Origin of the sequence: Flavobacterium ustbae, from assembly GCF_003946915.1 — a bacterium.
GTDB lineage: Bacteria > Bacteroidota > Bacteroidia > Flavobacteriales > Flavobacteriaceae > Flavobacterium > Flavobacterium ustbae.
In genome coordinates, this window is record NZ_RPOC01000018.1 from 1 (window position 1) to 57,671 (window position 57,671).

General features: G+C 33.6%; 50 protein-coding genes (1 of these 50 running past the window's edge). 27 read left to right on the plus strand and 23 right to left on the minus strand.

Annotation, left to right across the window (positions count from 1 at the left end; genetic code table 11):
* Positions 1-103: 103 nt before the first annotated feature.
* Positions 104-796 carry an ABC transporter ATP-binding protein gene (locus EG814_RS17620; protein WP_125723211.1) on the minus strand — a complete coding sequence of 231 codons (693 nt, stop codon included), beginning with the start codon at positions 794-796 and terminating at the stop codon, positions 104-106.
* Positions 797-1,111: 315 nt separating this feature from the next.
* Between EG814_RS17620 and EG814_RS17625 the strand changes: the two genes are divergently transcribed.
* Positions 1,112-1,771 (plus strand): DUF6565 domain-containing protein, encoded by a 660-nt coding sequence (locus EG814_RS17625; RefSeq protein WP_125723212.1) that lies wholly within the window; start codon positions 1,112-1,114, stop codon positions 1,769-1,771.
* Between the two features lie 54 nt (positions 1,772-1,825).
* Here the strand turns inward: EG814_RS17625 and EG814_RS17630 are convergent, their stop codons facing one another.
* The 4 genes from EG814_RS17630 to EG814_RS17645 all read right to left on the minus strand — a co-directional run bounded on the left by EG814_RS17630 (position 1,826) and on the right by EG814_RS17645 (position 6,139).
* Positions 1,826-2,605: an O-methyltransferase gene (locus EG814_RS17630; protein WP_125723213.1), complete on the minus strand. Its 780-nt coding sequence runs from the start codon at positions 2,603-2,605 to the stop codon at positions 1,826-1,828.
* A 22-nt stretch (positions 2,606-2,627) separates the two neighbouring features.
* Complete coding sequence (locus tag EG814_RS17635; protein WP_125723214.1) at positions 2,628-3,095, minus strand: FKBP-type peptidyl-prolyl cis-trans isomerase; 468 nt, start codon at positions 3,093-3,095, stop codon at positions 2,628-2,630.
* A gap of 124 nt (positions 3,096-3,219) precedes the next feature.
* Positions 3,220-5,082 (minus strand): ABC-F family ATP-binding cassette domain-containing protein, encoded by a 1,863-nt coding sequence (locus EG814_RS17640; RefSeq protein ID WP_125723215.1) that lies wholly within the window; start codon positions 5,080-5,082, stop codon positions 3,220-3,222.
* A 91-nt stretch (positions 5,083-5,173) separates the two neighbouring features.
* Positions 5,174-6,139: a T9SS C-terminal target domain-containing protein gene (locus EG814_RS17645; RefSeq protein ID WP_125723216.1), complete on the minus strand. Its 966-nt coding sequence runs from the start codon at positions 6,137-6,139 to the stop codon at positions 5,174-5,176.
* Between the two features lie 149 nt (positions 6,140-6,288).
* Between EG814_RS17645 and EG814_RS17650 the strand changes: the two genes are divergently transcribed.
* Positions 6,289-7,707: an undecaprenyl-phosphate glucose phosphotransferase gene (locus tag EG814_RS17650; RefSeq protein WP_125723217.1), complete on the plus strand. Its 1,419-nt coding sequence runs from the start codon at positions 6,289-6,291 to the stop codon at positions 7,705-7,707.
* A gap of 7 nt (positions 7,708-7,714) precedes the next feature.
* Here the strand turns inward: EG814_RS17650 and EG814_RS17655 are convergent, their stop codons facing one another.
* The gene (locus EG814_RS17655) at positions 7,715-8,452 is read right to left on the minus strand and encodes a tyrosine-protein phosphatase (RefSeq protein WP_125723218.1); all 738 of its coding nucleotides are present in this window, start codon (positions 8,450-8,452) and stop codon (positions 7,715-7,717) included.
* A 111-nt stretch (positions 8,453-8,563) separates the two neighbouring features.
* Between EG814_RS17655 and EG814_RS17660 the strand changes: the two genes are divergently transcribed.
* Positions 8,564-9,760, plus strand: coding sequence for a DUF5009 domain-containing protein (locus EG814_RS17660; RefSeq protein WP_125723219.1), 1,197 nt, complete (start codon positions 8,564-8,566; stop codon positions 9,758-9,760).
* A 73-nt stretch (positions 9,761-9,833) separates the two neighbouring features.
* On the opposite strand, the gene EG814_RS17665 is transcribed toward EG814_RS17660, so the two are convergent.
* Positions 9,834-10,385 (minus strand): hypothetical protein, encoded by a 552-nt coding sequence (locus tag EG814_RS17665; RefSeq protein ID WP_125723220.1) that lies wholly within the window; start codon positions 10,383-10,385, stop codon positions 9,834-9,836.
* A 193-nt stretch (positions 10,386-10,578) separates the two neighbouring features.
* Between EG814_RS17665 and EG814_RS17670 the strand changes: the two genes are divergently transcribed.
* The 11 genes from EG814_RS17670 (at position 10,579) to ftsY (ending at position 19,683) form a co-directional block, all read left to right on the plus strand.
* Positions 10,579-11,679, plus strand: a complete 1,101-nt coding sequence (locus EG814_RS17670) for a BamA/TamA family outer membrane protein (protein WP_125723221.1) — start codon at positions 10,579-10,581, stop codon at positions 11,677-11,679.
* Positions 11,680-11,709: 30 nt separating this feature from the next.
* Positions 11,710-12,873 carry a glycosyltransferase family 2 protein gene (locus EG814_RS17675; protein WP_125723222.1) on the plus strand — a complete coding sequence of 388 codons (1,164 nt, stop codon included), beginning with the start codon at positions 11,710-11,712 and terminating at the stop codon, positions 12,871-12,873.
* A gap of 84 nt (positions 12,874-12,957) precedes the next feature.
* Positions 12,958-14,334, plus strand: coding sequence for a dihydrolipoamide acetyltransferase family protein (locus EG814_RS17680; RefSeq protein ID WP_125723223.1), 1,377 nt, complete (start codon positions 12,958-12,960; stop codon positions 14,332-14,334).
* Between the two features lie 220 nt (positions 14,335-14,554).
* Entirely contained in the window at positions 14,555-15,325 is a 771-nt protein-coding gene (locus EG814_RS17685; RefSeq protein WP_125723224.1) for a 3'-5' exonuclease, read from the plus strand.
* An 89-nt stretch (positions 15,326-15,414) separates the two neighbouring features.
* Complete coding sequence (locus tag EG814_RS17690; protein ID WP_125723225.1) at positions 15,415-16,026, plus strand: fumarylacetoacetate hydrolase family protein; 612 nt, start codon at positions 15,415-15,417, stop codon at positions 16,024-16,026.
* The gene (locus tag EG814_RS17695; RefSeq protein WP_008468078.1) at positions 16,026-16,370 is read left to right on the plus strand and encodes an Hpt domain-containing protein; all 345 of its coding nucleotides are present in this window, start codon (positions 16,026-16,028) and stop codon (positions 16,368-16,370) included. The genes EG814_RS17690 and EG814_RS17695 overlap by 1 nt, the downstream gene beginning before the upstream one ends.
* Positions 16,371-16,543: 173 nt before the next feature.
* Positions 16,544-17,797: a competence/damage-inducible protein A gene (locus tag EG814_RS17700; RefSeq protein ID WP_125723226.1), complete on the plus strand. Its 1,254-nt coding sequence runs from the start codon at positions 16,544-16,546 to the stop codon at positions 17,795-17,797.
* Between the two features lie 71 nt (positions 17,798-17,868).
* Positions 17,869-18,105 carry a 50S ribosomal protein L28 gene (gene rpmB, locus EG814_RS17705; protein ID WP_008468080.1) on the plus strand — a complete coding sequence of 79 codons (237 nt, stop codon included), beginning with the start codon at positions 17,869-17,871 and terminating at the stop codon, positions 18,103-18,105.
* A 27-nt stretch (positions 18,106-18,132) separates the two neighbouring features.
* Positions 18,133-18,315, plus strand: coding sequence for a 50S ribosomal protein L33 (gene rpmG / locus EG814_RS17710; RefSeq protein WP_011963553.1), 183 nt, complete (start codon positions 18,133-18,135; stop codon positions 18,313-18,315).
* Positions 18,316-18,389: 74 nt separating this feature from the next.
* Entirely contained in the window at positions 18,390-18,542 is a 153-nt protein-coding gene (locus tag EG814_RS17715; RefSeq protein WP_008468081.1) for a DUF4295 domain-containing protein, read from the plus strand.
* 187 nt (positions 18,543-18,729) lie between these two features.
* On the plus strand, positions 18,730-19,683 hold the full coding sequence (gene ftsY, locus EG814_RS17720; protein WP_125723227.1) for a signal recognition particle-docking protein FtsY: 954 nt from the start codon (positions 18,730-18,732) through the stop codon (positions 19,681-19,683).
* Between the two features lie 187 nt (positions 19,684-19,870).
* Here the strand turns inward: ftsY and EG814_RS17730 are convergent, their stop codons facing one another.
* The gene (locus EG814_RS17730) at positions 19,871-20,395 is read right to left on the minus strand and encodes a hypothetical protein (RefSeq protein ID WP_125723229.1); all 525 of its coding nucleotides are present in this window, start codon (positions 20,393-20,395) and stop codon (positions 19,871-19,873) included.
* Between the two features lie 296 nt (positions 20,396-20,691).
* Here EG814_RS17730 and EG814_RS17735 point away from each other — a divergent pair, with 296 nt between their 5' ends.
* The 3 genes from EG814_RS17735 (at position 20,692) to EG814_RS17745 (ending at position 22,270) form a co-directional block, all read left to right on the plus strand.
* Positions 20,692-21,132 (plus strand): lipocalin family protein, encoded by a 441-nt coding sequence (locus tag EG814_RS17735; protein WP_125723230.1) that lies wholly within the window; start codon positions 20,692-20,694, stop codon positions 21,130-21,132.
* Positions 21,113-21,409 (plus strand): DUF721 domain-containing protein, encoded by a 297-nt coding sequence (locus tag EG814_RS17740; RefSeq protein WP_125723231.1) that lies wholly within the window; start codon positions 21,113-21,115, stop codon positions 21,407-21,409. Before EG814_RS17735 ends, EG814_RS17740 begins: the two co-directional genes overlap by 20 nt.
* Before the next feature lie 141 nt (positions 21,410-21,550).
* A complete protein-coding gene (locus EG814_RS17745) occupies positions 21,551-22,270 on the plus strand; it encodes a hypothetical protein (protein WP_125723232.1) in 720 nt (239 codons plus the stop codon).
* A gap of 80 nt (positions 22,271-22,350) precedes the next feature.
* Here EG814_RS17745 and EG814_RS17750 read toward each other — a convergent pair whose 3' ends face one another.
* From EG814_RS17750 to bshC, 3 genes are all read right to left on the minus strand, one after another.
* Entirely contained in the window at positions 22,351-22,770 is a 420-nt protein-coding gene (locus EG814_RS17750) for a nucleoside-diphosphate kinase (RefSeq protein ID WP_071634812.1), read from the minus strand.
* Between the two features lie 206 nt (positions 22,771-22,976).
* Positions 22,977-24,245, minus strand: a complete 1,269-nt coding sequence (locus tag EG814_RS17755; RefSeq protein WP_125723233.1) for an acyltransferase family protein — start codon at positions 24,243-24,245, stop codon at positions 22,977-22,979.
* A 123-nt stretch (positions 24,246-24,368) separates the two neighbouring features.
* Entirely contained in the window at positions 24,369-25,958 is a 1,590-nt protein-coding gene (gene bshC, locus EG814_RS17760) for a bacillithiol biosynthesis cysteine-adding enzyme BshC (RefSeq protein ID WP_125723234.1), read from the minus strand.
* 272 nt (positions 25,959-26,230) lie between these two features.
* Between bshC and EG814_RS17765 the strand changes: the two genes are divergently transcribed.
* On the plus strand, positions 26,231-27,508 hold the full coding sequence (locus EG814_RS17765) for an MFS transporter (protein ID WP_125723235.1): 1,278 nt from the start codon (positions 26,231-26,233) through the stop codon (positions 27,506-27,508).
* Between the two features lie 74 nt (positions 27,509-27,582).
* Here the strand turns inward: EG814_RS17765 and EG814_RS17770 are convergent, their stop codons facing one another.
* Positions 27,583-31,653: a DUF7948 domain-containing protein gene (locus EG814_RS17770; RefSeq protein WP_125723236.1), complete on the minus strand. Its 4,071-nt coding sequence runs from the start codon at positions 31,651-31,653 to the stop codon at positions 27,583-27,585.
* A 134-nt stretch (positions 31,654-31,787) separates the two neighbouring features.
* On the opposite strand from EG814_RS17770, the gene EG814_RS17775 reads away from it, so the two are divergent.
* Positions 31,788-34,004, plus strand: coding sequence for a B12-binding domain-containing radical SAM protein (locus EG814_RS17775; RefSeq protein WP_125723237.1), 2,217 nt, complete (start codon positions 31,788-31,790; stop codon positions 34,002-34,004).
* On the opposite strand, the gene EG814_RS17780 is transcribed toward EG814_RS17775, so the two are convergent.
* On the minus strand, positions 34,001-34,765 hold the full coding sequence (locus tag EG814_RS17780; protein WP_125723238.1) for an MBL fold metallo-hydrolase: 765 nt from the start codon (positions 34,763-34,765) through the stop codon (positions 34,001-34,003). The genes EG814_RS17775 and EG814_RS17780 overlap by 4 nt on opposite strands.
* A gap of 94 nt (positions 34,766-34,859) precedes the next feature.
* On the opposite strand from EG814_RS17780, the gene EG814_RS17785 reads away from it, so the two are divergent.
* The gene (locus EG814_RS17785; RefSeq protein ID WP_125723239.1) at positions 34,860-35,165 is read left to right on the plus strand and encodes a GIY-YIG nuclease family protein; all 306 of its coding nucleotides are present in this window, start codon (positions 34,860-34,862) and stop codon (positions 35,163-35,165) included.
* Between the two features lie 524 nt (positions 35,166-35,689).
* Here EG814_RS17785 and EG814_RS17790 read toward each other — a convergent pair.
* Positions 35,690-36,376: a response regulator transcription factor gene (locus tag EG814_RS17790; protein WP_125723240.1), complete on the minus strand. Its 687-nt coding sequence runs from the start codon at positions 36,374-36,376 to the stop codon at positions 35,690-35,692.
* Complete coding sequence (locus EG814_RS17795; RefSeq protein ID WP_125723241.1) at positions 36,373-37,638, minus strand: sensor histidine kinase; 1,266 nt, start codon at positions 37,636-37,638, stop codon at positions 36,373-36,375. The genes EG814_RS17790 and EG814_RS17795 overlap by 4 nt, the downstream gene beginning before the upstream one ends.
* 164 nt (positions 37,639-37,802) lie before the next feature.
* On the opposite strand from EG814_RS17795, the gene EG814_RS17800 reads away from it, so the two are divergent.
* Positions 37,803-38,219, plus strand: a complete 417-nt coding sequence (locus EG814_RS17800; protein WP_125723242.1) for a DUF1573 domain-containing protein — start codon at positions 37,803-37,805, stop codon at positions 38,217-38,219.
* Positions 38,220-38,529: 310 nt separating this feature from the next.
* Complete coding sequence (locus EG814_RS17805) at positions 38,530-40,110, plus strand: L,D-transpeptidase family protein (protein ID WP_125723243.1); 1,581 nt, start codon at positions 38,530-38,532, stop codon at positions 40,108-40,110.
* A gap of 199 nt (positions 40,111-40,309) precedes the next feature.
* Here EG814_RS17805 and EG814_RS17810 read toward each other — a convergent pair whose 3' ends face one another.
* Positions 40,310-40,813 (minus strand): C40 family peptidase, encoded by a 504-nt coding sequence (locus EG814_RS17810; protein ID WP_125723244.1) that lies wholly within the window; start codon positions 40,811-40,813, stop codon positions 40,310-40,312.
* Positions 40,814-41,025: 212 nt separating this feature from the next.
* Here EG814_RS17810 and EG814_RS17815 point away from each other — a divergent pair, with 212 nt between their 5' ends.
* The 3 genes from EG814_RS17815 (at position 41,026) to bglX (ending at position 45,964) form a co-directional block, all read left to right on the plus strand.
* Positions 41,026-42,126, plus strand: coding sequence for an SGNH/GDSL hydrolase family protein (locus tag EG814_RS17815; RefSeq protein ID WP_125723245.1), 1,101 nt, complete (start codon positions 41,026-41,028; stop codon positions 42,124-42,126).
* On the plus strand, positions 42,116-43,498 hold the full coding sequence (locus EG814_RS17820; protein WP_125723246.1) for a sialate O-acetylesterase: 1,383 nt from the start codon (positions 42,116-42,118) through the stop codon (positions 43,496-43,498). The genes EG814_RS17815 and EG814_RS17820 overlap by 11 nt, the downstream gene beginning before the upstream one ends.
* Positions 43,499-43,669: 171 nt before the next feature.
* Positions 43,670-45,964, plus strand: a complete 2,295-nt coding sequence (gene bglX, locus EG814_RS17825; protein ID WP_125723247.1) for a beta-glucosidase BglX — start codon at positions 43,670-43,672, stop codon at positions 45,962-45,964.
* Positions 45,965-46,241: 277 nt separating this feature from the next.
* Here the strand turns inward: bglX and EG814_RS17830 are convergent, their stop codons facing one another.
* Positions 46,242-46,442, minus strand: coding sequence for a DUF433 domain-containing protein (locus EG814_RS17830; protein WP_125723248.1), 201 nt, complete (start codon positions 46,440-46,442; stop codon positions 46,242-46,244).
* A gap of 429 nt (positions 46,443-46,871) precedes the next feature.
* On the opposite strand from EG814_RS17830, the gene mgrA reads away from it, so the two are divergent.
* Positions 46,872-47,828 (plus strand): L-glyceraldehyde 3-phosphate reductase, encoded by a 957-nt coding sequence (mgrA, locus tag EG814_RS17835; protein ID WP_125723249.1) that lies wholly within the window; start codon positions 46,872-46,874, stop codon positions 47,826-47,828.
* Positions 47,829-47,950: 122 nt separating this feature from the next.
* Here the strand turns inward: mgrA and EG814_RS17840 are convergent, their stop codons facing one another.
* From EG814_RS17840 to EG814_RS17865, 6 genes are all read right to left on the minus strand, one after another.
* On the minus strand, positions 47,951-49,930 hold the full coding sequence (locus tag EG814_RS17840) for a glycoside hydrolase family 97 protein (protein ID WP_125723250.1): 1,980 nt from the start codon (positions 49,928-49,930) through the stop codon (positions 47,951-47,953).
* A gap of 193 nt (positions 49,931-50,123) precedes the next feature.
* Positions 50,124-51,413, minus strand: a complete 1,290-nt coding sequence (locus EG814_RS17845; protein WP_125723251.1) for a glycoside hydrolase 5 family protein — start codon at positions 51,411-51,413, stop codon at positions 50,124-50,126.
* 76 nt (positions 51,414-51,489) lie between these two features.
* Complete coding sequence (locus tag EG814_RS17850; protein ID WP_125723252.1) at positions 51,490-52,680, minus strand: AGE family epimerase/isomerase; 1,191 nt, start codon at positions 52,678-52,680, stop codon at positions 51,490-51,492.
* Between the two features lie 6 nt (positions 52,681-52,686).
* A complete protein-coding gene (locus tag EG814_RS17855; RefSeq protein WP_125723253.1) occupies positions 52,687-53,877 on the minus strand; it encodes a glycoside hydrolase family 130 protein in 1,191 nt (396 codons plus the stop codon).
* A gap of 24 nt (positions 53,878-53,901) precedes the next feature.
* The gene (locus tag EG814_RS17860; protein WP_125723254.1) at positions 53,902-55,287 is read right to left on the minus strand and encodes an MFS transporter; all 1,386 of its coding nucleotides are present in this window, start codon (positions 55,285-55,287) and stop codon (positions 53,902-53,904) included.
* A 214-nt stretch (positions 55,288-55,501) separates the two neighbouring features.
* Positions 55,502-56,632: a glycoside hydrolase family 26 protein gene (locus EG814_RS17865; RefSeq protein ID WP_125723255.1), complete on the minus strand. Its 1,131-nt coding sequence runs from the start codon at positions 56,630-56,632 to the stop codon at positions 55,502-55,504.
* Positions 56,633-56,936: 304 nt separating this feature from the next.
* Here EG814_RS17865 and EG814_RS17870 point away from each other — a divergent pair, with 304 nt between their 5' ends.
* Positions 56,937-57,671, plus strand: the 5' portion of a protein-coding gene (locus EG814_RS17870) for an AraC family transcriptional regulator (protein WP_125723256.1). The gene runs 144 nt beyond the window's last position; only the first 735 of its 879 coding nucleotides appear in the window; its start codon is at positions 56,937-56,939; its stop codon lies off the right edge, out of view.

Sequence of the window (57,671 nt, forward strand, 5' to 3'; positions counted from 1 at the left end):
AAAATCTAAAATCTAAAATCTAAAATCTAAAATCTAAAATCTAAAATCTAAAATCTAAAATCTAAAATCTAAAATCTAAAATCTAAAATCTAAAATCTAAAATCTAAAATTCTTTTCTCGTGTCACTTTCGATTAATCCGTCACGTAAACGGATAACTCGGTGCGCATAAGCCGCAATATCTTCTTCGTGCGTTACTAGAATTACAGTGTTTCCTTGTGCATGAATATCTCCGAAAAGCTTCATAATTTCTACAGAAGTTTTACTGTCTAAGTTTCCGGTTGGTTCATCGGCCAGAATGATTGAAGGTTTATTGACCAATGCACGGGCAACTGCAACACGCTGACGCTGTCCTCCAGAAAGCTGGTTGGGCTGGTGATCCATTCTATCGGCTAGATTAACTTGCTTTAAAACTTCGGTGGCTCTTGCAATACGATCAGACTTTCCGTAACCGGCATAAATCATTGGAAGTGCAACATTATCTAAAGCTGTTGTTCTTGGCAAAAGATTGAAAGTCTGAAAAACAAAACCAATTTCTTTGTTTCGAATTTCGGCCAATTCATCATCTCTCATCTGGCTGACATCTTTTCCGTTTAAAACATAATGTCCAGAAGTTGGCGTATCTAAACAGCCTAATAAATTCATTAATGTAGATTTACCAGATCCAGAAGGTCCCATCAAAGCGACATATTCACCTTTATTGATTTCTAAATTTATTCCTTTTAAAACATAAACCGTTTCATTGCCCAAAATAAAATTTCGTTTAATATCGGTTATTTTAATTAATGGTTCAGCCATTTCGTTTTACAATTTTGGATTTAAAAGTACAAAACACTTTTCAATAAAAACCATAAGTAGCTAAGAATTGGATTTTGTTACAATATATAATACAATATATAAAAGGTATAAAGTTTTTCACATTAGATAGAATTTCAAAAAAAAGTCAGAAAATATAATGTTATGCGATTTTATTTAATTTTTATATAATTAACATTATTTTGCGCGTTTTATAGTTTTAAAACATTTTTAATTTTTAAAACATGAGAATAATGTAATTTATTAACTTAGTTATTGAGTAAATTTGGTTATATAATTAATTAAATAATCAGAATTATGAAAAATATCAAAATAACTATCGTTATCGCATTAATTGCATTAGGTTTTACGTCATGTAAGGATGAAAAACAAGAAAAAGCTCAAAAAACAGTAGACAGCTATGTTGTTTATGTTGACTCTGTTAAAAATGTAGCAGCTGCTGATTTGAAAGACAATTGGCAAAGTGTAGAAGCAGAGTATGACAGAAGATCTCAAGAAGCTCAAGCGGCTTTAGCAGATATTAAAGACAATGCTGCTGCAACTGAGAAAGTGAATGCAAGTAAAATTAAATACGAGGAATTTAAAAATGAAATTACCGCCCAATTTGCCCCTCCAGCTTCTAGTCCGAAACAATCATTGAGAGATGCTTTGTTTGGTGCAGGAAAAATTGGTGACGATATGAATTTCAGCTGGGTGAATGCCCAAAATATTCATAGCGTTTATCAGCAGTTTGTTCATACTGTAGAAAACAATAAAGATAGCTATTCTAGAGAAGACTGGGATGAAATCAAATTAATGTATGAAGCTCTTGACAGCCGTAAAAATACAGTTGAAAAAGAAGGTTTATCTGCAGAGGATAACCGTAAAATTGCTGGTTTGAAAGTTAAGTTTGCACCAATGTATACTGTAAACAGAATGGGAGCTAAATCTGAAGAAAATAAAGATGCTAAAAAATAAGATTTTTAAAATTTTGAATTAGGAAAAAAGACGATCAGAATTGATCGTCTTTTTTTATGCTCTTATTATAAAATGTTGTTTTGGCTGTTCATATCTAAAAAACACAAATCCCCATTGGAAAGTATCAATCGTGACCTTTACTTGTGGATGATTTTTGATAATCTCCCAAGCTTCTTCCATATCTTCTGACCAATGAATATCATCAAAAATCCAAACTGAATCATTGTCTATAGTTGGCAGCAAGAGCTTAAAATATTCTAAAGTGGCTTTTTTAGAATGATTTCCGTCAAAATAGATTAGATTGTAATTTGTGGCTTGAATGTTCTCAGAAATTAAAAAAGATTCAAATTCAGAAACTACATTTTCAACGTTTTTACAGTCAAAATCAGTTAATTGATTTTGCGCAATAGTCGCAGTATTTGGACAGCCTTCAATAGTGATTACTTTGGCTTTCGGATTACCTAATGCTAAAGCCGATGTTGCCAAGCCTAAAGAAGTTCCAATTTCTAAAATATTTTTTGGCTGAAAATAATTGGTGACACGAAATAATAATTCTGCTCGTTTTGGCGAAATTCCAGCTGTTTGTGCAATTTTAGAGATTTGTCTTCTGTTTGATTTAAAAACCCTTGAACCCGCTCCAAAATCGGTTACATCAATGAAGTTTTTGTTTTCTAAAAGTGATTTTCTGTATTTTTTTAAAATTGCATATTCAGGTTTGCTTTTCTTATCATAAAAACATTTTGTCAGCAAATTAAAAACAAACGGCGAATGGACCGCATGTTCGTTTTTAGAATGCCAAAGAAATTTTAGATACGATTTTATTTGAAAAAGCATTTAGAAATTTAAAATGGAATAATTAATTTACTTTAATCAATTTTACATCAAAAATAAGTACAGCGCCTCCAGGAATACCTGGTCTGCCGAAACTTCCATAGCCTAGGTGAGATGGAATTAGCAATGCTCCGCTGCCTCCTTCTTTAAATAACTGAATTCCCTCTGTCCATCCTGGGATTACTCCATTTAAAGGGAACTCTATTCCAGAACTGCTGCTTTGGTCGAATGTTTTTCCGTTAGTAAAAGAACCTGTGTATGCAACAGTAACTGAAGAGGTTGCAGTAGGTTGTTTTCCTGTTCCCGGTTCATTTATGATGTAGTACAAACCAGATTCTGTTCGCTGTGCCGTTAAATTGTTTTTGGTAATATAATCTTTGATTTCTTGTTCGTTTTGTTCTGTGTAGTCTTTTTGAGGTGTCTTTTCTTTGTCAGAACTTGAACAGGAAACTAAAATTGTCAAGGCAAATAATGCAGATAATAATTTTTTCATTGTGGTATTTTGTTTGTATTATAAATGATTGTTCGTTTCATAAGATTTACTAGAAAGAATCGAAGATTCATAAAGAAAATGCATATCTCTGCATTTTCTTTATGAATCTCTGAGTAATAAAAAACTATCCTTCCAATTTAGCAGAAAGTTCAAACCAGCGTTCTTCTTTTGCGTCTATTTTGTTAATTATATTTTGAAGTTCGTTTGCTTTTTTCTCAATATCGGCATCAGCAACTTTTCCATCAGAGAATAATTGTTCGATTTTAGTTTTTTCAATTTCTAAATCCTTGATTTCTCTTTCTATTTTTTGATATTCTTTTTGTTCATTAAAACTTAGATTTCCTGTTGGATTATTTTGTTTCCAGTCTTTCTTCTCGGCTTTGTTTTCTTCTTTTTGTGCTACATCGGCACTATCTTCATAAGCTCTAAAATCAGAATAGTTTCCTGGGAAATTTTCGATTTCTCCTTCTCCTCTAAAGACAAATAAATAATCGACAATCTTGTCCATAAAATAACGGTCGTGAGAAACAACCAAAAGACATCCAGGATAATCTAAAAGGAAACTTTCCAATACATTCAAAGTCACAATATCCAAATCGTTTGTGGGCTCATCGAGAATCAAAAAGTTCGGATTCTGAATTAAAACGGTACATAAATACAAACGTTTTAATTCTCCACCGCTTAATTTTTCGACATAATCGTACTGTTTTTTAGCATCAAAAAGAAAACGCTCCAATAATTGTGAAGCCGAAATAATTTTTCCTTTTGTAAGCGGAATATATTCTCCGTATTCTTTTATAATGTCAATAACACGCTGTCCCGGCTTTGGGTTAATTCCAGATTGCGTATAGTAACCTACTTTTATGGTATCGCCTTTTACAACACGCCCGCTGTCTGGCGGAATTGTTCCTGTCAGAAGATTTAAGAAAGTCGATTTTCCAGTTCCGTTTTTACCGATAATTCCAATTCTTTCTCCACGCTGAAAATCAAAACTGAAATTGTCCAAAATAACACGGTCTTTGAATTTTTTAGAAAGTTTGTGAAGCTCAATAATTTTGCTTCCCATTCTTTCCATATTTATTTCAAGCTCCACTTTATTTTCTTTTCGACGGCTTTGTGCTTTTTCTTTAATAACATAAAAATCATCCTGACGAGATTTAGATTTGGTTGTTCTCGCTTTTGGCTGGCGGCGCATCCATTCTAATTCTTTAACAAATAGGTTTTTAGCTTTGTCAATACTAGCATTTTCAGAAGTGATTCTTTCTTCTTTTTTCTGAAGATAGTAAGAATAATTTCCTTTGTATTGATATAGTTTTCCGTTGTCTAATTCGATGATTTCGTTGCAAACACGCTCCAAAAAGAAACGGTCGTGCGTTACCATAAACAGCGTAATATTTTCTTTAGCAAAATAACTTTCAAGCCATTCGATCATTTCAAGATCTAAATGGTTGGTCGGCTCATCTAGAATTAATAAATCTGGACGATTAATTAGAATTATAGCCAATGAAAGACGCTTTTTTTGTCCTCCAGAAAGATTTTTTACTTTAAGTTTGAAATCTTCGAGCTTTAATTTAAAGAGAATTTGTTTGTATTGTGTTTCAAAATCCCAAGCATTATGCTGATCCATAGCATCAAAAGCTTTTTGATAAGCTTCTTCGTCAGCAGGATTTTCTAAAGCTTTTTCATAAGCTTCAATAACTTTCAGCGTTTCGTTGTCAGAAGCGAAAATACTTTCTTCAATCGTCAATTCGTCTTGCAGATTATTATCCTGAGAAAGAAATGCCATTCTAATTCCTTTTCTTAAAACAACTTGACCAGTATCAGGTTCTTCCAAACCATTAATAATACTCATTATGGTAGTTTTTCCAGAACCATTTTTGGCAATAAAAGCGATTTTTTGATCTTTATTGATTCCAAAAGAAATGTTGTCAAAAAGGACTCTTTCGCCAAATGACTTCGATATATTTTCTACAGATAAGTAATTCACTTTTGTAATTGTAAGTTATAAATTATGGGTTATGAATGTTTTCTAAAACATAACTTTCTGCAAAAGTAAACTATTATCTTGCATTTGCGAATTATTTATGGAGATACAAACCAAGTAGCGAACTCAAATCGAAATAATGAATTTGCTGAGGATTGTTTAAAATGGGTTTTCGGATTAGAGATTCATTTGTAATAAAATAATGAAGGCCGTCTTTTGTCGCAATTCCTTCTACTTGATGAAAAGGAAGTTTTAAGTTGATTCGTCTTTTATTTCCAGACAAAAAGTCCTGATTTTTAAAATCGTAAAGAAGATATAAAAAGGGTTTTCCAACTTTTGTATAACCACACAAAACAATAAGTTTTTGGTCTTCTAGATAAGTTGCGCCAGTAACTAAGCCTTTTGTATCCAATGTCGATTTTAATTTCGCAATTTGAGTTCCGGACTCATTGGGGAGTACATAGATGGCTGTTTTAGACGATTTCCATTGTTTGGTAAACAGATAAATGCTGTCTTTGGCAACAATAAAAGCTTCGCAGTCAAAATCGGTTTTGTTGGGTTTTGAAGTCGAAAAATCGATTTGATCAGAATAAGAAAATGAGATAGTTTCAATTTTGGGATTTTCTTCTAGAAAAGAGCTTTTTTCGATTTTAAGTATTTTCAAATCAGTTCTATTTCCAGCATAATTATTGCCAAAATCACCAATATAAATATGTGTGCTGTCCTGTGAGATTTCTTCCCAATCATGATTAATAACTTCTGGAAGAACAATTTTCTTTTTTATTTTCCCTAACGAATCCAATCCGTAAATTGTTGTATCGTGATCGTCGTTATGCGTCCAAAATAAATTATTAAAAGCAATTAAACCTGAAGTTTCTTTTATCGAATCGCTTAATTGGATAGAATATTCGGGTTTTAGTTTTAAATTTTTGTAACGGCAGCTTCCGTCATTCTCGCTAGAAATAGTGTTGTAATTTTCTGCTTGCGGATCTGTACAGCCATGAACTTGAGAATAAATGGAAGTGGAAATCATTAAAAAGAAAAATACAATTTTTAGCATGAGTACAATTTTAAGTATGCATAGGATAAAAGTAAAGTTTTAAATAATAGAATAAAATAAGTATTATAAAATATAATTTAAGTGTTACTTTGCATCACTTTAGCGTAAAGTCTTTTTTTGCTCTTTTAGGATAAGATTAAGTCCCCATTATGAAAATTCTGCAAAAATTATCTCATTATCGAATTTCACGTTATTATAAACTTTTGTTTGTAATAGTCGATATTGTTTTGCTAAATCTTGCTACAGTGCTTTCTGCTTTAGCCAGATTTGGAAATTTGGATAAATTATTGTCTAAAGAAGAAAGAACAATTTCGCTTTTGGCCATTTTAATATGGGTGGGATTATTGTTGCAAAAAGATTCTAACCGCAGTGTACGAGTAGAACCGATAGAATCGATTTTGTGGCGCACCATTAAAAAGATTTCTATACATGCCGCTTTAGTTTCAATATTCGTCGTATATCTAAAATATACAGATATTTCGAGACTTCGTTTGGTTTATTTCTATCTGATATTTTTTGGGGTATTAATGTTTTCTCGATACTTTTCAATGAAACTTCTAAAGTACGTTCGAGCTCAGGGATACAATTTTAAAACTTTTATAATCGTTGGCGCAAATGAATCTGGTGACAAAATTAGAAAAGTATTAGCCAGAGATTTAACTTACGGGTATAAGTTTTTAGGTTTTTTTGACAAAAAAAGTAATCAAAAAAATATTGATCCGGCCTTGATTATTGGGCAGTTTGAGGACATCAAAACTTTTTTGGACGACAACGAAGTAGATGAAATGTATGTTGCACTTCATATTGATAACATAGAAATCATTAACCAACTAACAAAAATCTGTGAACAGAAAATGGTCAGAATTAAGTTTATTCCAGATTTTCAGCTGTATACAAAAGCAAGCAAAGTCGAAGTTGCTTTTTATGAAAATACACCCGTTCTGATGTTTCGTCCCGAGCCGTTAGAATTTGCTTCAAACAGGCTTATAAAAAAGATTTTTGATATTTGTTTTTCGGGTCTGGTAATCTTGCTGGTTTTTCCTTGGTTGTTTCCTATTATTATGATTATTATCAAATTAGAATCGCCAGGACCAATATTTTTTAAACAAGAAAGATCGGGGAGAGACAATCGCTCGTTTACATGTCTAAAATTTAGAAGTATGCATGTAAATGGTCTGGCTCATAATAAGCAGGCAGAAAAAGGTGACAGCCGTATAACCAATTTTGGAGCTTTTATTCGTAAAACCAGTTTAGACGAACTGCCTCAGTTTTTTAATGTATTTTGGGGAGACATGTCGGTTGTAGGGCCAAGACCGCATATGGTGAATCTTGCTAAAGAATACAGCGATCTTATCAATAATTATCTGGTACGCCAATATGCTAAACCTGGAATTACAGGTTGGGCGCAGGTAAATGGTTTTAGAGGCGAAACAAAGGTTTTAAGCGATATGGAAAATAGAGTAGAATATGATATTTGGTATATCGAAAACTGGAGTTTTTTACTTGATATTAAAATTATTGTAAAAACGGTTATCAATATTTTTAAAGGAGAAGAAAACGCGTATTAGGCTTTTTTTAAAATTTAAAAAAAGCATTATTACCGATAACTTCTTTTAAAGGCGCAAGATTTTTAATCTTTATTTTGCTGTCAAAAGCTGCGATATGTTTTTTATGATGCACATCCGATCCGCAAAAAGTGTATAGGCCTTTCTCCAAAAGTTCGTCTGCGATTTTAGTGATTTTAGAACCGTAATAATCCACAGTAGAAAGCAGGTTTAGCTGAAACATACAGCCAGCATTTTTTAATTTTTCATATTCTGAAAACCTATTATGGTAAAAAGTATAACGTTCAGGATGAGCCAAAACAGGAATATAACCTGCTACTTGTATCTCAAAAATAGTCTTGTAAATATTTAAAGGAGCATTTAGGTACGAAATTTCAACTAAAACATAATTGTCTTTCAATGTCAGAAGTTTTTCTTCTTTAAAATGATTTTCGAACCAGCTGTCTATAAAATATTCTGCAGCAGATCGAACAGGTGTTTTAATTTTATTTTCTTCTAATGCATTTTGAGTTTCCTGAAGTTTTGCGGCAATAATTTCAGGAGAATTATTCCATACATAATGATTAATGTGCGGGGTGGTGATAATCTGAGAAATCCCAAGATTTTCTAAAGAAGAAACCAGTTTAATGGACTTTGTTATGTTTTGGGCTCCATCATCGATTCCTGGCAGAATATGCGAATGAATGTCTGTAAAAGTTCCGTCAAGGAGTTCTTTTAATACGGGTTTTGATTGAAGGAATGATAGCATGAAAACAAAAAGTTTAAATCAGTTCTATAACGCGCAAAATTAATCTAGAATTTGTAACAAGACATTTTAGAATTATGTTATATTTGATTTTTAGTAAAAAAGTAGAAAATTATGAAAATAAAAGAGAATCTGTTTAATCAGCGTATTATTTCTATTGATGCTTTGCGTGGAATTACCATTTTTGTAATGATTTTTGTAAATGAATTGGCAAGTATCAAAAACGTTCCACAATGGATGAAACACATGCCCGCAGATGCAGATGCCATGACTTTTGTAGATTTAGTTTTTCCTGCTTTTTTATTTATTGTCGGAATGTCTATTCCATTTGCTTTTAACGCGAGATTGCTAAAAGGAGACAGTCCGAAAACAATTTGGACACACACTTTAAAAAGGGCAATTGCTCTTATAATAATTGGTGTTTTTATGGTTAATGCCGAATATGGCTACGACGCTTCAAAAATGATAATCGAACCCGCATTTTGGGGACTTTTGGCTTACTTGATGCCAATTCCAATTTGGAATAAATACCCGAAAGATTTTCCGCTTTGGTTAAAAAATGTATTGCAATATGGAGGAATGCTGGTTTTAATAGCTTTATACTTTTTATATGTTCAAGAAGAGACTGGAGAAATCGGAATTACGCCAAAATGGTGGGGAATTCTCGGCTTGATCGGATGGGCGTATCTCTTTACCGTAATTTATTATTGGCTTGTAAATGGAAATCTTTGGGCAATGATCGGATTTTTAGTTTTTTCTGTTGCAATGAATTCTTTAAATCTAATAGAAAACTCTTTCGTTCAAAATACTTCTTGGATAAGCTTTATCGCCGGACATCTTACGCATGCATCACTTGCAGCTGCGGGAGTTGTAATTTCGTTATTGTTTTTTGATCGAAAAAAAATAAGTGAAAAAATAAACTGGCCTGTAATTGGTTTTATTGTTTTGTTTACCGGTACAGCTATTTTACTTCGTCCGTATTTCGGAATTTCAAAAATAAAAGGAACACCTTCGTGGACAATGTTTTCGGCATCAATTTGTACTATTCTGTTTTATTTTCTGTATTGGCTCATGGAAGTTAAAAAACAAACCAAATGGAGCGAATTTTTTATGCCCGCTGCCGCAAATCCGTTATTGATTTATATTTTGCCTGGCGTTATTTATTATTTCAATAAAACGCTTAATATTCATATTCTCCCAGAATATTTTTCAGAAGGAGTTCCGGGAATTATTTGGTCTTTAGTATTTGCTACGATTATGCTTTTTGTAATGAAAATTTTGAACCGATATAAAATTCAGATGCAACTTTAATTTAGTGTTCAGTGGTCAGTTTTTTAGTGTTCAGAATTAGCAAACTGATTACTAAAAAACTGAACACTGACCACTAAAACACAACCGCCTTAATCTTCAAAACAGATCCTGAAACTGGATGATAATTTACAAAATTAAGCTTACAGATATTGTGAATGTTTAATGTTTTGCCATTTGGAAGTTCATCTTGTTTGAAATCGGCCCAAGGAATTTTTATCGTAGAAAAATGTTTTGGAGACGCAGGAAGATTTATTCTCGGATGCGAGCCTCCATGCACACAACCTGTTCCCTCAGCATTTCCTTCTCTCGCTTGCAGTTTTATAATTTGTGTCGATTGATACGTGATCTCAATATATTTAGATTCTGAAAGATTCGTCGGAACCCCGTCGTTGGTTTCAGAATTGGCAATCATTACATTGAGTTCGATTTCTCCTTTTGGATTATCTTTTGCTGTCACAGAAACAATTCCTTTCTTCAAGCGCAAAGTATTTATTGCTTCTTCATTTTCAATAGAAGGTCCGGCAATAAACCATTTGTTCGATTTTACAAGATCAATTTTGTTTTGCCCTTCTGCTTTGAAGAAAGAGATAAATGCCAGAACAAATAAAATGGAAAAATTCTTCATGAATCGAGTTTTAACATACAATCAAATATAGTTTTTTTAAGAAATTAAAAATACAGCTTAATTTATTTAAAAATATTTAAATTTGTAAGAGAAGGTTTTTAAGATATTGTGTGTGAGTAGTTTAAAAATTAAATACATCTTGTTTTTATTTTTAATCGCGTCATTTTGCCAAGCTCAAAATGATAGTACAGTCGTGGGCACAAGAGACATTTTAGATGTTATTCATAAAATTTTTGACAAGCAAGATACCATTCGTCCGGAAAGAAAGAAAAAACTAACTTTTTCTTTATTGCCAGTTCCTGTTGGTGTTAATTCCAGCAATGGTTTAGTCGTTTCTTTCTTAACAACATTTTATTTAGGCGATGCCGAAACGACCAAAATGTCTCAAATTACTTTTTCGCCTTATTTTAGTTTTAGCAAACAATTTGTATTTCCGATCCAGTCTTATATTTATTCGAAGGATAATAAATGGAATCTTATTGGAGATTATCGTTACATGATTTATCCTCAAGATACTTACGGATTGGGTGAACATGAATCTGAAAAAGAAATGTCAACACTCGATTATCAGCAGTGGCGTTTTTATCAGTTTATAACAAGAAAGATTGTGGGAAATTATCGCTTGGGAGTTGGTTTTCTTTTAGATAATTATCAAAATATTTCTGAAGAATCTTATATAGATGGAGAAACCGATTATTATCAATATATGAATGGCGACTATTCTAATGAAACCTCATTTGGGTTTGCAATTCAGGGATTGTACGATTCGAGAGAAAATATAATAAACCCAAAAGAAGGTTTGTATGTCGAAGCCGATTTGCGAATAAATACCAGCGGAGTAGAAGGAGACAAATGGCAGTCTTTATATTTTGATGCCAGAAAATACCATTCCTTTAGTACAACCAAACATCGAGTTTGGGCTTCTAGAGCTTTTTATTGGTCAACATTTGGCGGAAAACCACATTATTTAGATTTACCAAGTATTGGCTGGGATCGTGAAGGAAAAACAGGCCGTGGATTTACCAAAAATAGATATCGAAGCAATGCTTTAATTTATTTTGAAACCGAATACAGAACCGATATCAGTCGTAACGGATTTTTCGGTGCTGTTTTTTTTACCAATATTTCGTCGGTTTCTAAATTAGATACTTATCAATTTAAAAAATGGAATCCCGCAGTTGGAACCGGAATCCGTATAAAATGGAACAAACGCAATGGCAGTAATCTCGCATTAGATTACGGAATTAGCAAAAACGATTGGTCATTGCGCTTGGGGTTATCAGAAAATTTCTAACTTCGGCCAAAATCTACAGATTCACTTTTCATGCAATTATCGGTTGTTATTCTTAATTACAATGTGCGTTACTTTCTCGAACAATGCCTTTTAAGTGTTCAGGAAGCGATTGCAGCTATCGATGCCGAAATTATTGTAGTTGATAATTATTCATTAGACGAAAGTGTTTTGATGCTGAAAGAAAAATTTCCCGACGTAAAGCTGATTGAAAATAAAGAGAATTTTGGTTTCCCCAAAGGCAATAATATTGGTGTTCGTCAAGCGAAAGGAAAATACATATGTATTTTGAATCCTGATACTGTTGTTGCAGAAGATACTTTTACAAAGATTCTGGCTTTCGCCGAAAGGCAAAATAATCTCGGAATTGTCGGCTGTAAACTGATTGATGGAACAGGGGAATTTCTGCCAGAAAGCAAACGCGGAATTCCAACGCCTTGGGTTGCCTTCACAAAAATTTTCGGATTGTATAAAATCTTTCCCAAAACAAAACTTTTCAATCAATATTACGCGCAGCATTTAAAAGAAAACGAAACAGGAAAAGTCGATATTCTTGTTGGTGCTTTTATGTTTTTAGAAAGAAATCTGTATGAAGATTTGAATGGTTTTGATGAAAACTGTTTCATGTACGCAGATGATATCGATTTGTCTTTCCGTGCATTGCAAAAGAAAAAGACTAATTATTATTTTCACGAAACCACTGTTTTACACTATAAAGGAGAAAGTACAGTAAAAGATGAAAAGTACATGATGAGGTTTCAAGAAGCAATGAATTTCTTTTATCAGAAACATTTTAAGAAGTCGCTGTTTTTTAGCTTTTTCATCCAAATCGGAACTTGGTTTTTCTCTTTTGCAAAAATGTTTCAGGGTAAAGCGAGAATAAATCCGAATCCAGAATCGTATGTTTTTTATTCTTTAAATGAAGATTTGTCTCAAAAATTAGCCTTAACTTTAAAAAATAAAGTCCAGTTTTTAAAAATCCCGAAAGAAAAAATGGTAAATTCGTGCCTGATTTTTAAGGGAAAAAAGGTCGAAATTATTTTAGATAATCAATACATTTCATTCAAAAAATGTATCGAAATCATAGAAACTCTTAAAGATAAGAGTATTACTTTTAAAATTTTACCTAAAAAGACCCATTTTGTTATTGGAAGCGATTCCAGAAATGAAAGGGGGCAAATTGTAAAAATTGAGTAAAAAATTATATTAAGTGTAATTTATGTTTAAAATATTCATTAATTTCGCAATCTGAAAATCAAAAACATCTTTTAGATTAACAATATGGCAAGATTTGAATTAAAGCTTCCGAAAATGGGAGAAAGTGTCGCTGAAGCAACTATTACCAATTGGTTGAAAGAAGTAGGAGACAAAATTGAGGCTGATGAAGCCGTACTCGAAATTGCAACCGATAAAGTTGACAGTGAAGTGCCTAGCGAAGTATCAGGGATTTTAGTTGAGCAATTGTTTGGTAAAGATGATTTAGTGCAAGTAGGGCAAACTATTGCTATTATTGAAACTGAAGGAGGCGATGCGCCAACTGCAATAGTAAATAATGCTGAAGAAACTGCTGCTCCTGCTGAAGCTGTCGATCCCGAAACTTCGGGAGAAAAAACAATTGATGCGGTAAAAGAAACGGTAACTACTTCTCAAGATTTTTCAGGATCGGATAAATTCTTCTCTCCATTAGTGAAAAATATTGCAAAAGAAGAAGGTATTTCTTTAAATGAACTTGAAAACATGTCGGGTTCAGGAAAAGATGGCCGAGTGACTAAAGAAGATATTCTAAAATATATAGAAGACCGTAAAACTGGAACGGTTCAAGCGCCAAAACAGGTTGAAGAAACTACGAAAACAGTAGAAGAAACTCCGAAAGTAACAGTTGAAACTCCAAAAGCAGTTGAGCCAGTTGTTCAAAAAAGTCAGCAAGCAGTTCCTGTTTCTGTAAATGGCGGTGACGAGATTGTTGAAATGGACAGAATGCGTAAGCTGATTTCTGGTTATATGGTCGCTTCTGTACAAACTTCTGCTCACGTTCAGTCTTTTATTGAGGTAGACGTAACAAACATTGTAAAATGGAGAGATAAAGTAAAAGCAGCTTTTGAGAAAAGAGAAGGCGAGAAATTGACTTTTACTCCGATTATGATGGAAGCTGTTGCAAAAGCTTTAAAAGATTTTCCAGGAATGAACATTTCTGTTGACGGAGATTATATCATTAAAAAGAAAAATATCAATTTAGGAATGGCAGCGGCTCTTCCAAACGGAAATTTAATTGTTCCTGTAATTAAAAATGCAGATCAGTTAAATTTGGTTGGAATGGCAAAAGCGGTTAACGATTTAGGAAACCGTGCAAAAGCTGGAAAACTAAAACCAGACGATACGCAAGGCGGAACTTATACGGTTACAAACGTTGGTACTTTTGGAAGTGTTTTCGGAACTCCAATTATCAACCAACCACAAGTTGGAATTCTAGCTCTTGGAGCAATTCGTAAAGTGCCTGCGGTTATTGAAACTCCAGAAGGTGATTTTATCGGAATCCGTCAGAAAATGTTCTTGTCGCACTCTTACGATCATAGAGTTGTGGACGGAGCGCTTGGAGGAAGTTTCGTAAAAAGAGTAGCAGAATATTTAGAAGCTTTTGATGTTGATAGAGATTTCTAAAAATTCAATCATATAAATAAATTCAAATCCGATAAGTTTTAAACTTGTCGGATTTTCTTTTATAAGAAAAGAATGAAGTAAAAATGTACGATCTTGCTGTTAGACTTATTTTTGAAAAGTTAAAATCGCGATTAGAAAGCTTTTTTTAAACAAAAAAAATCAGAATAAAGGAAGAAATTCCGCTTTAAAAATTACATTTGTAAACTTATAAAAATTAGAAATGGAATTAAAACTTAACAAACCAATTTGCTTTTTTGATCTCGAAACAACGGGAATTGATATCGGTAAAGATAGAATCGTAGAAATTTCAATATTCAAAGTTTTTCCTAACGGAAACAAAGAAAGTAAAACCTGGCTGGTTAATCCAACAATTCCAATTCCTCCACAAACAACTGCAGTTCATGGCATCACAGACGAAAAAGTGGCTAATGAACCAACTTTTGCAGAACTTGCTCCGCATATTCATAATATGATTAAAGACAGTGATCTTGGCGGATTCAATTCTGATCGTTTTGATATTCCACTTCTGGCTGAAGAATTGCTTCGCGCTGGAGTCGATTTTGATATGAAAAATAAAGTTTCTGTAGATGTTCAGACTATTTTCCATAAAATGGAAGAGCGTACTTTGAGTGCGGCTTTAAAATTTTACTGCGGAAAAACTCTAGATAACGCGCACTCGGCAGAAGCAGATACTATGGCAACTTACGAGATTCTGAAAGCACAGTTAGATCGTTATCCAGAACTGGAAAACGATATGAAATCATTGTCAGAATTTACAACTCGTAAAAAAATCGCCGATTTTGCCGGAATGATCGCTTTTGATAAAGATGACGAAGAAATTTTTACTTTTGGAAAGCATAAAGGAGCTAAAGTGGAAAAAGTTTTAGAATCAGAACCAGGATATTTCAGCTGGATTCAAAACGCCGATTTTCCTTTGTATACCAAAAAAGTTTTGACAGCAATTAAATTAAGAAAATTAAACACGAAATAAAGTATTCAGTGTTCAGGAATTAGTGTTCAGTATTTTAGGACGCTAAGATTTGCTGAACACTAAAAACTGATAACTGAACACTTAATAGAATGAAGATTGTTTGTGTCGGCAGGAATTATGCCAATCATATAGAAGAGTTGAAAAACGAACGCCCGAGTGAGCCGGTTGTTTTTATGAAGCCAGATTCGGCAGTTTTGCTGAAACAGCATCCATTTGTTATTCCAGAATTTTCGGAAGATGTACATCATGAAGTTGAGATAATCGTTAAGATTAATAAAGTTGGAAAATATATCGAGCCAAAATTTGCACACAAATATTATGACGATATAAGCGTAGGAATTGATTTTACTGCGCGAGATCTGCAAAGTAAGCTGAAGGAAAAAGGGCTTCCGTGGGAAAAAGCTAAAGCATTTGATGGTTCGGCGGTTATTGGTGATTTTTTACCAAAAACTGATTTTGTTTCTATGGAAAATCTTAATTTTGAACTAAAAAGTAACGGCGAGACGGTTCAAAAAGGGAATTCGGAAATGATGCTTTGGAAGATTGATGAATTAATTTCGCACGTATCACAATTCTTTACATTAAAAATTGGAGATATTATTTTTACAGGAACGCCGGCGGGTGTCGCGGCTGTAAAACCAAATGATATTTTAGAAGGCTTTTTAGAAGATAAAAAATTATTCAGAATACAAGTAAAGTAATGGCTTTAAAATACAACCTTTCGAAAGTGTATGCACTTTCAGATAACGATCCTGAATTTGTAAATCAGATTTTAACCTTGTTTGTAACAGAAGTACCAGAAGATTTAAAGCAAATCAAGGAAGGAATTAAAAAAAAGGATCATAAATATGCCTATTCTTATGCACACAAAATAAAGCCAACATTAGATTTGATGGGGCTTAATGTGGCTTTTGAAGAAATCTTGCAGGTAGAAGCGTGGACAAAAGCTGAAGGCAAGAAAAAAGATATTATCGAGACTTTTAAAAGCATTAAAGTGCAAGTAAAAGAAGCGATAAAAGAAATAAAAAAAGATTTCGATCTTTAATATAATTTTGACTTATTTCTGTTGGCAAATAGAAATAAGTCAAAATCTTTTTTTGAATTTTGTAAGCAGCTTGTAGTTTATAAAAGCTGTTATGGCCTCCTTCAAAACAAAATTTAAATAAATCTACATTATAAATTACTGACTTGCGTAAGTAAGAAAAAATATTCACTGATATGAAAGCAGCTATTATTACTATTGGAGATGAAATCTTAATTGGCCAAATCGTTGATACGAATTCAGCTTTTATTGCTAAATCACTGGACAGAATTGGGGTTGAGGTGGCAGAAATGCTTTCTATTAGCGATGATAAAAAACATATTTTAGACACATTTTCTCATTTTCAAAACAAAGTAGATGTTGTAATTGTAACCGGCGGACTTGGTCCAACAAAAGACGATGTTACTAAAAAAACATTTTGTGATTATTTTGATGATGAGCTGGTAGTCGATCAGAAAGTTTTAGCGCACGTAACAGAATTGATAGAAGGGTTTTACAAAAGACCCATTTCTCAATTGAATAAAGATCAGGCATTAGTTCCTTCAAAATGCACCGTTTTACCAAATAAAGTTGGTACTGCGCCAGGAATGTGGTTGAAAAAAGAAGATACTGTTTTTATTTCATTGCCTGGAGTTCCGTATGAAATGAAATATTTGGTAGAAGAAGAAATAATTCCAAAAATTGTTCGAGAATATAAACGTCCTTATATTATTCATAAAACCATTCTGACTTATGGTCAAGGCGAAAGTTTAGTTGCAGAACGTATCGAACATTGGGAAAATAATCTTCCGGAATTTATAAAGCTTGCTTATCTGCCAAATCCCGGCCGTGTGCGTTTAAGATTGACGGCAAGAGGAACAGATAAAGAGCTTTTGGAAAAAGCAATTGAAGATAATGTAAACTTGCTAGATGCTATTATTCATGATATTATAGTAGGTTATGATGAAAATGAAACAATAGAAGCGGTTGTAGGTAAATTGCTGGCGAAACAAAATAGAACGATTGCAACGGCAGAAAGTTTTACGGGCGGAAAAGTAGCTTCTTTATTGTCTGCCGTGCCAGGTGCGTCGGCTTATTTTAAAGGAAGTGTGGTTTCGTACGCGACCGAAGCCAAAATAAATGTTTTAGGCGTTTCTAAAGACTTAGTTGAGGAGTATTCTGTTGTAAGTGCGCAAGTTGCATCTGTGATGGCTTCGAATGTTAAAAACTTAATGCAAACCGACTACGCAATAGCAACGACGGGCAATGCAGGCCCTTCAAAAGGTGATTCAGACGCAGAAATCGGTGCTGTTTTTATTGCTTTAGCGACACCAAACGGTGTAATTGTAGAAGAATTTAACTTCGGACAACCGCGTGAAAAAGTGATAGATAGGGCAACAGTTAAGAGTTTGGAAATACTGCAGAAAGAAATTTTAAAAATTGTGCAATAATTTTTTGCTACAATGGTTTATTTTTCTTTTCTTTGCACCCTGATTTTGAATAACGATAAAAGATAAGTATAATGTCAAGAGTTTGTGACCTTACAGGTAAAAGAGCGATGGTAGGAAATAACGTTTCTCACGCTATGAACAAAACTAAGAGAAAGTTTTCTGTAAACTTAGTTAAAAAGCGTTTTTATCTTCCAGAAGAAGATAGATGGATTACTCTTAGAGTAGCAGCATCTACGATAAAAACAATTAATAAAAATGGAATCACTGCAGTTTTGAAAAAAGCGCAGTCAGAAGGATTTATCAAATAATCTTTTCCTAAATAAATATATAGCAAGATGGCAAAGAAAGGTAATAGAATCCAGGTAATTTTAGAATGTACTGAACACAAAGCTTCTGGTGTTGCAGGAACTTCTAGATATATTACAACTAAGAACAAAAAAAATACTCCAGACAGATTAGAGATTAAAAAATTTAATCCAGTATTGAAAAGAGTAACTGTTCACAAAGAAATTAAGTAATAATTAGAGATTTTTGTAAATCTCAAATGGTTTGGCCATTGAGTTTTATAAAAGCTTCAAATAACATTTGAATCATGGCAAAGAAAACCGTAGCATCGTTACAAACATCTTCTAAGAGATTATCAAAAGCCATCAAAATGGTAAAATCTCCTAAAACTGGTGCATATACATTCGTAGAATCTATTATGGCTCCTGAAGAAGTTGATGAATTCTTGAAAAAGAAATAATTACAATCACAGTATATAGAAAAGCTACTTTCATTCGGAAGTAGCTTTTTTATTACCTATATTTGTCTAAAAATTTGAAGAATCGTAACATTTTGTCTTTTTTTGAAGTGCAATTGTGTTTTCTTTAAAGATTTGGATTTCTTAAATGAAAATTGAGAAATCTAGTGAATCTAAATAATTACAAAAAATGAGTTTTTTTAAAAAATTATTCTCTACCGAAAAAAAAGAGACTTTAGACAAAGGTCTTGAAAAAACGAAAACTACTTTTTTCTCGAAGTTAAGTAAAGCTGTTGCAGGAAAATCTAAAGTTGATGATGATGTATTAGATAATCTGGAGGAGGTTTTGGTTGCTTCAGATGTGGGAGTAAATACTACTTTGAAAATTATTTCAAGAATTGAAAAACGTGTTGCTGAAGATAAATATCTAGGGACAGAAGAACTGAACCAGATTCTTCGTGATGAAATAGGTGCTTTATTGTCTGAAACTAATACAGGCGAAGCGACTGAATTCGAAGTTCCTACAGCTAAGAAACCTTATGTTTTAATGGTTGTAGGTGTTAATGGAGTTGGTAAGACAACAACTATCGGAAAATTAGCTTATCAGTTTAAGAAAGCGGGGCATAAGGTAGTTCTAGGAGCGGCAGATACGTTTCGTGCTGCTGCAATTGATCAATTGCAAGTTTGGGCAGATCGTGTAGATGTGCCAATTGTACGGCAAAATATGGGAAGCGATCCGGCTTCTGTAGCGTTTGATACTTTGCAATCGGCAGTTGCGCAAAATGCAGATGTTGTGATTATTGATACTGCTGGACGTCTTCATAATAAAATTAACTTAATGAATGAGTTAACTAAAGTGAAACGTGTAATGCAGAAAGTAGTTGCTGATGCGCCTCATGATGTACTTTTGGTTTTAGACGGCTCTACTGGTCAAAATGCTTTTGAACAAGCAAAACAATTTACTGCTGCGACAGAAGTTACTTCGCTTGCAGTTACAAAACTAGACGGAACTGCAAAAGGCGGTGTTGTAATTGGTATTTCAGACCAATTTCAGATTCCAGTAAAGTATATTGGTGTTGGTGAAGGTATTGAAGATCTACAGGTCTTTAATAAATATGAATTTGTAGACAGTTTCTTTAAATAATTATAATGAGTTTTTCTTCTTTAAAAAATATAACGCCTGTGACTTTTTATTTCGCAAGCGTTATAAGTTTTGTAATTGCAAATATCGTAAAAGACCAGAGCTTGTCTTTTTATTACGTTTTTTTGATTTTGGGCTTGGCATTCTTTTTTATGGGACTACTTAAAAGAGTGCGTAATAATAAGAAATTTTAGTCTTTAAATTTCCATTTCTTCCCATCTGTAAATACGACATAATAAGCTCTGCTAGAGGTTATTGATGAGGCATCTGTAGAAAAATCTTCCCAAACTTTATAATTAGAAGCGCCAGGTTTTAATTTTCTTGTGCAATAGCCTTCGCTTCTTCCTTTTTCAAAAAATAATTTTCCGCTTGAAGGTTTATCAAAAGCATTTTTGCAGTTCCATTCGAATCTAATGGCCTGAATAGTTTTTCCGCTTATATTTTTATATCGAATATGAAAATCCATATGATCTGAATACTGGTTTTTTTCGAGTCTGCATGATATGATTTTAACAGGCGATTCCTTAGAAAAAATGGTATCATTTCTCTCAATCTTTTGGTTTAAGTGATTCGAATTATCTTTTTGATCAGTATAAGCTAACCTATTTAGCTTTTTTTGTTCTAAAAGGATAGTTTCAGGATTGTTTTTCTTTGCGCAGGATACTATTAGTGTTAATAATGTTAATAGCGCCAGTGTCTTTTTAATTACTTGCATTTCAATTATTTATTTAATATTCTTGCCTATTTGATAAGAAATAAAATTCATGCAAATTTTCATATTTTTTGTTCATGTATGTGCCTTTTTAGGGCATTTTAATAGCATATTAAGACTAAAAAAATCTTGCAATTATTTTTGTGTTATTTTTTTTGATAAAGCATTGATTTTTTATGGTTTTTGGTGCTGTTAAAAAACATCGAAATAATTTAAGGTTTCTTTATTTTTATTTCTTTTCATGATTATAAGATTATCTTTGTAGTTCGATAAAATTTAAATTTTAATATAATATAAAAATGAGGAATACTTTTATGATTTTGGTTTTGTCGGTTTTATTTATAGGCTGCCACCAAAAAATTAAACAAGACGATGTTGCAAAATTGAATGGCTATTGGGAAATTGAAAAAGTAGTTTTTGCGAAAGGTGAGGAAAAAGAATATAAAATGAATGAAACTTTTGATTTTTTTCAAATTAAAAACAATAAAGGTGTCCGAGCCAAAGTAATGCCCCAGTTTGACGGTACTTTTTTAACTACAGATACTTTTGAGAATGTATTGGTCCGTTTTGCAGAAGAACAAGTTTTCTTGGATTACAGAACAGATTATACAAAATGGAGCGAAGAAATTATTTCGCTTTCTGAAGACAAATTGGTGGTCAAAAATCCTCAAAATATAGAATATCATTATAAAAAATCTGGACCAGTAAATCTTTTGAACGATGGCGAAAAGACTAAATAACGAATCTCCAATAAGTGCTGTTTTGCAACAGATTATTCAGGTCAATAAATTACAGCCAGGAATGGATCAAATTGATGTGCGTGATGCGTGGAAAAACCTTATGGGAAGCGGTGTAAATACTTATACTAAGAATGTTGTCCTTAAAGGAAGCACACTGTATGTTGAATTGGGTTCTGCAGTATTGCGCGAAGAACTAAGCCACGGAAAGACTAAAATTGTTAAAATGATTAACGAAGAACTGGGGCGCGAAGTGGTAAAAGATGTAGTTTTACGTTGATTTTATTAGGTTTTTTTTAATAAGATTTATTTTAAAAATAAATAACACTTCTATTGTGAAGTGTTTTTTTTTGCGATACATTTGGGCACTACTTTTTATGAGTAGTATTCTTTTAATAACCCAAAATAAACAAACAAAACAATGAAAAAAATTTTACTTATTTTAACCGCATTATTTGCTTTAACGAGCTCTGCACAAAAGAAAAAAGTAGCTGTTGTTTCTTTTTACACAGATAAAACAATAGATCTTTCAGAACTTGGCTTAAATAGTATTGCAGCAGTAACAGATTTAGGTAGTAATCCTAATTTTAACTTGTTGCCAATTTTGGAGAAATATCACACTGCTTTTTTTAATGATTATTCTAAAAAATTCCCATTTGATTTAATTCCTGAAAGTGAAGTAACTCAAAAAAAAGAATATATTGATTACGTTCCTCATTTTGACAAAGAAGGAGAGGCTGGAAAATATATTATCAATTATCCTGGATACAAATATATTTACGAAGGAACAAATGGTTCTGCAAATGAAGTAGCAACAGCGACTATGTTTAAAGATAATGCTGATGGTGTTTTGTTTACCGAAATTCACTTTGCTGTAGTAAAAGGATTTGCTGTTGGCGGTACTGGAACTATTAAGATGAGAGCTTATGCAAGAATTGCTTTGTATGATAAAAATGGAAAAAAGGTATTTGCTTTTAATGAAGGAGCAAATTCTAAGAAAACTGGAACAATTGTAGGCGGAATTCCTGTTTTATCTTTTGATAAGGTTTTACCTATGTGCGAAAGTGCATTAGACGAACTTCTAAAAGATTTAGATGGAAGAATCGAAAAAATGGTAAAAAAGACTTCGGCTAATCTTTAGTAAGTTTATAAAAAAAATGAAACCCGCTCCAATTGAAGCGGGTTTTTTATTTGATTTAGGAAAATCTGAATTCTAAACAATTAGAATTGCTCTCTTCCTGCAAAGTGAAATGCACTTTCGATAGCAGCATTTTCGTCGCTGTCAGATCCGTGAACTGCATTTTCTCCGATTGAAGTAGCGTATGCTTTACGAATAGTTCCTTCAGCAGCTTCAGCTGGGTTTGTAGCGCCAATTAAAGTTCTGAAATCTTCTACTGCGTTTTCTTTTTCTAAAATAGCAGCAACAATTGGTCCGCGAGACATAAATTCAACTAATTCTCCGTAGAAAGGTCTTTCTGCATGCACTGCGTAAAATGCTTTTGCATCTGCTACAGTTAATTGAGTTAATTTTAATGAAACGATTTTGAAACCACCATTAGTAATCATTGCTAAGATATTCCCGATGTGTCCGTTTGCAACAGCATCTGGTTTAATCATTGTAAAAGTTCTATTTGTTGCCATTTTTTATTTTATTAAATTTTGTGCAAAAGTATACTTTTTTTATGAATTGATTTTAATAAAAATGCATTTTAAGACACATTAAATGAGGTTTTTTGAAATATAAATATTTTTAAACCACATAAGTTATATAAGTTTATTTAAAAAAGACAAAATATTGATACGTTGTGTAATTAAATGATCTTATATAACTTATATGGTTGAAAAAATTACACCTTAAAAATTAATTTGTTTCTATAGAAAATCCACAATATAAAAGTCCAAATTGCAACGTAGGTTAATGCACCAGCCAAGGAAGCGGCCATTGGATTACTGAAAAAAGGAGCAATTCCGAAACGGTATAAATAATCTAAAAGATTGGTTTGTTCGCCAGAAGATGGATGCTGAAAACGAATCATAACCAAAGCCTGAGGAATAATTTGCGAGGCAAAGAAAACAATCATTGGGTTTACTCCCCAAATCACAAATAATTTAAATCCTTTTTTGAATTCTTTAATATCGATTATATAATACAAAACAGTTAAGCAAACTGTCGCTAATCCTGTTGTGTATAAAACGTAGCTGCTTGTCCAGATCGATTTGTTTATTGGAAAAACTAAATCCCAAATTAATCCGAAAAAGATTAATGCAGTACCAATCATGCCCATTTTTTGTGCTTTCTGAATTTTGGTTACTGGGAGAAGTAAAATCTGTCCGATAAATAAGCCGATAATTCCGTTTACGATTGATGGTATTGTGCTTAAAATTCCTTCTGGATCCCAAGTATTGGTTTCGTGGTACATATGTCCTTTTAATAGTATGCTGTCAACCCAAGCAGCTAGATTGGTTCCTCGGTCTAAATTTGCTTCTCCAAATCCAGGAACTGGAATTAAAGTCATAACTGCCCAATAACCCAAAAGTAAAATGGCTCCAGTGATGATTTGAGTTTTTCGAGTTGTTTTTAAATATAAAAACGAAACTACAAAGTAGACTACTGCAATACGTTGTAATACTCCTGGCAGTCGAACGTCTTGATAATTTTCAAATCCGCCGTAAGCTAAAATGAGATAGAGCGCCAAGATGCTAAAAGCAAGAATATTTTTTAGCCGAGTGCTGAAATTACCCATTAAAGCATAACCAACGGCGAAAGTAATAATTAGTCTTCCTATTAAAAGCGGGATTCCTTCAAGGCCAAACAGCTGAATTTTTCCGAAGAAATTAAAGAAAATCCCCAAACAGAGCATTCTTAAAGAACGAATCAAGATTTTGTTGAAAGTAGTTTCGTCGTATTTTTTTTCTGGCATTGCAAGCGGTACTGCTACTCCCATTATAAAAATAAAAAACGGAAATACAAGATCGGTTGGCGTGCAGCCGTTCCAATGTGCGTGCAAAAGCGGCGGATAAACATTTCCCCAATCACCGGGATTGTTTACAATAGTCATCAATAGAATAGTCAGTCCGCGAAAGACATCAAGCGAAATTAGGCGTTCTCTTACCATTTGGTTAGTTAGTTAATAGGTTATAAAATATAATTCTATTTGGTTTGAGAGAGCAATAATCTAGGAGATGTGCTGGTTATTTGTTCCTAAATTATCGCTTTAAATTTCTAAAGATAATTATTTTTAGATGATTATAATGTCAAAATTATGTTCTAAAGGTTTAAGTTTCTGAATTAGAATCGGAATCAATTGTTCGCCTTTTTCTAAATAAAATTCAGAAAAATTAGCCTGACGTTCCTGAAGACTTTGATTTGGAAACAATTCGCACTGTAAATCGGTAACACGTTCTATTTGATCTGCGAGTTTTCTTTTTTGTGCTTTTAATAAACGTTTCTCTAGGTTTTCTAGACCTTTCTTTTGTTTTACTTCTTGTGCTTTTACAGCGCCTGAGAAAGATTTGTCGGTCTTTTCGGCCAATTCAAAAAGATAAGCAAACTGTTTTTCAAGTGCTTCTCTTTGTGGAGTCAAATCAATTGGAAATGGAGAAAGTTTATGTGTAATTTCATTAATTAAATTCTCCGATTTGCTAAACAAATCTTTCCAAGTTAAATTTAAATTATCGGCTTTTTTAACTTGTTTCTCTGTTGCTAAAAGAACCGAATTTCGAACTAATAGTATCGGGAAAGTAATATTAACCGCATTAAAGAAACCTTTTAATTCTAACCAATAAGCAATTTCTCCGCCTCCGCCAATGTAGCAAAGATTTGGTAAAATAATTTCTTGATACAACGGACGCATGATTACGTTTGGACTAAATTTTTCAGGATTGCTTTCTAATAATTGAAATATTTCGTCTTTAGAAAATGAGATTTTAGTGTTGTTTACTATGTATTTGTCATTTTCAAAAATGATTCTTTCGCGAAGTTTATCTTCGATATAAAATAAATTAATCTCACGCGGATTTACCTGAACGCTATAATCAGCAAGTTCTTCAATTGATTTCTGAACAGCTTTAAACGAAGTTTGATTTTCTAGTTCTTCTTTTGCAAAAGGAATAAAAGCAAGTTTTAAATCGGCATCGTCTGCATCTATAATGACCAAACCATAATTTGCGAAAAGGGCATTGGCTAAATAACGAGTTGCATCGGCTAGATTTTCATGTTTTAAATAAGCATCCTCAAAAAGTTTTTTAAGTGCATTTGCATTGGTGCTTGAACCTAATTCCTGAGAATAAATTTCAAATAAATCTTCTAAACCTTCTGTTGAAAGTCTTCCAACAGGCCCAGTGCTTTCTGCATTCCAACGGATTTTTTTCCCTTTAAAATTAAAATAATTAATTTCTTCAAAATCATGATCTTCCGTAGCCATCCAATAAACGGGAACAAAATTTTGCGAAGGATATTTCGATTTTAATTCTTTAGTTAAATTAATCGTAGAAATAATTTTATACAAAAAGTATAATGGTCCGCTAAAAAGATTTAACTGATGTCCTGTTGTAATGGTAAAAGTATTTTCGAGCGTTAAAAGCGAAATATTCTGATTGGTTAAATCTGAAGTTTCGATGTTTTGATATTGTTTCTGCAGGGTTTCAGCCAATACAGCTCGGTTGTTATGATTAAAATTTGCTGATTTTTCAGCAATTTGTTTTTCGAAATTTTCTAGGCTTGGAAAATGGTTGTACAGCGGTTTTAACTCTGGTTTTTGGTCTAAGTAATCTTGCATTAGTTTAGAAAAATATCCAGAAGATTGAAAGCTGATACAGTCGGTAGGCATAATTTTAAATTTATTTTTGACAGCTGTAAATTTAATGAAAATATACAGTTAAAAATGCTATTAACAATTGCTTAAGAATTGATTTTTAATTTTTGTTTTAAAGCGCCTAAAATCAAGTTTTTATATTGAATTACAATTCGTTGTTTTTAAATGGAAAACGCATTGAATTTGTTAAAATATTAGAAGTGTTTTAAAACTAATTCTCTTAAATATGAATTATTAATAATGAAACTATATTTTTGTAGTCAAAAAAAAAGTTATATCCGTTTTACATGAAAACTAACCCAAATAAAAAGAACTCCTTAAAACATGTTCTTTTTGGAAGCCTTATTGGTACCACAATCGAATTTTTTGATTTTTATATTTATGCCAATGCGGCGGTATTGGTTTTTCCTCAATTATTTTTTCCTAGTTCAGATTCTACAATGGCAACGTTGGAATCTTTAGCAACTTTTTCTATTGCTTTTTTATCTCGTCCTTTAGGTTCCGCTTTTTTTGGACATTATGGCGATAAGATTGGACGTAAATTTACGCTTGTTGCAGCTTTATTGACAATGGGAATTTCGACCGTTACGATTGGATTTTTACCAAGTTATGAAAGTATTGGAGTTGCAGCGCCATTATTATTAATGCTTTGCCGATTCGGACAAGGTGTTGGTTTAGGAGGCGAGTGGGGTGGCGCTGTTTTATTGGCGATAGAAAACGCACCGCCAAATAAACGTGCTTGGTACGGAATGTTTCCGCAATTAGGCGCTCCAATTGGATTGTTGCTTTCAGGAGGAACTTTTCTGCTGCTGACAGATTCTATGAGCAATGAAGATTTTATGAACTACGGCTGGAGAATTCCTTTTATTGCCAGTGCACTTTTGGTTATTGTTGGTTTTTATATCAGAACTAAAATTACTGAAACGCCTTCATTTGAAAATGCTAAGAAAGAGGAAGAAGAAGTAAAAGTACCCTTTTTAGAACTGGTAAAATCATATAAAAATCAATTGATTTTTGGAACATTTGCAGCGATAACAACATTCTTGGTTTTCTATTTAATGACCGTTTTTACACTAAGTTGGGCTACTTCAGATTTAGGAATTGTAAAAAGAGACGGATTATTAATTCAATTATTTTCTGTACTGTTTTTTGCCATTTTTATTCCCGTTTCGGCTGTTGTGGCAGATAAAATCGGACGTCGCAAAATGCTTATTGTGGCGACGGCAGCAATTGCGGTTTTCGGATTTTTCTTTTCTTATTTTTTAAGTGAAGGAAATATTACTCTGGTTGCAATTTTCGCCTGCATCGGAATGTCTTTAATGGGATTTACTTATGGTCCGTTAGGAACATTTTTGTCGGAATTGTTTCCAACCAATGTTCGTTATTCTGGAGCTTCATTGACTTTTAATATGGCTGGAATTCTTGGAGCGGCTTTTGCACCTATGATTGCTATTTGGTTGGCTAAAACGTATGATGTGAGTTATGTGGGCTACTATTTAATTGCTGCTGCTCTTATATCTTTAATTTCATTTTTGGTGATTAGTAAGGACGAACATAAGTTTTAGGATTTTTAAAGAAAAGAACAATAAAATTTAAACAGAGTCCGCTAGGTAATATTTTACTTAGCGGATTTTTGTTTTTATCTTTTTAAGCTAAAATGTCCTCTAAATTCTGTTCCGTTTATTCTAGTAGCAGTAAACCAATAATCTGATGCCGGCTCCTGATAGCCCAAATAGGTTCCATCCCATGAGGTGTTTAGTCTTAATTCTTTAATTAGTTTACCATATCTGTCAAATATTCTAATCGACGAATTAGGAGCTAAATAGGCAGATTCGATTGTCCAAGTATCATTAAAGCCATCGCCATTTGGAGTAAAAAATTTTGGAAATGGTAGTTCATCATTTAAATCAATACAATTTTGGTCTGTTTCTCTAAGGATATTTATTGTAATTGGAATTCGATCACTTTCGCAATTATTTATTGTTTGAGAAACATAATAGACAATTCCATTTTCAAGAGTAGTCGATTCTGATAAAGTAATTGAAGACGAAGCGTTTTCGTACCATTTTAAGTTTTGCCCAATGATTTCAATTTCACTAATTTTTGCATTTTTTTGAATGCAAAATTGCTGTGGAGAATCGGCAATTGGAATTTGAGTATCTTGTATTTTTACATTAATTGCAAATCTTTCGCTTTCGCAGTTATTTATTGTTTGTGTAACATAATAGGTTCTGCTTTCTAATAAATTAGTTTCAGATAAAAGATTTCCATTACTTGCAGAATCGTACCATTTTAAAGCTGTTCCCGAAATGTTAAGATTTTCAAGAGTCGCAATTTGGTCAATGCAAAATTGGTAATTGTTATTTCCAGTAGGCATTGAAGTGTCATAAACGTGAACAAGAATTGGCACTCTGTCACTTTCACAGCCAATAGTTTGAGAAGCATAATAAGTTCTGTTGTCTTCTAGTATAGTTGTATTGGGTAAAACAGCAGCAGAAACATTAGTGTCAAACCATTTTATATTTTGTCCTGTAATTTGAATATCATTAAGAGTTTTATTTTCTTTTTTACAGAAAAATTGTTCTGGGTTTCCAGTTGGAACAGATGGTGTAGTAGCAATTGAGACAGTAACTCCAAATCTTGGACCTTCGCAATTATTTACGGTTTGAGAAGCGTAATAAGTTTTTCCGTCTTCTAATGCAGTTGTTTCTGTCAATAATGAACCATTTATTGCCGAGTCATACCATTTTATAGAAGTTCCGGTGATTTCTAGATTCGTAATTGTTGCATTTTGCGCTGTACAAAACTGCTGATTTGCGTTTCCAGTTGGAGAAAATGTAACTTGAATATTAATTTTAACAGGAACTCTTTCGCTTTCACATCCGTTTATGGTTTGAGAAGCATAATAAGTTGCTTTATCTTGAGCTACGGTTGTAGGTGAAACGAGTGTCCCGTTCGTTAAATTGCTATACCATTTAATGTTTTGACCTGTTATTTGAATATCATTTAAAGTTGCATTTTGTTCTACACAAAAAGTTTGTAATGAGTTTGCGGTTGGCAATGGTTGACTTGTAATGGTAACAGTTTGGTTTTGAGTAGATGAATTTCCGTTCCCATCGCTATAATTCCATACAATTGTGTAAGTTCCAGGTAAAGCATAAGACAGCGGACTTGTTGTCGTTGCATTGATTATGCCTGCACAAGCATCATTTGCTGTTGGAATTGTTGTTACAGTCGTATTGCAATCTCCCGTTATTGCTGGAAGAGTTGCTAAATCTGGTACTGGAGCTACATTATCTCCAATAGTAACATTAATTTTTTTAGTATCATCGCAACCACCAGTTCCAGTAATTAAACAGCTGTATTCTCCAGAATTAATTGATGACGCATTTGGGATTGTTGGATTTTGATCTGTCGATGTAAAGCCATTTGGACCTGTCCAAGAATAATTAGTTCCTCCTGATGCTTTTAGTTCCAGTGTCTTTCCAGTGCATATCGGAGAATTTGATGTAACTACAGGAATTGTAAAGGAAAGATCTTCGGAGAATTTCATTAAGAAAAAATTTTTATTTCCCAAGATATTGCTTTGGTAAGAACTTGCATCGGCAATATCGTCATTAAAACTTGATTGTCCTGAAACAAATATTGCGCCGTCAGAATCTAAATCTATTTTTACAGTATTGTCATTGCCAATATATGTTCCCCAAATAAAATTACCTTCAGTAGAAAACTTACCCGTATATCCATAGTGGGTTCTTATTCGATTTGGTTTAAACGAACATGGAGTAGTTAGATTGTCATCAGTTCTAAAATCCATATTTCCACCTCCAATATAAAGTGAATTATTTTTAAAGATTATAGAAGAAATATTAATGTCTCCTACGTAAGTGCCCCATACCCTTTGTCCAGAACTATTTAGTTTTGATAAAAAACCTTTATAAAGATTAGAATTTGAGTTTTCAAAAGTACCAGGTGTTGCAATATTATCAGAACTATAGGAATATCCACCGATATAAATATTTTCTTCATTATCTATTTCGACAGATTCAATATTTTCCATCGAGGAGCTACCACCATAATAGCTGCCCCAAATTCTTACACCATCTAATGAGAATTTACAGACATAGCCATCTCCAGGATATGCTGGATTTAGATTCTCTTGAAAAACTCCAGGAGTTGTCATATTATTTGTACTATCGCTACTCCCTGCAACAACCAAATATGAATCTTTTATAGCAACAGTACTAAAAACATCAGTTCCGTTACCTCCAACATATGTGCTCCAAATTAAATTGCCATTTTTATTGAATTTTGTAATAAATCCATCAGTAGGTATTGTATATGGATTAGTCGAGTTGTTAAGTTGGTTTTGAAAATTACTATTTATTGCAATGTTTGTTTTGCTAGAAGTTTTGCCAACAATGTAAATGTCATCGTTACTATCAAGATCTAGGTCGGTCGCGTAATCACTGTCTTCACCTCCAAAATAGGTTCCCCATTGCCTTACTCCATTACTGTTAAACTTTACTAAGAAAGCATCTGAGAATCCTTTTAAATTTGGTTGGAAAGATCCAAAAGTACTAATATTCGTTTCTGACCATGTATAGCCTGTAATTAGAACATTATTTTGGGAATCGGTTTTTACTCCATAAATATAAATGGCATTTGTACCAGCATAGTAAGTCCCCCAAAGTCTATTGCCGTTTTTATCAAACTTAAATAAAATGCCATTTGTAATTGAATTAACATACGGATGACTCGCATCTGTTTGATGTGCCCCAGAAGTAGCATAAGAAGGACTTTGTGATGTTGTAGATCCTGAAACATAAGCATTTCCTAATGAATCAGTTGTTAAGTCGGAAGGATACCAATTTGAAGCTGACATTCCAGTTTCATCACCATAAAAAGTCCCCCAAAGTCTGGTTGGTACAGGATCAATAACAACTTTTTTACCAGCTAAAAAATTTGCAGAACGAAATCCGTAAACATTCTGCCTTAATTTTTGATATCCTACAACAATTCCTTTTTTATGTCCTTTTTCTTCAATCCAACTGGCAGGAAGTGTTTCTTCCATTTTTCCAAAACGAACATTCATTTGGATTTTATTATCTACCAAATTTGTTTCGGCACCGCTAAATTTTAATTGAATATCAGAGATTTTTCCTTTTGGATGAATGATAAAATTATATTCGACAGTTTTTTGAGGGTCTTCAGGAATTGTAAAAACAGCATCAATGTTGGGGTAAATATTTTTGTAGGTAATCTGTTTATATTGATAAACTTCCAGAACACCTTCAGATTTGTTTGGAACATTGTAATAATTGTCAAAATCAGATGATTTTTGCTTCGTAATTAATTCAACTTTTGGATTAGAGTTCACAAAATCAATATCAACTCTATGAAATGCATATTCTAGATTAAACTGTTCTTTTTCTCCTTTTTCAGGAATTTGATAAGGAAGTATTTTTGCTGTAGAAGAACTAGCTATAGGTGTCTTTTTTATTTCATAAATATCATAAGAAAAGCCATTTTTCTTTAACTGGACATTTAAACCTCCTGAATTCAGTAAATATTTAACTGCAGTATTTGGTTTCCCATTTTGATCAAGAATTTGACCTTTATTCTCTTTAAATCCAATGGATTGATTTTTATTTTGCGAAAATAATTGTGCTACTATTAAGAAAAGAAGAATAAGTAATTTTTGTTTCATTATACTAATTTGAATCTTCGCAAATGTAATTAATTATCTACAAAAAAAATCTAAATTTTAGATCTAAACTTCGCTTAAAATCTTTTCTCCAAAAGTCTCCAAATAAGCGTATTTTTGCAAAAAAATATTCCCTTTTGAAAACAAAACTTTTTGTAATCACGCCGCCATTTACCCAACTGAATACCCCGTATCCGGCAACGGCGTATATAAAAGGTTTTCTGAATACTAAAAATATAGAATCGGTTCAGGCAGATTTGGGTATTGATGTAATTTTAGAACTGTTTTCTAAGAAAGGACTTATTGATTTGTTTAACGTTTCATCCCGAAACTTCGGGACAGAGTTTCAAGTTTCAAATCTTGAAATCTCAGATAACTCAAAACGAATTTTTGCACTTCAAGACGAATACATCAAAACGATAGATTCTGTAATTCAGTTTTTGCAGGGAAAAAATCCAACATTAGCTTTACAAATTTGTCAGGAAGATTTTCTTCCAGAAGCTTCTCGTTTTGCACAATTAGAAGAACTCGATTGGGCTTTTGGAACCATGGGAACGCAAGACAAAGCGAAACATTTGGCAACTTTGTATCTTGAAGACATTTCAGATTTTATTGTAGAATGTGTCGACGAAAACTTCGGTTTTAGCCGATACGCCGAACGTTTAGGACGAAGCGCCAATTCTTTTGATGAATTGTACGAAGCTTTACAACAAGAACCAACGTATATCGATTCGATTTTAATTTCTATTTTGAAAGAAAAAATCGAAGCTGTAAAACCATCATTGTTTTTAATTTCTGTTCCTTTTCCAGGGAATTTATATAGCGCATTCAGATGTGCGCAATGGGTAAAAGAAAATCATCCTGAAATTAAAATCTCGATGGGAGGAGGTTTTCCAAATACAGAATTGCGTTCGCTTTCTGATAAGCGTGTTTTTGAGTTTTTCGATTTTATCACTTTAGATGATGGAGAAGTTCCAATTGAAGAATTAATTTTCCATTTAGAAAATCCAGATTCTGATTCTTTCAAAAGAACATTTTTATTAGAAAAAGGAGAAGTAGTCTACAAAAACAATTCTCTTAAACACGATTATAAACAATCGCAGGTTGGCACACCAGATTATTCAGATCTTCCTTTAGATAAATATATTTCGGTTATCGAAATCGTAAATCCGATGCATCGAATGTGGAGTGACGGACGTTGGAACAAACTTACAATGGCGCACGGCTGTTATTGGGGAAAATGTACTTTTTGTGATATTTCTTTAGATTATATAAAAGTCTACGAGCCTGTTGCAGCGAGTCTTCTTTGTGATCGAATAGAAGAATTGATCGAAAAAACTGGTCAAAACGGATTCCATTTTGTTGATGAAGCTGCACCGCCAGCATTGATGCGCGCTTTGGCTCTTGAAATTTTAAAACGAAAATTGGCTGTAACTTGGTGGACCAATATTCGATTTGAAAAAAGCTTTTCTAAAGATTTGTGTTTGCTGTTAAAAGCTTCTGGCTGTATTGCTGTTTCTGGAGGTTTAGAAGTAGCTTCAGATCGATTGTTGAAATTAATCGATAAAGGCGTAACGGTTGAACAAGTTGCCAAAGTAACACGAAATTTTACCGAAGCCGGAATCATGGTGCATGCGTATCTAATGTACGGATATCCAACACAGACTATTCAGGAAACTGTTGATAGTCTGGAAATGGTTCGTCAGTTGTTTGAAGCTGGAGTTTTGCAGTCTGGTTTTTGGCATCAGTTTGCTTTAACGGCTCATAGTCCAGTCGGATTGTATCCAGAACAATTCGGTGTTACAAAAAAAACGGAAGCAATTGGAACTTTTGCCAACAACGATATTGAATATACTGATTCTACAGGAATTAATCACGATAAATTTAGTTTCGGATTAAAGAAATCGCTTTTCAATTTCATGCACGGAATCTGTTTTGATTACGAACTTCAGGATTGGTTCGATTTTAAAATTCCGAAAACAAAAATTCACCCTGATTTTATTTTTAATGCTTTAGAAGAACAAAACGATTTCAATACTAAACCAAATGCAAAAGTGGTTTGGCTTGGCGGAAAACCTTCAGCATCTGCTTTTACCAAATCAAAAAAAGGAAGAAGCTGGGAAATGATGTCGCTAACTTTTCATGATAAAAAAGAAAGTTTCGATATCCAGACAAGCAAAGAAGAAGGAGAGTGGCTGGTTTCTATTTTATCGAAAATAAACGTTTCTGGAGCTAAAAATTATACTTTTCAAGAAGTCAAAAATGATTTCGAAAGTTCTCTAGAAGATTTCGAATTGTTTTGGTACTCTAAACCTGTAAATACTTTGAGAGAGTTCGGTTTACTGGTGCTTTAATATTCAATACATTCTCCATCATTTGGAATGGAAGTTTTGTTTATAAGGCCGTGATCTGATAACGCTGTTTTTAATTGAGATCTTGTTGTTGGACAATGGTTTAAAGCTTCTAGATGATTGGCGAGAACTTTCCCAGGAGCAAGTGTAGTAAATTTCAAAATATCATCCATTCGCATTAACAGCGGTTGTCCAAAATCTAATCTTGCGGTACCACAGGCAACAACTGAAATGTCTGGTTTCAATTGTGTGAGAACTTTTTCTACATGTTCAGTAAAAATAGTATCAGAACTAACGTAAACCGATTTTTGATCTGCCAATTCGATATGAAATCCCATAACATTTCCCATTAATTTAGCAACAAAACCATAACCGTGAATGGCTGGAATTCCAGTAATTTTTCCGTCCAAAAACTTTTGCGGTTCCCAATATTCCAGAGTTTGAATTACGCTAAGTCCTCTTTGTACTAAAGCTTTTTCATCTTTAGAACTGCAGATAACAGGAATGCTTTTTCGTCTTAAAAAAACTTCACCCGCTTTATCAATATGGTCAGGATGCAAATGCGTGATCAAACAATGTGTAACACGGCTTAGTATATCGCGGCTGTTTTTTGGCAGTGCAACCAGCGGATTTCTTTTAGGTTTGTATCTGAAAATTGTAAAAGGCGGAATTGTTTTTCTTTTGCCCAACATTGGGTCAACTAAAATGACATGCTTTTCTGTTTCAATTACCAAGGTGGCATTTCGCAAATGATGTAATTTCATATCAGAGGAAATTAGATATTAAAAATACAAATTTTCGGAAAAAATATTTACAGATTTTTCTTTATTTTTAACAGAATTGTTATTATTTAATTTTATGTATTTACAGGAAGGTTTTCATACCTATTTCATTTATATTTTGACTAATAAAGCTAAAACTGTTTTTTATACAGGTGTAACTAACGATCTCAAAAAGAGAGTGCAAAAGCACAAAGACAATATTTTGATGAAGAATAAAACTTTTGCTTCAAAATACAATGTAGAATTTTTACTTTATTATGAAAAATTTACATGGATTCAGGAAGCGATTGCCAGAGAAAAAGAAATAAAAGGTTGGACAAGAGAGAAGAAACTAACGTTAATCAAAACGATAAATCCTGATTTAGAATTTTTAGAGAACTAATTCAGGATACTAATTTAAGTCCAGTTTGTCATCCTGACGAAGGAAGGATCTTCGCAAGAAACTCCGCAATCTGAATCGGTAATCTGTATTTTAGCCTAGTTTGTCATCCTGACGAAGGAAGGATCTCCGCAAGAAACTCCGCAATCAAAATCGATAATCTTTGTCGAGCTACTTGCGAAGATTCCTCGTTCCTTGAAATGACAAATCTTTGCGATTATTCTGTGTGTTAAGATATTTTAAGTTTAGTTTGTCATCCTGACGAAGGAAGGATCTCCACAAGAAACTCCGGAATCTGAGTCGACAAACTTTGTCGAGCTACTTACGGAAATTCCTCGTTCCTCGGAATGACAAATCTTTGCTATATTCTGTGTGTTAAGATATTTTAAGTTTAGTTTGTCATCCTGACGAAGGAAGGATCTCCACAAGAAACTCCGCAATCAAAATCGATAATCTTTGTCGAGCTACTTACGGAGATCCTTCCTTCGTCAGGATGACAAGTATGACGTATATTTTATGCTTAGAATTTACCCAATAGAAAACCGAAACCCAATTCCGTGGAGGTTTTCAATTGAAATTCCTTGTTCATTGGCTAAAATTTTACGCAGACGCGAAATAAAAACATCCAGACTTCGTCCCATAAAGTAGTCGTCTGTTCCCCAAAGAGAAGTTAAGATTTGCTCTCTTTTCAAAACAGAGTTTTTATGATCTAGAAAAAGTTTTAATAATTCGGCTTCTCGTTGTGTCAATCCAATTTTTTCTTCCTCATTAAAAAGAATAAAATTTTTGGTGTCAAACTGATATTTTCCTACTTCGTAAATCGTTTTTGCAGGCGGAATATTTTTCTGCGAACGTTTTAAGAAAATCTCAATCTTGAGTAGTAATTCTTCAATACTAAAGGGTTTTACCAAATAATCATCGGCACCCAAACGCAAACCTTTAATTCGGTCTTCTTTTAAAGTTTTAGCCGAAAGAAAAATAATCGGAACATCAACATCTATTTTTCGAACTGCTTCTGCAAGCTGAAAACCGTCCATTTTTGGCATCATAATATCAAAAATGCAGATGTCAAACTCTTCTTCTTCAAAAATTTTAAGTGCCGATTTTCCGTCAGAACAATGAATAACTTCGTAATTATTCTGTTCCAAATTGTCTTTGGTTAAAAACGCAAGAGTTTCATCGTCTTCGGCATATAGTATTTTGAAGTTTCTCATTTTTTATAAGGAATTGATAGGGTTAAGGTAACACCTTTTTCTTGATTATTTTCGGCTTTTATTTTCCAGTTCTGCAGACTGCAGATTTCTTTTACATAATATAAACCAAGTCCAAACCCGTTAACTTCATTGCTCTTTTCATTTTGAACTCTATAAAACTTATCAAAGATAAAAGATATTTTTTTAGGATTAATCCCAATTCCATTATCAATAAACTCCAGTTTGAGACAGTTATTCTCTTCGGTAATTCTAATAGTAACTTCTGGCTTTTCATTACAGTATTTTATCGCATTATCTAGCAGATTGTAAACTAAATTTGCAAAATGAAAAGTATCTGTCTCTAAGACATAATCTTTAGAAGAAGATTCAATTCTGATGGAAGCTTCAGGATATTTCAGCTTAATATTTTCAATTGTTTCTTCGATAATAGGCACAATTAAAACGCTTTCTTTTTTTATCTCTAAAGGTGCATAATCAGATTTTGCGATATTTAGAATTTTTTCAATATGACCGTTTAATTTATTGCCTTGCGTAATAATAATATCCGTGTAAGTATATAATTTCTTGTCTTCTTTAATTGGTTTTTGTTCAATCAGATATTTAGAAGCAATAAGTATAGAAGCCAACGGAGTTTTAAATTCATGCGTCATATTATTAATAAAATCGCGCTGCAACTCTGAATATTTTTTATGCTGTAAAAGAGTAAAAATCGAATAAACGTAAATCAATAAAATCAGAATTAATGCCGTTGAAAGAATAAACCAAAATCGCATCGAACTGAATAAATAAGTCGTTTCATTTGGAAAACGAACGGCAAAATAATAAACCAGATTTTTATGTTTTGGAAAATAAACTGTCTTTTTACACTCTGATTTTTTCTTAGAAAGCGAAATATAATCACCATAAATCATTTCGTCACTTTGGCAATTGTACATGGCATACTCGAAATCGGTCGTGATATTCATTTTTTTGAATTCCGTTTTCAGATAAAATTCTAGAATATCAGGTTCAAACTCATTATCGACATTTACAATATAATAATCGTTTGCGATTTTCTGTACCGGATTCTGTACTGGAAGTTCGTGATTGGTTCCTTCGTATAATTTTTTAGCCACCTCAAGCAAAGCAAAATGCGCTTTCTGGCTCAGTTTTTTTTGTTCAATGGTAAAAGCCTCTTTTGTCCATAACAATTGTGCCACCAAAATACTAATAATGGCGACCAATCCTAAGATAATGATGCTGTTGAGTTTATTAATTTTCAAGAATAGGAAATTTTGAGAGTGTAATATTAATCAATTTTGGCCTGAAAATAAGCGATTAACAAGTCATTAACAAACGTTTGAAACCAGTTAACAGCGATTTGAAATTGTCTGAATTACCTTTGTAATATCAAGTTGAACTAAAAACCATTTTAAATATATCAGTTATGAAAATGATCAAAATTTCGATGTTAGCTTTGGCATTAGGGCTAATGTCTTTTTCAGCAATTGCACCAGTACAATCTTTAGTTTCTAAAACTGAAATTGCTGCAGAGGCTGGATCTACAATTGTTTGGAAAGCAGAAACAATTGATGTTGGACAAATTCCGCAGGGAACTCCAAAAGCAATTGTTTACGAATTTAAAAACACAGGAAAAACAGCTGTAGTAATTAAAAACGTGCAAGGATCTTGCGGATGCACAGCTACAGATTATACAAAAGAGCCTGTTCAGCCAGGTAAATCTGCAAAAGTTACTGCAACTTACAACGCTGCAAACAAAGGTGCTTTTACAAAAACAGTTACTGTAACAACAAGTGCAGAAACAACTCCAAAAGTACTTACTTTAAAAGGTACGGTTATTTAAGATTTTTTAATAGGTTGGTTATATGGCAAAAGCTCCAGACATGAAAATTGTTTGGAGCTTTTTATTTTTTGCTTTGTCTAAATTTTTACCGCAAAGAACGCAAGGATTTTAATGTAAAATTACACTTAGGATTAAGTTCGCAAAGCTTTGACACATAAGCTTTGCGAACTTAAAATATGTATGAAGAATATGCTTTCTATAAAAAACCTTTGCGCTCTTTGCGGTAAAAAAATCAAGCAAGAATAAAACACATTTCTTCTAAATTTTGATTTAATAGAAAATTTTTTACTTTTAATGAAAATTCTAAGCTATGAAAATTTGGTATTCGCCTCTTATTGCAATTGTGTTTTTTTCTTTTTTTTCGTGTAATTCTAAAGCAGATAAAAAAGAAGAAAATGCGATAAAAAAAGTTGAAAAAATTCCAGAATTAAAACTTACAATCGACAGCGTTCGCATTGCAAAATTTTATGAAAGTTATCCGAAACTCGATAAATTTAAAAGCGATGTAACCTCTTTATATCAAAAAAACAAATCGATCCAATTATGGCAAGACAATAAAGGAGTTGTAGAATTTGGAAACACGTTATTCAATCAGTACAAAAATCTGGATCAGGAAGGTTTAAAAACGAATTATCCGTATAATGAACAATTGAATTCGGTTTTTGAAAATAATCCAGCCAAAAAACTATCCAAAGAAGATACAGATTTACTGCTTTCTAACTTGTATTACTATTATGCCGAAAAAGTGTATGCAGGTTTTGACGAAAAAACAAGCATTTCTCTAGAATGGCTTTTACCTAGAAAAAAGGTAAACTACCAAACACTTTCTGATTCTATTTTTAAAAAATCGACCATTCTTGATGATAAGAAAAGAAAGATGTTCAGCCAATATTACAAACTTCGTGATGCGTTGAAAGAGTACAGACAAATTGAGAAAAACGGCGGATGGAAAACCATTGAAATCGCAGAAGATTTTAAAAGTCTGAAAGTTGGAGATTCTTCAAACACAGTTACGCAAATTAGAGAAAGGCTTTATGTAACCAAAGAGATTCAAGAAGATAATAAAAGTGCTGTTTGCGACACTACTTTAATGAAAGCGATTAAGAATTATGAGATCCGTCACGGTTATGTACCAAAAAATACAATTTTAAAAGAACACATTGCCGATTTAAATATTCCAGTTTCTGAGCGTATTAAAACCATTATTGTTAATATGGAACGCTGCCGTTGGATTGATCCTGAATTGGAGAAAGGGAAAAAATATATTGAAGTTAATATTCCAGAATTTAAATTGTATTTGATCGAAGACGGAAAGATTGTTTTTACGTCGGCTGTAGTGGTTGGTAAAACGATGAATAAAACGGTTATTTTTAGCGGAATGATGAATAATATTGTTTTCAGTCCATATTGGAACGTGCCGCCGAGTATTATTAAAAGCGAAATTAAACCGGGAATGGCAAGAGATAAAAATTATTTAGCAAAGAAAAATCTGGAATGGAATAATGGCGCCGTTCGTCAGCTTCCGGGCAAAAATAATTCTTTAGGTTTGGTGAAGTTTTTGTTTCCGAATTCAAGCAATATTTATCTGCATGACACGCCTTCTAAAAGTTTGTTCGAAAGAGAAAGTCGAGCGTTTAGTCACGGCTGTGTGCGTGTAGCAAAACCAAGAGAATTGGCCATCGAATTATTGAAAAATGATTCAAGATGGAATCCTGAAAAAATTGATAAAGCGATGCACGCCGGAAAAGAAAACTGGGTTTCTCTAAAAACAAAAGTTCCCGTTTATATCGGTTATTTTACAGCGTGGGTTGACCGCGAAGGAAATTTAAATTTCTACAAAGATATTTACAGCCGAGACGAAAGTTTGATTAAGCTTTTAACAGAAGAGTGATTTTTTTAGCCACGAATTTCACGAATTTCCACAAATTTCTTTTGCCACTCCCGATAGCTATCGGGATAAAAGGATTTTCACAGATTAATCCTTTTTAATCCTCTAATCTGTGGCAAAAATAAAATTTACGATAATTTGTGTAATTTGCGGTAAAAAAAAAAATTTGCGAAAATTCGTGAAATTCGTGGCGGAAAAAAAACTATTTATCCAAAACATCAATACACTTATAAAAACGTTTGGTATAATGTTCTGTATCGATCGCTGTTATGGTAACCTGCTGCGCTTTTCCCGACGAAGCATGAATGAATTTAGAATGCATTCCGTTGGCTTCGCAAATAATTCCCAAATGGCCGATAATCGTTCTGTCTTTATATCCATAAAAAACCAAAATATCTCCCACTTTAAAATCTTCAGGTTTTAAAGCCTTTCCTAAATTCTTATAACCGCTTGAACTTCGCGGAAGCGTTAATCCAAAGTTTTTAAAAACATAACTCACAAAACCTGAACAATCAAAACCTTTTTTAGGATCGCTACTTGCATATTTATAAGGAGTTCCCAGATATTTTTTAGCAAAAACGATTATGGAATCACGATTTATGTCAGATTGCGAAACAGAAATAGAATGCTCAATGTTTTTGTTTTGAGATTTTGCAAAACATGAGAATAAAAGAGCTATAAATAATAGGCGAAAAGTTGATTTCATTTTATAAAATAGTTGAATTGATAAAGATAAACGCTAAAATTCGAATTCCAAATAAATACAATTTGTTTCAGTTGTAAGAAATAACGTAAAACTCACCCAAAATGATGTGTTTATGTGGTGTTTTTTTATTACTTTTTGACATTTTAGTATCTTTTTAGATATTTTGTTTCCAATATATTTGTGAATCGTATTTATATTTTAACAAATAAATTATGTTTCTCAAAAAAATAGCACTTTTAATTTTGTTTTTGCTGATTTCTGCCATTTCGAGTTCACAAACTCAAAATGCCAATAAAACTTTCTTATATGGAGGAAGAATTGACAAGTTGCAAAATGATCAAGTTATTTTAATAGGAACTGCAGCTTCGGTTTCCTTCAATTTTACAGGAAATGAATGCTCGATTTCGCTTCAAAGTGTTGATTCTTATGAACATCATAATTATGTTCAATTGGTTTTAGACGGGAAATATGTAGGAAAGATTAAAATTGAAAAAGGCGCAGTTCAATCTTTTCCAATTAAAGTTACCGAAAATACTAAAACACATACTTTAGAAATTTATAAAAACACGGAAGCGCAAAGTGGAAATATTTTGTTTGCAGGAACAACTGCAAAACTGACTACAATTTCATTTAAAAAGAAAAAGAAAATCGAATTCATTGGCGATTCCATTACCTGCGGCGCGGCGAGCGATCCGTCTGATGTTCCTTGTGATAAAGGAGAATATATGGATCATCATAATGGATATTATGCATACGGACCAAGAATTGCCAGAGAAATTGGAGCCGATTATTTAATGAGTTGTGTTTCTGGAATCGGAATGTATCGCAATTGGAATGACGAGAATAAAGACGAAGCAATAATGCCCGACGTTTATCAGAATTTGTATTTAACAAAAGATACTTCAAAACCTAAATATGATTTTGCTTTTCAGCCCGATATTATCAGTATTGCTTTGGGAACAAATGATTTTTCTGGCGGAGACGGTAAAAAAGAGCGTCTGCCTTTTAACCCGGAAAAGTATATTTCAAATTACATCAATTTCATCAAAATGCTTTACGAACACAATCCGAATGTGCAAATTGTCATTACAAACAGTCCGATGGTAGGCGGTGAACGTGGCGTTGTTTTCGAAGATTGTTTGAATAAAGTTAAAGCCGCTTTCGCGAAAGATAAAAAACATAAAGAAATTCAGATTTTCAAATTCAAACCAATGACGCCAAAAGGTTGTTCAGGGCATCCTGATGTTGAAGATCATAAAGTTCTGGTAAGTGAATATGCTCCATTTTTAAAGAAGTTATTAAATGAAAAATAATATTTTTAAGTTTGTTTTCTTTCTATTGATTTCCAGTACTATGATGGCAAACGTGGCTCTTCCGAATATTTTTGGCGATAATATGGTTTTACAGCGCAACTCAGAAGTGAAAATTTGGGGCTGGGGAAATCCTAAAGAAGAAATTAGACTGATTTCAAGCTGGAACAATCAGGAATATAAAACCGTTACCAATAATCAGGCAAAATGGGAATTAACGATTAAAACTCCAGAAGCCGGCGGACCTTTTACAATTTTTATAAAAGGCTATAATGAAGTCGTTTTGAAAAACATTTTAATTGGCGAAGTCTGGCTTTGTTCAGGACAATCGAACATGGAAATGTCGGCAAGCTGGGGTATCGAAGATGGCGAAGAAGAAATGAAAAACGCTACAAACCCGAACATTCGATTTTTTACTGTTCCAAAATTAACAGCTACAACTCCGCAAAATAATCTATTAGGAAACTGGACAGAGTCGACTCCAGAAACCATGAAATATTTCAGCGCAATTGGCTATTTTTTTGCGAAACGTCTTCGCGAAGAGTTGAAAAATGTTCCAATCGGATTAATTTCGTCCAACTGGGGCGGAACTCCAGCCGAAATCTGGATGCCGGAAGAAGTCGTAAATAACGATCCGCTTTTATTAGAAAATGCCAAAAAACTAAACGAACAGGAATACGGACCAAGACAGCCTGGACGTGCGTACAATGCGATGATTTATCCAATTGTTGGATTTAAAATTGCAGGAACACTTTGGTATCAGGGAGAATCTAACGTGGGATCTTTGGTTTATGATAAAACTTTGGGCGCTTTAATTACTTCGTGGAGAAAAGAATGGAAAGAAGATTTCCCTTTTTATTATGTTCAGATTGCGCCTTTTAAAACAGGAAGTAATAATTTCTCAAACGTAACGGTTCGAGATTCGCAGCGAAAATTATTAAAAGAGGTCAATAATGTCGGAATGGTTGTAACAAGCGATATTTCGGATACGATTGACATTCATCCAAAAAATAAAAAATCGGTTGGAATTCGTTTGGCAAACTTGGCTTTGACGAATGTTTATAAAACCAATTCTAATTTGGTAAACGGCCCATTATTTAAAGGTTTTAAAACAGAAAAAAACAAAGCGATAATTTCTTTTGATTATGCTGACGGACTTTATTTTAAAGATAAAAAATCGAATCAATTTGAAGTCGCAGGAGCAGACGGAATTTTCTATCCAGCTGAAGCTTCAATAAAAAATAATGAAGTGATTTTGACGAGTAAAAAAGTTGTAAATCCAGCAAAAGTGAGATTTGCCTGGGGAAATACAACGCAGTCAGATTTGTTTAACAAAGCGAATTTGCCGGCTTCTTGTTTTAGTTCTGAATTTTAGATTTTAGAATGTAGATTTTAGATTGTCAGGCTGAACGAAGTCGAAGCCCGCAAAGTAAAGACACAAAGAAAAAAACTTTCTGACTTTGAGCCTTCGTGGCAAAAGAAAAACCTTAGAATCTCAGCATCTCAGCACCTTAGAAGCTTTTGAAAAACTAACTAAACCATATATATGAAAAATAAAAAAATAATAACCATTGGGATTTTTGCCCTGTTTACTGTTGGAAATATGAATGCACAGAAGAAACCGTATTTGGATAAAAATAAAACGATTGAACAGCGTATCGATTTGCTTTTGCCGTTAATGACTTTGGAGGAAAAAGTAGGGCAGATGAATCAATACAACGGTTTTTGGGATGTAACAGGGCCTGCTCCAAAAGGCGGAACAGCCGAATTAAAATACGAACATTTAAGAAAAGGATTGGTCGGTTCGATGCTGACGGTTCGTGGTGTAAAAGAAGTTCGTGCCGTACAGAGAATTGCGGTGGAAGAAACAAGATTGGGAATTCCGTTAATCATTGGTTTTGACGTAATTCATGGTTATAAAACGTTAAGTCCGATTCCGCTGGCAGAAGCGGCGAGTTGGGATTTAGAAGCAATTAAAAAATCGGCTGCCATTGCGGCTGACGAAGCTTCGGCATCTGGAATTAACTGGACTTTCGGGCCTAATGTTGACGTGGCAAACGATGCGCGTTGGGGACGTGTAATGGAAGGCGCGGGAGAAGATCCGTATTTGGGAAGTAAAGTAGGTTATGCAAGAGTAAAAGGTTTTCAGGGAGAAACCGTTGCCGATTTAGCAAAAGTAAATACCATTGCGGCCTGCGCGAAACATTTCGCCGCTTATGGTTATGTTGAAGCGGGTTTAGAATATAATATTGTAGATATCAGTAATTCTAAATTGTACAATTCCGTTTTACCTCCTTTTGAAGCGACGGTTGAAGCAGGAGTTCGCACGTTTATGAATTCATTTAATACGCTGAATGGTATTCCTGCAACAGGAAATGCCTTTTTGCAAAGAGATATTTTAAAAGGAAAATGGAAGTTTGACGGATTTGTAATTTCTGATTACGCTTCAATCCGCGAAATGATTCCGCATGGATACGCTAAAGATGAAGCCGATGCAACGGCAAAAGCTGTAATTGCAGGTTCTGATATGGATATGGAATCGTATTTGTATGTAGCAAAATTGGTTGATTTGGTAAAATCAGGAAAAGTCAAAGAAGCTTTGGTAGATGATGCCGTTCGCAGAATTCTTCGTGTGAAATTTGAATTAGGATTATTTGATGATCCGTACCGATATTGTGATGAAAAACGCGAGAAAGAAGTTGTTGGAAGCAAAGCCAATAATGACGGTGTTTTGGATATGGCCAAAAAGTCAATTGTACTTTTGAAAAATGATAAAAATTTGCTTCCGCTAAAAAAATCCGGGCAGAAAATCGCTTTGATTGGTGCTTTAGCAAATGATAAAAACAGTCCGTTGGGAAGTTGGAGAATTGCAGCCTCAGATGATACTGCTGTTTCGGTTTTAGAAGGAATGCAACAATACAAAGACAATAAACTGACTTTTGAAAAAGGAGTTGATTTACTAAAACAAAAAGCAACTTTCTTAACTGAAACTGTTTTCAACACAACAGACAAAAGTGGTTTTGAAGCGGCAAAAAAAGTAGCAAAAGAAGCAGACGTTGTCGTAATAGTTTTAGGTGAATATGGTTTTCAAAGCGGTGAGGGAAGAAGTAGAACCGATTTGAATCTGCCAGGTTTACAGCAGGAACTATTAGAGGAAATTTATAAAGTGAATCCGAATGTGGTTTTGGTTTTAAACAACGGACGTCCGTTGAGTATTCCGTGGGCAGCAGAAAACGTTCCGGCAATTGTTGAAGCTTGGCATTTAGGAACTCAAACCGGAAATGCTGTAGCGCAGGTTTTATACGGCGATTATAATCCGAGTGGAAAATTGCCAATGTCGTTCCCTAGAAATGTAGGTCAGGTACCAATTTATTACAACAAATACAGCACGGGAAGACCAATTGACAGCGATAAAAACGTTTTCTGGTCGCATTATATGGATGTAGAGAAAACGCCTTTATTTCCATTTGGTTTTGGTTTGAGCTATACTAAATTCGATTATAAAAACTTAAAACTAAATAAAACCGCTTTCGCGAAAGGAGAAAAAGTAGAGGTTTCTGTTGAGGTTACGAACTCTGGAAATTATGATGGAAAAGAAGTGGTACAGTTGTATATTCATGATGAATTTGCAAGTATTGTTCGCCCAATCAAAGAATTAAAAGGTTTTGAATTGGTTGATTTGAAAAAGGGCGAAACCAAAACCGTAACCTTTACTTTAACCGATAAAGAACTTGGTTTTTATAATAATGAAGGGAAATATTTGGTTGAACCTGGAACTTTTAAAATCATGGTTGGAGGAAGCTCTGATAAAGGTTTGCCTGGTGGTTTTGAAATTAAATAGTAAGTTTTTTTGCCACGAAGACACTAAGACACAAAGTTTTTTTATGATTTTGTAATGATTTAATCTCGCAAAGTCGCGAAGTCGCAAAGTTTTTGAATAGCCCCTAGCTTCAGCTAGGGCAATAAGTTTTGAAGCTCAAAAGGCTTTAGCCAAACTCAAAAAGTTTGGCTAAAGCCTTTTTATTTGTGTTAATATTTTTCATCCAGCTAAAGCTGGAGGCAATTCATCTTAATTTATAAAGAAAAACTTTGCGTCTCTGCGCCTTTGCGCGATTAATTTAATTTGCAGCAAAAGCAAGAGAAGCAAGTATATGTTCTCTTTTCAACTCAGGAAAATCCTCAATAATTTCTTCAAAAGACATTCCTGTAGATAGCCACGAAAGAATATCAGAAACACAAATTCTTGTTCCTGTAATGACAGGTTTTCCAAATCTGATATCAGGATCTATTGAAATTAAGTTTTGCCAGTTCTTTTCCATATTTTTTTTTATTTCAAACAAGTTTACAAAATTAAATGTGATTTAGGATATGAAGTTTTTTGCCACGAAGACGCTAAGACACAAAGTTTTTTTATGATTATGTAATGATTTAATCTCGCAAAGTCGCGAAGTCGCAAAGTTTTTGAATAGCCCCTAGCTTCAGCTAGGGGAATAAGTTTTGAAGCTCAAAAGGCTTTAGCCAAAGTCAAAAAGTTTGGCTAAAGCCTTTTTATTTGTGTTAATATTTTTCATCCTAAAGCTGGACGCAATTCATCTTAATTTAAAAAGAAAAACTTTGCGACTCTGCGCCTTTGCGCGATTAAAAATCAGCAGAACACAATTTTAAAATAAACTTAGTGACTTTGTGCCTTCGTGGCAAAATTTCGTATTTTTAAAATCTATTTAAACTCCAACTATTAAATAAAAAAAATGAAATATAACAGATGCGGCAGAAGTGGCTTATTACTTCCTGAAATTTCCTTAGGATTATGGCATAATTTCGGCTCAGTAGATAATTTTGAAAATGCCGAAAGTATCGCCATTGAAGCTTTTGATAAAGGAATTACCCATTTTGATTTAGCAAATAACTACGGCCCAGTTCCAGGTTCTGCAGAAGAGAATTTCGGGAAAATATTATGGCATAATTTTCAAGGGAATCTGCGTGATGAAATCGTAATTTCTACCAAAGCAGGTTATACTATGTGGAATGGTCCTTATGGTGATTGGGGTTCCAGAAAATATCTTTTATCGAGCTTAGACCAAAGTTTAAAGCGAATGAATATTGATTACGTTGATATTTTTTATTCACACCGTCCAGATCCTGAAACTCCGATTGAAGAAACCATGATGGCTTTAGACCACGCGGTTAGAAGCGGAAAAGCTTTGTATGTCGGAATCAGTAATTATTCTGCTGAACAAACGAGAGTTGCGGTTGATATTTTAAAGCAATTGGGAACACCTTGTTTGATTCATCAAGCGAAATATTCGATGTTGGAGCGTTGGGTAGAAAACGGTTTATTGGATGTTTTAGAAGAAAAAGGAGTAGGCTGTATTGCGTTTTCGCCTTTGGCACAAGGACTTTTAACAGACAAATATTTAAACGGAATTCCTGAAAATTCGCGCGCGCATAATCCAAACGGGCATTTGAGAGAAGATGAGGTGACGCAGGAACGCATTCAGAAATTGATTCAGCTGAATGAAATTGCGCAGAATAGAAATCAGTCTTTGGCACAAATGGCTTTGGCTTGGTTGCAGAAAGACAAACGAATTACTTCAGTTTTGATTGGAGCAAGTTCTGTAAAACAATTGTGTAATAATATAGATTGCCTTCAGAATACTGAATTTACGCATGATGAATTGAATGCGATTGAAGAAATTTTAAAATAATATTAGACAAAGTATTTCTGTAGAGACGCACCGCAGTGCGTCTACATCTCGTTTACATAACGCAATAAACCCGACAGGTTTTAAAACCTGTCGGGTTTATAAAAATTATAGAAAAAGATTTTTTATTGAATAATCATCGCCAATCCGCCACCGTTTGCCAAGTGATATTTTATTTTAGAATTTGAATCCACGGTTATAATTTCTCGTTTATAATCTACCGCCGCTTTATCAGCATTTAAACCATCTGAGAAAACTTCTGCCTGGAATTTTTTACCTTTTTCAAGGAAAGAAAAATCAATTGTGATATCTCTGGAATCCCAATTTGTAATAGCTCCTAAATACCAAGTATTTCCCTTTTTTCGGGCAATTGAAACGAGTTTTCCAACTTCGCCATCTAATGCTGCAGTTTCATCAAAAGTCGTCGGAATCTTAGCAATAAAATCGGTGCTTTCCTGCTCTTTCATGAAAGCAGTAGGACTATCGGCCATCATTTGCAGAGGCGCTTCAAAAATCGTATAAAGTGCCAATTGATGACATCTTGTTCCCTGGCTCATTGGAGTCGAATGACTTGGTTTGAATTCGCTTTTGGTTGCATTTCGCATCGCTCCCGGTGTGTAATCCATTGGGCCGGCCATCATTCGGATAAACGGAATTGTGGTATCATATAATGGAACATCATCGTTTGGTGTCCATTTATTATTTTCAAGACCTTTTACGCCTTCAAAATTTAAAATATTTGGAAATGTACGCTGAATTCCAGTTGGTTTGTACATTCCGTGGAAATCCAGAATCAGTTTATAATTTGCCGCTTTCTGCGAAATATCATAAACCGAATTGACCATTTTTGCGTCATCACGGTCCAGAAAATCAACCTTAAAACCTTTAATTCCTAAATCGGCATAATTTTTTAGAATTCCGTCTGTGTTTTTGGTCAAAGCCATCCAAGAACTCCATAAAATAAGACCGACATTTTTTTCTTTTCCGTAAGCGATTAAAGCTTCCAAATCCACATTCGGATTGTGTTTCATAATGTCTTCTTCCAAACTCCAGCCTTCATCGAGAACCACGTATTCAACTTTATTCTTCGAAGCAAAATCAATATAATATTTATACGTCTGTGTATTGATTCCGGCTTTAAAATCGATGTTGTAAATATTCCAATCGTTCCACCAATCCCAAGCTACTTTTCCAGGTTTGATCCACGAAATATCTTTTATTTTTGAAGGTTCAGCTAATTTTTGAACCATATCATTATTGGCTAAATCGGCATCATTTTCAGAAATCACAATTGCTCGCCACGGAAAATTTCTCGTTCCTTTTGTTTTGACTAAATAATCGGCTCTTTCAGAAATTAATCGGTTAATGTTGTTGAATCCGCCGTTGGTTTCTTTTGTTGGATATTTAGAAAAACGAGATTCAAAACCCGATTTGTCTTTGTTGTTCGTTACAAATAATCCTGGATAATCTTCTAGGTATGCTTCTAAGAAAACCGCTTTTTTCTGATTTTTATAATTAACTAAAAACGGAAGAAAAGCTAAAGTATCTTTAGTGAATTCGCTGATTTTTTTGTTTTCGTAATGCGCTTCAAAAGACGAAATATAAGGATCTTTCGGATTTCGTAAATCACGAACATAAGGCATTAAAGTCGAATAATCCTGATCGAAATTCAAGCTTACATTTTCCCATTTAACCGTAATGTCTTTTTTCTTTTTAGTCACAAATCGATACGCCGCACCATCATCAAAAACGCGATATTCAATACTGAAATCATTTTTGAAATTTATAGTCAGTTGATTGTATTGATTTTTTACTGACTTCTTTTTGTACAAAGGCGTTTCAAAAGAAGTATTTACACTTTCTTTCTTCGAATTTAAAACCACAGGGTTTTTGCCTAAAACTTCATTTTGATCCAAAGTCAAAGACATTTCTGACGGAGCTAAAATCAAATCTTTTCCGTTAGAAATGGTCCAAGAAATTTTATCATTCACAGAAACTGTAACTTCAACTTTTCCATTTGGAGAAGTCACTGTAAAATCTTGTTTCTTCTGCGAAAAAGAAATATTTACGAATATGAAACAAAAAAGAACAAATATATTTTTCATGCTGGGTGTTTTTTTGAAACCATATAAGTTATATAAGTTCATTTAATAAATTTTGCTTTTTAAGCTTTTTCTAAAATAAACTTATATGACTTATACTGTTTAAAATGATTTTCTATGGACTTATATGTTCTAAAACTTTCTTTAGGCAAGCCAATTTAAATGAACTTATATAACTTATATGGTTTAAACTATTTTATTTTTTCTTCAATTCTAAATTGTATTTTTTTACAATTTCTAATGTTGATTTGTCTCCATTAAAAACCGAATTTAGACCTTGTGGTTCTTGCGGAGGATCGGTTGTCAACGGCTCGCCAGGATTCCATTTTCCGTCTGGGTGAATGGCTTTTCCTTCACCGCCGTAACCCCAGAAATTGGCAGCTTGCAATGGGCCATTATTTTTACGGCTTTCTACCACTCTTCCAAAAATATAGCTGTAAAATTGATCACGATAAACAGAAGGCGCTCCCGCATTTAGATTCTCATTTTCTCTCGGCAATCCAAATTCTTCAATAATAATTGGTCTTTTCAGATTATTAGCCACTTTAATGTGATCGTCGATATATTTTTCAGCGTTTTCAATTGTTTTTGGCATTGTCGCTTCGGCATTATCGGCTTTAAACCAGTTCCAGTTTTTCGGCCAAATATGCATCGTCAGATAATCAATATTTGGATTTTGATGTGTTCTTTCAAAAATTTCCATGCTGTCGTTAGAACTGTTTTTTCCTTCAGAACCTGTAGAAACCAAATGATTTTTGTCTAAACTATCAATTAAATCTACAATAGTATTCAGCCATTTTGTGAATTTAACTTCATTTTCGATTGTAAAAAGTCGCGGTTCATTTCCGACCTGCCATGCCATAATCGTATTGTCTTCGTTGTATTTCTTTTTAGAATAAGCATTGGTTCTTCCAATAATAAATTTCACATGATTGTTCAATGCTTCCATACAAGGTTCACAGCTGTGAAACTGCTCTGTATACGACATAAACTGTGGCCAAGTATTTGGCGGAATTGCAGGAACCGGAACCGGACCTTTGCCATTCCATTCTAAATATTGTGACATTCCGCCCGACCATTCCCAATTGTTGGTTAGGTATAAAACAGCATACATATTGCGTTTTTGCATTTCATTCAATAGAAAATCCAATCCGTCTAATAAATCTTCATCATATTTTCCCTGCTCGTATTGCAAAGCTGGACGAACGGTAAAATCGTATTTTCCGCCATCTGCTCCAACCAAAACACGAAGGTTATCGATTCCATTTTTCTTCATTACATCCAATTCGCGTAAAAGTCTTTTACGGTCGCCAATTTTTTTAGACGCCAGCATACTTCCGTACCAATAATTGGTTCCAATGTAAGCGTATGGTTTGTCGCCTTTATAAAATTCGTTTCCTTTTACCGTAATTTTTTCCTGCGCCTGACAAGCAATTGCAGAAAAAATCAAGACTAATGACAGTGTTTTTAGAAATCTGTTTTTCATAATTTATATGTTGAAATTAAACCTATTAGGTTTTTCTGTGCTTGAAACTTGAAACTTGAAACAAATAATATTAACATCAGTCTTCAATTCGATTTATCAATTCTAAACAAGCTCTTCCGTTATGATACGGGCATTTCCAGAATCCGGCTTTGTCTTTTTCGATTAAAGAATAATCACGGTAAAGACCCCAAACCCATTCGCCGTTCTTTTTGTCGAGAATGTAATTTTTGATAAAAGACCAGTTTTTCTGAACAATATCTAGATATTCATCTTTTCCCGTTAATTGATAGGCATTATAAAAACCAATTAAAGCCTCGGCTTGAGGCCACCAGTGTTTTTCGGCAATTAATTCTTTGTTTTCAGGATCGTATTCGTACCACAATCCGCCATCAGAATCTAAACCTTCTTTGGTGACTTCGGCAATTTGAATGGCGTGTTTTTTATAATTGGCAATCAAAGTCTCATTTCCTGAAATTTCGGCACATTGCTGTAAAAGCCAAGCCGCTTCGATGTCGTGTCCGTATGAAATAACATCTGGTTTTTCTTTCCAGTTTTCATCAAAAAACAAACGCAAATGACCTGTTTCGGTATTAATGAAATATTTTTCGATTGTTTCTAATAATTCTACAATGTCGGCAAGCAGTTTATCGTCTTTCCAGACTTTGTATAAGTTCGCATAACCTTCAATAATATGAAGATGCGTGTTCATCGTTTTCTTTTCGTTGGCATCTTTTTCGCTTAAACGTAAGTCTTCAATGGGTTGCCAATCTCTGGTAAAAGCTTCAAAATAACCTTTGTTTATAGGATCGTAACTGTGTTCTTGAATTTTAGAGTATAAGTTTTTAGCAATTTCTAAAGCTCTTTCATCCTGAGAAATCGAATAATATTCAGATAATCCGTAAATGGCAAAAGCCAATGTGTAAATCTGATTTTTGGTGTCTTTTGGAGTTTTATCCTCATTTATACTCCAAAAAAGACCTCCAAATTGAGTGTCATAAAAATAAGCTGCAAGAAATTCAAATGCTCTTTCTGCCAGTAATTTGTGGTTTTCGTTTTTTGTGGTCTTGTAACTGGCAGAAAACGTCCAAAGGATTCGGGCGTTTAAAATCGAACCTTTTTCTGCATTTGCAATCCAATGATCATTAAAATCGATTTGCCCGACAAAACCACCATTTTGGTCATCAATAGTTCTTTGCGACCAATAGTTTAGAATAGAATCTAGTTCTGCGGTGAGTTCCGATTTTAAAAGCTTTTCTTGTAGTGACACGATATTTTAAATTGCGTTATTTTTTTCGATTTGATTAATAATAGTCTGAACAGAACCTGCAGAAATAAAAGTGTCTGCTGGCGTATTGATTACATAATCGACCAATTTTTCTACAGAAGAAACCGCTACGTGCATGCGTGTATCTGAAGAGGCGTAATAAACGTAAACCGTTCCGTCTTCATCTTCGATCCATCCGTTAGAAAATAAAACATTCGAAACGTCGCCGACTCTTTCAATTCCTTCTGGCCCCATAAAATGTCCGGCTGGAACATGCGTTACTTTAGAAATATCATTCAAATCGGTCATAAATATATATAGAGTATAGCGTAATCCTGCGGCAGTATTTCGAACTCCGTGCGCCAGATGCAACCAGCCTTTTGAAGTTTTGATAGGAGCAGGGCCCAAGCCATTTTTCAATTCGTAAATAGTGTGATATTGTTTTCCGAAAATGATTTTTTCGTCTTTTACAACTGGATTTGCCATGTCATCAACATAACCTAAACCAATTCCGCCTCCAGAACCAACATCAATAAAACCGTCTTGCGGACGCGTATATAAAGCATATTTTCCGTTTACAAATTCTGGATGCAGCACCACATTTCTTTGTTGTCCTGTATTCGAAATCAAATCTGGAAGTCTTTCCCAGTTTACTAAATCTTTAGAACGAACGATTCCTGCATTGGCTACAGCCGAACTTGTATCGCCTTTCGGTGCTTTAGGATCTTTTCTTTCCGTACAGAAAATTCCGTAAACATATCCGTCTTCGTGGTTAATCAGACGCATATCGTACACATTTGTGTCTGGTTCTTCCGTTTGTGGAATCACGCACGGTTTATCCCAAAATTTGAAATTATCGATTCCGTTTGGACTTTCCGCAATAGCGAAAAAAGATTTTCTGTCAATTCCTTCTACGCGAACGGCCAGTAAATATTTTCCGTTCCATTTCATTGCGCCAGCATTAAAAGCGGCGTTAACTCCAATTCTTTCCTGTAGAAAAGGATTTGAATTTTCGTTAAAATCAAAACGCCAGTTTAATGGAATGTGCGCTGCGGTAACAACTGGATTTTTATAACGTTCGTATATACCATTTCCAACTGCTTCTTGAGGCTCGTTTTTTTGCTCAAGCAGTGTTTTATGTTGTTTTTCTAATGCCGATTTTCTTTCTAGAAAAGTGGCTGAAGAGGTTATTGTTGTCATAAATTGATTTCTTGTCTTTGTTTTTTAATGATTTCTCTTTTCGTTTAAATCCTGTTCTATAATCTGTAATTTTTCTTCTGATAGAGGATAGAATACTATAAATGCTACTGATATCGCTGCAGCAATTGCCGGAAGAATACTCAGCATTAATTGAATTCCGTTTTGAGTAAAGGCAGTCTGTTCTACATTGGCCTGAAATCCGAAATAGCCTAAAAGCCAGCCTGCTCCGGCACCGCCAATGGTCCATCCAAATTTTTGTGACATTGAGGAAGCAGAAAAAACTAATCCTGTTGCTCTTCTTCCTTGTTTCCATTCAGAATAATCGGCGCTGTCCGCATACATTGACCAGATTAATGGGAAAATGCAGCCAGCACAAATGCTGATTAAAACTTGGAAACTCATGATTAGGAAAATATCTTCTTTTCCGAATAAATAGAAAATAAGGCTTAAAATCGCTGCTAGAGCCATCGCTCCAAAAAAGGTTTTCTTTTTACCTATTTTATTGGCAATTGGTGTTGCTAAAATTACTCCGATGATGTTTGCCGCTTGTCCTAAAACCAAATAAATTGAAGTTGGCGTCATGTGGAAATCGGTTCCGAAAAGCGAAAAATCGAAGTTTATAGAACTGCTTACATAATATTTGAAATAGTAAACCGCAGCACCGTCACGAATAGAATTGAAAACTAAAGCGCCAATTCCAGCACCTAATAAAATCCACCAAGGTTTATTTTTTAGAAGATCATTTAAGTCTTCTTTTAAGTTATTTTGTTCGTCTCCAATTGGCTGTACTCTTTCTTTAGTAAATAAAAAACAAGCCCAGAAGAAAATAGTTGTGATTAGTCCGAAAACGGCAATTGTGGCTAGCCAGCCTGTTTTAGAATTTAAGTTTCCGCCAAAATAATTTACCAAAGGTTCAATTAACCAAAGCGCTAAAAGACTTCCGCCAAAGGCAAAAACCATTCGGTAAGATGATAATGTATTTCTTTCTTTTCGGTCAGAAGACATTACTCCCAAAAGTGATGCGTAAGGCACATTGATTAAGGAATAAATCATCATCATAAGTGAATAGGTCACGTAGGCGTAAATGATTTTTCCTTTTTCGTCAAAATCTGGCGTGTAAAAAGTTAAAACGCCAATCACGGCAAAGGGGATGGCGACCCAAAGTAAATATGGTCTAAATTTTCCCCATTTGCTTTTGGTTCTATCAGCCATAATTCCAACAATGGGGTCAAAGCAGGAATCCCAGATTCTAGTAATTAAAAACATGGTTCCAACTACGGCAGGCGCCAATCCGAAAACGTCGGTGTAGAAAAATAGCAGATACATGCTGAAAATTTTCCAAAACATAGAGGAAGCGGCATCTCCAAGTCCGTAACCGATTTTTTCTTTTAAACTAATTTTGTCGTGCATTGGTTAATTGTTTGAGGTTGTAATTTATTTTGAGGTAACTTATATAGATAGTAATTAAAATTTAACACATAGAATCATAGTTTAGTTTGCGTTTAAAAGGCATTTCATTTTGTTTAAACACATCCCGAAGCTTCGGGACTATGTGTGCAAATCTAGATTTGTTTTTCTTCCTTTTTTAGGTGATTGAAAATCTATGTTTCTATGTGTTTAATAATCATTTTTTCTGAATGTCTTTTTCAAATATAGTCTGATTGAGATTATAAAAATCAACAAAATCTTTTTCACTTACTTGACCAGAAAATGGCGCGTAGTAATGCATTTTTTGCTCTTTTTCCTGCCAGCCATGATTTCTCCATAAAAGCACATAAGAAATTTTATAATCTCCAATAGCTTTTAATAAAGTTCCTGTCCACCATTTTGGATCTGGAACTGCTTCGTAACCCGCTTCTGCCAATGCCATTAATTTATGTTTTTTTAGGCTTATTTCGTTCAATATTTTAAATTGATTCTGTACTTCAGAAATGAACTTTTCGCCATTTGGATCGTTGCTGTTTTGGTACGTATCAAAACTTATCATATCGGCATATTGATCTCCAGGATAATTAGTTAAGTAATCATTTTCACTGCTGAAGCTTCCTGTGTTGTACACATAAATTAAGTTGTGAACGCCTTTTTTCTGCAGATAATCAAAAGTAAATTTCCAAGCTGTTTTAAATTCTTCTGGCGTGCAGTTTCCTTTTCCCCACCAGAACCATCCGCCAGTAAGTTCGTGAAATGGACGAAAAAGGATTGGAATGTTTTTTCCGTTTTTGTCTTTTAAAGAAAGAAAAAATACGGCAGCTCTGTCCAACCAAGAAGTAAATTTTTGATGATTTTCAGCACCAGGTAAAATCGTTTTTAAAGAGTTGGGCTGATTGTCCCATGCATTTTTTCCTGTTGCAGGATTGTCAAAATGCCAGCTGATTGTTGAGATTCCTCCTCTTGCATCTGCCTCAATGATGTATTGTTTCATTTTACTAAATGGAACGCCGTCAATATTATTTGGATTGTCATTTTCTAAACCCGCAATATCCCATCCGTAAACCGCAGGATAATCGCCGACTACATCTTTTATGTCGCTTCTTCCGTCTTCATATTTCCATTTTACGCCATAAGCTAAATCATCTTGATGTCCGAATAAAAAACCTTTTTGAACCAAAGTGTTGAGGTTTTTGTATAAAGTTTTAGTTTCTGAGGTTGCTTTTTTATCTGAAAGTGACAAATTAGTATTAGCGGTGTTTTTTTGAGAAATACACGAGCTGCTTATTACAGTTACCATTAAAAGGGTTAAAAGATGTTTTTTCATTGAGAAATATAAGTTGGTTGTTTAGCTAAATGCAAAATAAACAAGGATTTACGGTTTGTTAATCTTGATATTTTATCTATCGAAAATTCTCTAATCGAATGTTGTTAAAATTATTAAAACTATAAAAAGTTATTTAATAAAAAATGATTAATGTTTATTATTAATGTTCTTTTTAAAGAAATGATAATTAATTTTTTCAAAGATAAACGGATGAATATCGTGTAATTAATATTATTTTATCAATTATATATCATATTATTGCAGTCAAAAAAGAATATACACTTTCCTGAAAACAGTTTTTGAGATGGGTACTACTAAAAATTTTTATAGAGAAATTGCTCCGCTTGCCGCGAGCGACAGTTTTTTGGTTTTTGATCGCGTAAAAGACAGCTTTGATTTTCCGGTTCACTATCATCCTGAATTTGAGATCAATTTTATTTTGAATGGAAAAGGAGTGAAGAGAGTTGTAGGAGATAATATTGAAGAAATCGATAGTGTCGAACTCGTTTTAATTGGTCCGAATTTATATCATGGCTGGGAGCTGAATAAATGTACAAGTAAAAAAATTCACGAAATAACGATTCAGTTTCATAACGATTTATTTCATGAATCTTTATTGTCTCGACGAATTATGAATCCGATTCGGGATATGTTTAATAGATCTATTCATGGAATTCTTTTTTCAAAAAAAACGGCAGAAGAATTAACTCCAAGACTTGTGAGGCTTTCTAAACTGGACGGTATGGATTATTTTCTAGAAATTACATCTTTATTATATGATTTGGCAAATTCCAGAAATCAACGTTTGCTTTCGACTTACACAGTAGACTACGATACGTTTGATGATTATGATAAAATGAAATTGGTTTACGAATATGTGCAGAAACATTTTGCAGAAAAAATCACTTTAGAAGATGTAGCAAATGTAGCAAGCATGTCGATTATTTCTTTTAACCGATTTATAAAAAAACGTACGGGGAAAACTTTTGTCAATTATATCAATGATATCAGGATTGGTTACGCGGCGCGTTGGCTGGTA

What these genes read in the sequence shown, in the direction of transcription:
- EG814_RS17655 (WP_125723218.1), bottom strand. Translation starts at nt 8,452, where the DNA reads ATGCTATCATTCCTTCAATCAAAACCCGTATTAAAAGAACTCCTTGAC.
- EG814_RS17690 (WP_125723225.1), top strand. Translation starts at nt 15,415, where the DNA reads ATGAAGATTGTTTGTGTCGGCAGGAATTATGCCAATCATATAGAAGAG.
- EG814_RS17730 (WP_125723229.1), bottom strand. Translation starts at nt 20,395, where the DNA reads ATGCAAGTAATTAAAAAGACACTGGCGCTATTAACATTATTAACACTA.
- EG814_RS17740 (WP_125723231.1), top strand. Translation starts at nt 21,113, where the DNA reads ATGGCGAAAAGACTAAATAACGAATCTCCAATAAGTGCTGTTTTGCAA.
- EG814_RS17620 (WP_125723211.1), bottom strand. Translation starts at nt 796, where the DNA reads ATGGCTGAACCATTAATTAAAATAACCGATATTAAACGAAATTTTATT.
- EG814_RS17785 (WP_125723239.1), top strand. Translation starts at nt 34,860, where the DNA reads ATGTATTTACAGGAAGGTTTTCATACCTATTTCATTTATATTTTGACT.
- EG814_RS17735 (WP_125723230.1), top strand. Translation starts at nt 20,692, where the DNA reads ATGAGGAATACTTTTATGATTTTGGTTTTGTCGGTTTTATTTATAGGC.
- EG814_RS17810 (WP_125723244.1), bottom strand. Translation starts at nt 40,813, where the DNA reads ATGAAATCAACTTTTCGCCTATTATTTATAGCTCTTTTATTCTCATGT.
- EG814_RS17700 (WP_125723226.1), top strand. Translation starts at nt 16,544, where the DNA reads ATGAAAGCAGCTATTATTACTATTGGAGATGAAATCTTAATTGGCCAA.
- EG814_RS17855 (WP_125723253.1), bottom strand. Translation starts at nt 53,877, where the DNA reads ATGACAACAATAACCTCTTCAGCCACTTTTCTAGAAAGAAAATCGGCA.
- EG814_RS17845 (WP_125723251.1), bottom strand. Translation starts at nt 51,413, where the DNA reads ATGAAAAACAGATTTCTAAAAACACTGTCATTAGTCTTGATTTTTTCT.
- mgrA (WP_125723249.1), top strand. Translation starts at nt 46,872, where the DNA reads ATGAAATATAACAGATGCGGCAGAAGTGGCTTATTACTTCCTGAAATT.
- EG814_RS17635 (WP_125723214.1), bottom strand. Translation starts at nt 3,095, where the DNA reads ATGAAAAAATTATTATCTGCATTATTTGCCTTGACAATTTTAGTTTCC.
- EG814_RS17790 (WP_125723240.1), bottom strand. Translation starts at nt 36,376, where the DNA reads ATGAGAAACTTCAAAATACTATATGCCGAAGACGATGAAACTCTTGCG.
- bshC (WP_125723234.1), bottom strand. Translation starts at nt 25,958, where the DNA reads ATGCCTACCGACTGTATCAGCTTTCAATCTTCTGGATATTTTTCTAAA.
- EG814_RS17685 (WP_125723224.1), top strand. Translation starts at nt 14,555, where the DNA reads ATGGAATTAAAACTTAACAAACCAATTTGCTTTTTTGATCTCGAAACA.
- EG814_RS17830 (WP_125723248.1), bottom strand. Translation starts at nt 46,442, where the DNA reads ATGGAAAAGAACTGGCAAAACTTAATTTCAATAGATCCTGATATCAGA.
- EG814_RS17695 (WP_008468078.1), top strand. Translation starts at nt 16,026, where the DNA reads ATGGCTTTAAAATACAACCTTTCGAAAGTGTATGCACTTTCAGATAAC.
- EG814_RS17680 (WP_125723223.1), top strand. Translation starts at nt 12,958, where the DNA reads ATGGCAAGATTTGAATTAAAGCTTCCGAAAATGGGAGAAAGTGTCGCT.
- EG814_RS17745 (WP_125723232.1), top strand. Translation starts at nt 21,551, where the DNA reads ATGAAAAAAATTTTACTTATTTTAACCGCATTATTTGCTTTAACGAGC.
- EG814_RS17820 (WP_125723246.1), top strand. Translation starts at nt 42,116, where the DNA reads ATGAAAAATAATATTTTTAAGTTTGTTTTCTTTCTATTGATTTCCAGT.
- EG814_RS17865 (WP_125723255.1), bottom strand. Translation starts at nt 56,632, where the DNA reads ATGAAAAAACATCTTTTAACCCTTTTAATGGTAACTGTAATAAGCAGC.
- EG814_RS17770 (WP_125723236.1), bottom strand. Translation starts at nt 31,653, where the DNA reads ATGAAACAAAAATTACTTATTCTTCTTTTCTTAATAGTAGCACAATTA.
- ftsY (WP_125723227.1), top strand. Translation starts at nt 18,730, where the DNA reads ATGAGTTTTTTTAAAAAATTATTCTCTACCGAAAAAAAAGAGACTTTA.
- rpmB (WP_008468080.1), top strand. Translation starts at nt 17,869, where the DNA reads ATGTCAAGAGTTTGTGACCTTACAGGTAAAAGAGCGATGGTAGGAAAT.
- EG814_RS17630 (WP_125723213.1), bottom strand. Translation starts at nt 2,605, where the DNA reads ATGCTTTTTCAAATAAAATCGTATCTAAAATTTCTTTGGCATTCTAAA.
- EG814_RS17675 (WP_125723222.1), top strand. Translation starts at nt 11,710, where the DNA reads ATGCAATTATCGGTTGTTATTCTTAATTACAATGTGCGTTACTTTCTC.
- EG814_RS17780 (WP_125723238.1), bottom strand. Translation starts at nt 34,765, where the DNA reads ATGAAATTACATCATTTGCGAAATGCCACCTTGGTAATTGAAACAGAA.
- EG814_RS17665 (WP_125723220.1), bottom strand. Translation starts at nt 10,385, where the DNA reads ATGAAGAATTTTTCCATTTTATTTGTTCTGGCATTTATCTCTTTCTTC.
- EG814_RS17765 (WP_125723235.1), top strand. Translation starts at nt 26,231, where the DNA reads ATGAAAACTAACCCAAATAAAAAGAACTCCTTAAAACATGTTCTTTTT.
- rpmG (WP_011963553.1), top strand. Translation starts at nt 18,133, where the DNA reads ATGGCAAAGAAAGGTAATAGAATCCAGGTAATTTTAGAATGTACTGAA.
- EG814_RS17625 (WP_125723212.1), top strand. Translation starts at nt 1,112, where the DNA reads ATGAAAAATATCAAAATAACTATCGTTATCGCATTAATTGCATTAGGT.
- EG814_RS17800 (WP_125723242.1), top strand. Translation starts at nt 37,803, where the DNA reads ATGAAAATGATCAAAATTTCGATGTTAGCTTTGGCATTAGGGCTAATG.
- EG814_RS17715 (WP_008468081.1), top strand. Translation starts at nt 18,390, where the DNA reads ATGGCAAAGAAAACCGTAGCATCGTTACAAACATCTTCTAAGAGATTA.
- EG814_RS17815 (WP_125723245.1), top strand. Translation starts at nt 41,026, where the DNA reads ATGTTTCTCAAAAAAATAGCACTTTTAATTTTGTTTTTGCTGATTTCT.
- EG814_RS17805 (WP_125723243.1), top strand. Translation starts at nt 38,530, where the DNA reads ATGAAAATTTGGTATTCGCCTCTTATTGCAATTGTGTTTTTTTCTTTT.
- EG814_RS17755 (WP_125723233.1), bottom strand. Translation starts at nt 24,245, where the DNA reads ATGGTAAGAGAACGCCTAATTTCGCTTGATGTCTTTCGCGGACTGACT.
- EG814_RS17650 (WP_125723217.1), top strand. Translation starts at nt 6,289, where the DNA reads ATGAAAATTCTGCAAAAATTATCTCATTATCGAATTTCACGTTATTAT.
- bglX (WP_125723247.1), top strand. Translation starts at nt 43,670, where the DNA reads ATGAAAAATAAAAAAATAATAACCATTGGGATTTTTGCCCTGTTTACT.
- EG814_RS17750 (WP_071634812.1), bottom strand. Translation starts at nt 22,770, where the DNA reads ATGGCAACAAATAGAACTTTTACAATGATTAAACCAGATGCTGTTGCA.
- EG814_RS17645 (WP_125723216.1), bottom strand. Translation starts at nt 6,139, where the DNA reads ATGCTAAAAATTGTATTTTTCTTTTTAATGATTTCCACTTCCATTTAT.
- EG814_RS17840 (WP_125723250.1), bottom strand. Translation starts at nt 49,930, where the DNA reads ATGAAAAATATATTTGTTCTTTTTTGTTTCATATTCGTAAATATTTCT.
- EG814_RS17660 (WP_125723219.1), top strand. Translation starts at nt 8,564, where the DNA reads ATGAAAATAAAAGAGAATCTGTTTAATCAGCGTATTATTTCTATTGAT.
- EG814_RS17860 (WP_125723254.1), bottom strand. Translation starts at nt 55,287, where the DNA reads ATGCACGACAAAATTAGTTTAAAAGAAAAAATCGGTTACGGACTTGGA.